Source organism: Paenibacillus sp. ACRSA (assembly GCF_022346845.1).
GTDB lineage: Bacteria > Bacillota > Bacilli > Paenibacillales > Paenibacillaceae > Paenibacillus.
The window spans coordinates 922,742-980,412 of record NZ_JAKRNP010000001.1 but is presented as its reverse complement, the minus strand read 5'-3'; the positions used below and the strand labels follow the sequence as shown (position 1 = coordinate 980,412).

Sequence of the window (57,671 nt, the reverse complement as noted above, 5' to 3'; positions counted from 1 at the left end):
CCTATCAGACTGCCCAATTGAACGATGGCGTATTTATGTTTAACAAGGACTTTCAGAACATGGAGGCCTTCTTCCTATACTACGATAAAATGTACGATGCGGCATTTGGCACAGGAGAGTTTAAATACGGCTATGCGCAAGGATATGACTACGATATCGTCAACGAAGAAGTCACCTTTGACCCACAGCAATTCAACACACCATTGGAAGCGGTGCAAGGGGTAGGGAAGATGGCCTTTACGAAAAATACACCAAGCGTCGACGGTCCTGGTCAGTCTTACTACGATCTGGCTAATGGGGTAGAACCGGATACAGGTGTTCTACTTCAGAGTGATTCAAGGGATCAAACGACCAAAGACGGATATCGAATCTCTTATGAGAACCGGGAATCCTTGGTACCCAATGATTTTAACGGCCCACCTACACCAACGATGCAAAACATATGGGAACAGTTGACGACCATGGAACAAGAGATATTCACCAAGATCATTTATGGCAATGAACCGCTCGAAGCGTTCGATACCTTTGTTAAGCAATGGCATGAGAAGGGCGGCGATGAAGTAACTGAGGAAGTCAACGATTGGTACAATCAAGCGAGCAAGACAGATGTCATGGCATTGATGAATCTGAAATAATAAGGAGATGACTCAGCGTGATGATAAAAAAATCAAGAATAGCAATCATTGTTGCATTTCTATTGCTGGCATACCATTTCTCTGCTGCTGTACCAACCACTCAAGCTGCGGGTGAAGAGACGAATATTGCTGCAACGCTGTTTGTACTAAAGAACGATTCTGAGGTGAACAATGCCAAGATCCACTGGGCGCCTGTTGACGGAGCAACCGGGTACGAATTGCTTCGCTCCGAGAACAATGGGGCTTATGAGTTATTACAGACCTTAACTGGGACAACAACAGATGATTATGATCTTCAACTAGGTAGCACGTATACCTATCAAGTGAAAGCGTATGGGGGAAGCTCCGTGCTAACCTCCGCGGTTTCACCCGAATATACGCCATATGTGCTTCCAGAGAACCTGACTACGTTTGATAATACAACCAAGTCAACCCTGAACTTACCTAATGAACTCAAAGTCGGGGATACCTACTACAGATTCAATTTTGTTCAGAAGCCAACAGGTGGATTCGGTCAGATGATCCAACAGACGTCAACCGATGATATTACCTACGGTAACGATCAAGTGGTGCTCTCTTACACCGATCATCCGGATTTAGCTGATAGCAAATTTGAGGGGATCAATATTCTATATCATGAGTCCACGAATAAGTTTGTATTTTGGGCTCACTATGAGAACAGTAGAGATTACACACTTGCCAGAGTGTCGGTGGCATCAGCCACACCTGGAGAAGATTTTACATTTCATAAGAGCTTCCGACCAGGTGGAAATGAATCTAGAGATATCTCCATTTTCAAAGACGATGATGGTACAGCGTACTTGATCTCTACGGCGAATAATAATTCGGATACGATATTGTATCAGTTAACCTCCGATTGGCTGGATGTCGATCATCAAGTGTCTACCATTTATCAGAACCAGCATCGGGAACTGCCTAAAGTAATCAAAAAAGACGGCATCTATTATTTATTTTCCTCCCAAGCTGCGGGCTGGTATCCAAGCATACCGATGTACTCATCTGCCACAAGCCTCGATGGAGAGTGGTCTGAACTACGCGTGATTGGTAATACCTCTACCTTCTCGGCACAGTCTGGCTCGGTTATGCGGGTGACGCCAGATACAGGCGACAATATCGTGATGGTTGCATATCGCTGGATGTTCGGATGGGCAGGCACGCAAAATGGAACCACAGAGGAACGATTGTTACCAGTTTGGTTCTCTAACGGATACGCATTCTATGATTATTTTGATCAGGTGTTATACGATACAGTCAATGATGTCGTCGTGCCTGTACAGGACGGAAAACTACTGTCACAAGGAAAAGAGGCAACTGCACAAACGGCAACAGGAACAAAACCAGCAAGTTACGCTAATGATGGAAGCTATCAAACCGAATGGGTAGGTACCAGCGTGGCGTGGCCACATTGGTGGAAGGTAGATCTCGGATCGGTGCAGCAGATTAACAATGTACAGATTTCATGGTGGATGCAAAAAGGCTCCGAAGGATTCTATAAATATAAAATCGAGACGAGCAACGATAATGTGAATTGGACTGTCGCATTGGATCGAACGGATAATAAATCCTACGGATTTACTTCTGACACTCTCTCTAGCACGGCCAGATATGTGCGCATCAATATGCAGGGTGCAACGCTTCATAATAATCCTAACAACTGGTACACACCAAGATTATGGGAAGTCAAAGTGTTTGGAGAAGACATCGAGTAATCTAGCGACTCAGCGACTTAGTTAACGATGTAGTGACAATGATGTTTTCCAATCGTGAATGACAACAGAAGAGAGGTAACGTCATGAAGACACAATTAGTCAACGGTAGTCTCTGGAATGATATCAACGGTGAACCCATTCATGCTCACGGTGGGCATATGTTATATCATGACGGTTACTATTATTGGTACGGTGAAGATCGTAGAGACGATAAATACGTGAGTTGTTACCGATCCAAGGATCTTTTCCATTGGGAGTTTCGAGATCATATCCTGACAACTTCCACACTTGTTGAACCAATTCGGGTTCGTACGAAGTTAGAATTGGTGAATGACGAAGGGGGTAAAGTGAACCTTGAGCGCCCCAAAGTGCTTTTTAATCCACTGACTAAGAAATTTGTACTATGGGTGCACTATGAAAATGGAAAGAACTACAATGATGCGGCATGTGCTGTAGCCACTTCTGATTATCCCGATCGTCAATTTGTCTATCATGGTAGTTTCAATCCATATGGGTATATGTCGAGAGACTGCACACTCTTTCAAGATGATGATGGAACGGCCTATTTTATCTCAGCTGCCAGAGACAATGCGGATCTTCATATCTATCGTCTTCAGGAGGATTACCTGAATGTAGATTGCCTCGTTTCCAAGCTGTGGCAAGGAGAATACCGGGAAGCACCAGCTGTGTTTAAGCGGAATGGGAAGTATTATATGCTGACCTCTTTTTGCACAGGTTGGGCTCCGAACCAAGGGAAGTATGCGATGGCCGATTCAATGGAAGGTTCGTGGAGCATGCTCCATGATTTCGGTGATGAGACGACGTATCGTACACAGCCGGCTTTTGTACTGAAGCGATCAGCGCAGGAATATCTATATTTTTCGGATCGCTGGAATGGGTCGGATTATTTTCAATCAAGTTATGTCGTGTTGCCTATTGAGTTCAATGGCGCTGTGCCCGTTCTTAACGAATACGCTACGTTGAATTTAGATGGCGATATGGATTTAATTCGTTTCGAGAAGTAGGTTATACCTTATGATCTGAGTCAGGCGCCCCATAATAATAAATACTAGAAAGCTCTACGAGTCGTTCAATGACTTGCAGAGCTTTTTGGAGTTTTGCCAAGGTTGAGCAATGTGTTGTTTCTAATGCCTAAGTCTAATTCTAATTCCTAAAGGTATCTACCATCCAATTGAAGAACTTCTGCTTTTCTTCATAGTGGGGATAGTGAGCTGACTGCTTGTAAGAGATAAACTCTTTGTGCTCTGCTTCAATGTTGTCGAAGAACAACTTAGCTGCATGGGAGGAGGTCATATAGTCGTAATCCCCCATTATGAAATAAAAGGGTAGATCCAGCTTCGTAATCATGGAAGGCAAAGGATGATTCATGGCTTCACCGATCAGCACCTCTTGTGAAAATATAATCCCTTTATTATAGCGTATAGCATCAAGCATATTGTATTCACTACTGAACGTCATTCCGAAGAAGCTAGCTTCGGGGCTGTCCATCAACCTTGAAGCACCCCCATAATGCGTCACCATATCTCGTGGTACAAAGGCTTGCCCTTGTGCAATGGCATCATATATCTGCTCCAACTGGTGTATGTCCTCATCATTACTAGCCAGCCGAGCTTGTTCCATGACTGTGTTCCATCCGTCCGTCTCGCTCTGCTGAATATCTGCCATTTGTCCAACTCCAATGTAGGCTTCGTATTTGTCTGGTGCTTGCTGTGCAGCAAGGGTGCCGATGTACGTGCCGTAAGAATGCCCCATCAAGATCACTTTCTCTTTCCCTAGACGTGTAGTGATGTAATCCGTGATGGCTAGTGCATCTTGCACTAACAAGTTAGCGGAGAGATTAGAATAGTCTTCGAAAAAGTGATAGGATTTGCCACTTGCTCTCTGATCATAGTTGACCATCGTAAATCTCGTTTCCAATAGATCCTGAACCTTCTTGGCATAAGGAATCTCAGATGCACCAGGTCCACCGTGGATATACAGAATAACCGGATTACTCAGATCCTGACCCCGGATCATGATCTCATGATCTGTGCCATTGATGTTCACTTGTTCTAGTACATGGACACTGTTAGAACCTTCTATTGAGGCTGTCCATGTTGGAAAATATAGAACGGCAATACTTAGTGCCATCACTGTAATACTCAAGCATAACAACATGGTTTGTTTCACCTTTTTCATAGGGTATGTACCTTCCTACTTCGAATTTATTGATGTGCTAGTTGCTCATGAACGTATACCTAATGTTACTTGATCGGTAATCATTTCAAATCGTACGCTGGTGTGAGATTATAGTCCGTCTTGAGTCTTAGGTGGAATCTTGTCGGATTCTACTGTTGTTAGGTGTTGCGAGGGAGCGATCTGGAGCAATATATGAGGAAATAAAAAAGTTGATCAAGCGGTTTATGTCGACCGATAATCGAGAGTTTCGTTAAAAGAATTTACGAGTTTACGTTCATATAACAGGGCTTAATATAATATGTCAGCGATATGAGCAAAAGCGACAATTTTACTTATCATCTGGAGTCATATTTAGTGTTCGTAGCGAGTCACCGATCACGTTCTACGCGCTCTTTAGGGTGATATGAAATTATTTACAATTCATGCACAATCCACAGATTTCCTTTTTACAAATCGCTCCTATAATAGCAATCGTACAAGGTAATTTTGAGTAGAAACGTGGAAGTATGGGGGGATGAGCCAGCAGGGGTTAAACGAACATTTTGCATCTATTCAATACTTGATTCTTGTAGCAAATGATGCAAAATGCTGATCCGAGCAATACGCAGAACATGAACAGCAGGACACAACAAACAAGGCAAATTATATGGGAAAAGAAGGGTGAACATAGCCAATGGTAATGAAAAAGGCGTTAGTAGTGTCCATGGTAGCCACAGCGTTAGGCACTTCTGTAGTAAGTGCGGTCTCGGCTGCTCCTGCCGTAAAACCTGTCTCCAATGCAGCTCAGATCCAACATTCCACGTTTACGATAAACGGTAGCACCATCACGATTCGTTCGATCGTTAAGAACGGTGAGACGTTAGTATCGCTTCGTGATGTGACGAAAGCCATCGGTGCACAGACCGAGGTACATAACGGAACCACAACAATCAAGTTAAATGAACATACTGTGCAGCTTGAGCAGAATTCCAAGCAATTCGTAGTTGACGGTACAACAACGAATCTGACCCAACCGGTTACCCTGATTGGGGGAACGAGCTACGTTGCACTTCGTCCGCTTATTGCTGGAGTTGGCGGTACACTTGTGAAGAGAGCCGGCGTGCTTGAGATCAGCACGATTCCATTGTTGGCTGAAGCCGAGAGTCCACGTTTTGCTGGAACGGATAAGCTAGTGGTGTCCAAAAATGACGACAAGGGCAGATCGGACTATCTCGTGAATGCAACGAATGGTAAATATGAACTGTTGTTCACGACAGACGGTGGATCAGATCTCGTTATCTCCCCGAACGGTGACAGAGCGGTCTATACCAATGCCGAAGGAGCCGTCTACACCATTGACCTTAACACACAAAATTCAAAATTAATTACGAGTGATAACAGCATCAAGTCAGATCTGGTGTGGGCAGCAGATGGTAGTGCAATTTACTTTTTGCAAGGGGAGAAAGGATCGGTCATTGCCAAGCTGAACCTGGCTGATGGAGCCATTACCAAACTGGTGGAAGACAAGGTGGATTATAAAGAGAATTTGAATGTTTCCGCGGATGGCAAGAAATTTGTCTATACAGTAACGTCACTTAGCAAAGTCACTTCGGATGCAACGAATGTTGACGAAGATAATGTATCGATCGATTTCTCATCTGATCAACAGCAGATTTATTCGTATAACATCGATGATTCAAAATCGGAAGCAGTGAAACTCACAACTACAACCGATGACAAGCTGTTTGTATGGTCTGCAGATGGACAGAAAGCTTATTACGTTAGCGTACCGTCTACAGAGGGTAAGGCAACACTGATGTCTGTTGATTCATCCCAAAAGGTGAGCTTTGTATATGCTGATTATGACGTAGAACAAGCAATTCTATCGAACGGAAAATTGGTTGTGCTTGCCGCTCAAGATGACAACAACAGCGTGATTTATTCCATTGATACGATCACAGGCAACCAAACGAAGCTATTCACGGTATCCTCGAACGTATCCTCCATTGCGGTTGTTGGATCCCAGATTGCAGTAGTTGAGAATGGTCAGGTGTTGGTGAGTTCAGGACAGGGCTGGAGAGCTGTAACGAAGTAAGGTTTGAAAAAATCAAATATTAACCATGCTTGTTAAATTGAGAGGAGCTTATTTTCCCATGAAAAAATGGATCAAACCCTTCACAGCAATGCTTATGGCTGTAACGCTAATTGGTGGACTTGGTGGCGCTACGACTGCATCAGCTGCCAAAAGCACGGAGAAAGGCAAAATCGTAATTAATGGTTCCTCGGCTTTGCTGCCACTTACCCTTCAAGCGGCTAATGAATTCAAGAAGGATAATCCCAAGGTCAAAATCTCTGCTTCCGCAGCGGGGTCAATCACAGGCCCTCAATCGGTTCGTAAAGGCATTGCTGACATTGGCGCGGTAGACTGGGATGCTTCGAAGGACGTACCTGGCTTCAAGAAATTTGATGGCTTGGTAGCGAATCCGGTAGCTGTAACAGTGTTCACGGCAGTTGTGAATACGAATGTCGGTGTAAGCAACCTGACAACCAAACAATTACAAGATATCTTCTCTGGCAAAATTACGAACTGGAAAGAGGTAGGCGGTTCGGACGCAAACATTGTTGTAGTTAACCGTAAATTCGGATCAGGCACACGAGTTAACTTCCAGCAAAAAGCACTGGATGGTAAGGATTTCATGAGCAAAGGGGACAACTACAAAGAAGTTGGCTCCAGCGGTGACATGAAAACAACGATTGAAACGACACCTAATGCGATCGGATATATCGATCTTCCGTATGTAACGAGCAAAATGAAGGCTGTCTCCATCAACGGCGTAGCACCAACAGAGAAAAACGTGCTGAACAAAACGTACAAAGTATGGGGCATTGGATATTACATGACGAAAGGTCAGCCAACAGGGGCTACCAAAGCGTTCATCGAGTATATTCAGAGCAGCAAGTTCCAGAATGGTTCCCTGAAAAAGCTGAAGTTCATTCCACTCGCAGCTGTAAAATAAATTATAGTGCGTGTTCAAAAAGGTCGGTTTTCAGTACCGAGAAGATGGGATGAAGCTAGAAATGGAGTAGCGGAGCGTAGGCAAAACTACGTGAGCAACGGACATTTCGGCTGAATTCCATATTCGACGCTGAGATGCCTTAGGGCATCCTTCGTAATCAAAAGCGGACTTTTTGAACAACCTCTTGTAGCCGTTCGTTAATTCCACATTTCATAAGGCAAGGGATAGCCAGCTTCCGCGCGTGGTCGCCAAGCTGGCTTCTCTATGTGAAAGGAAGAGTTCGTCATGATGGATATGAATGCACCTGCCAACAGCTCCGCGCCAAATGAGCTTGGCTCAGGTGTTGGCAAGGCTCCCGGCTCGGGAACTCGCTTTGACCGGAAGGCTCGCTTAAGGTGGTCTAACAAACTATTTCGCGTGATCTGTATTAGCAGTGCACTATTGGTATGTCTGATTTTGTTATCTATTCTGGTCCTCATGCTTCGGACGGGTATACTCACATTTGCAGATGTTTCATTGAAGGAATTCTTCTTCTCCACGAACTGGGACCCCGAAAATGAGCATTACGGCGCGCTGTCCTTTATTCTGGGTACGCTGGCTCTGACAGGACTCACCATGCTGTTTGCCATCCCGATCTCAGTCATCGTTGCAGTATTTCTGGCGGAAATGACACCGAAATGGCTTCGTCAAGTGTTACGTCCTGTGCTAGATCTGCTGGTGGGTATTCCTTCGGTCGTATATGGTTTCCTGGGACTGACGATCCTCATCCCATGGCTTAGGGATATAAGTGGCAACGATCTCGCCGACGGTCTGCTCGCAGCTTCCATCGTGTTGACCATTATGATTCTGCCTACGATTAGTCGGATTAGCGATGATGCCATATCAGCCGTGCCGAATAAATATAGAGATGCCGCGTATGCCCTAGGTACCAACCGTTTTCAGACGATAACCCGTGTTGTCTTACCTGCGGCAAGAGGTGGAATTACCTATGCGGTCATTCTCGGAATGACGCGTGCTATCGGGGAAACGATGGCTGTGGTAATGGTTATCGGCAATACAGCGCAGCTTCCATACAGTCTGTTTACACCAACGTCTGTGTTGACGAGTAATATCGTTATGCAAATTTCAAGTGTAGAGTTCGATTCTACTTGGAATCGTGGTCTGTACATGATGGGCTTTATTTTGCTCGCGATCTCCATATTGATGATTGTTGCCGTAAGAATGTTCCAGAGAAAAGGGGTACAAGGCTCATGAGTATGAGAAAAGAGGTAAGCGCAGCTTCCCCTTATTCATTCAGTAAACGCAGAAAAGCTTCCGTGCTGATGGATCGTCTGTTTACGGGCATGGTCTGGGGCATAGGTATCGTTGTCATCTTATTTATCATTGGACTGCTATTTCTTCTGCTGCAAAAAGGTCTTCCAGAGCTGAGCTGGGACTTCTTATATGGGTTACCAAGTGAGATTGAAGAAGGCGGTGGAATTGGACCGGCACTATTTAATTCCTTCTATGTGCTGATCATCTCCCTGCTCGTCTCTATTCCAATCGGCATGGCAGCCGGAATCTATCTGGCGGAATTCGCTCCGAGCAATAAACTCATTGAGTTTGTACGGATCTGTGTGGAGGGATTGTCCTCTGTTCCGTCGATTATTTTTGGATTGTTTGGCATTGCCTTATTTGTGGAGTTCTTCGAAATTGGTCTAACCATCTTGGGTGCAGCGATCAGCCTTGCTTTCTTGAATCTGCCGGTGCTGACGCGGGTGACCGAAGAATCGATTAGAGCGGTGCCGGTTGAACTTCGCAATGCATCGTTTGCACTGGGCTCAACGCATTTACAGACGATTCGCAGTGTATTACTGCCTGTTGCCCTGAACGGCATTATGACAGGGATCTGCCTTACCGCAGGTCGAGCATTCGGTGAGAGTGCCGTTATTATTTTGACCGCAGGTGTGTCCACTTCAGGGGAGATGTGGGATTTCAATCTGTTCTCGCCAGGGGGAACCCTCGCCGTGCATTTGTGGTATATCCAATCCGAAGCGATTGTACCGGATGCTGAGCTGATTGCACAGAAAACGACGGCTGTACTGATCTTTGTAGCCTTGCTCATTAATATTCTGTTCCGTGTGCCACTGTGGTTGAATGCACGCAAGACTCAAGTCTAAAGCGGTATGCTTAGTCTAATTTGAAGAGGCGACTTGCGAGGAAGAGCTTACCCTTACGTAAATATTGAATCTAAATGTATAGGTTAATTTACGAAATTATAGTTTATCTGGCTTATTCCTTCGTCGTAACAAATAAGTAATGTATTTCATTTCCCTTGGGAGGGCACCTTGTGCAACCGATTATCGAAATTAATAAGCTGAATCTATATTATGGCACGTTTCAAGCACTTAAAGAGGTCTCGATGGATATCTCGGAACGAGCCATTACTGCCTTTATCGGGCCGTCTGGATGTGGTAAGTCCACGCTGCTACGCACGCTCAATCGGATGAATGATCGCATTCCCGGCACGCGCATTGAGGGTAAAGTGGCTGTAGGAGGAACCGACATCTATCATGGTGAAGTGCATGTGGAATCTCTCCGCAAAAAAATCGGAATGGTCTTCCAGCAGCCGAATCCTTTCCCGAAATCCATCTATGAGAATGTTGCTTTTGGGCCCAAACAGCACGGCATTCATGGCAAGAAAAAGCTAGATGAGATCGTTGAACAGAGTCTTCGTTCGGCGGTGTTATGGGATGAAGTGAAGGATAACTTGAAGCGTTCCGCATTAAGTCTATCTGGAGGACAGCAGCAGCGTCTCTGCATTGCGCGTGCATTGGCAGTAGAACCGGATATTTTGCTGATGGATGAGGCTACAGCGTCCCTTGATCCCGTCTCTACCTTCAAGATTGAGGAGCTCACACATGAGTTGAAGGAACGCTACACCATCGTCATGGTCACCCACAATATGCAGCAAGCGGCGCGGGTATCCCAACAGACGGTATTTTTCCTCAATGGTGAGGTCGTGGAGTACGGCGCAACTCAAGATTTATTCGCAAGTCCAGTCGATTCGCGTACACAGGATTATATTAGTGGTCGATTCGGCTGATCAAGCAAGCGCATTAGAAGTTATATTATACGACAGCTATATTAAATATCAGATGCAAGTCTTTCAGAGCTGTTCTGAAAGACTTTTTGTTTTTCACATTTTCCAAGGAGCCTTCGGGATGTTATAACGGAAAAAGGTTGTATGTTCATGCTTAACATAGATCCAGGGCGGTGATGGGGGAGTGTGTAACGCTTTGTATAACGGGATTCCTTCATCGCTGTCGGCATACTCCTCAATCGCATCTATATCCTCAAAATCAACCTTTCCCTGATAGGATAAAGTCTGTCCGTTAAGCGTGACATGAGGTGCGCCTGACAAAACTCTCTTCGCTGTGTTGAACATGCCAACCTTTCCCGAAGACCATAGGAACAGATCACTTGCAACGAATAAACTAACCAAAACGACGATGCTCACGATCCATCGCTTTTTGTTCATTGTCATGTGCTTGACCTCCGTTAAGTAGGATGGAAACTAACTTTTAATTGTTGGAACAGATGATTGTTGATATTATCATTACATCGTTTAACAGCGAAATACGAAGTCTTTAGTAGATGAGGGGTACATAAAGTGAAATTTTTATTTGAATTGATGTTAACCATGCTAATGATAGCAAATGGCTCAAGTGGCGAACCAATTACCAAGCAAGAGATTCTGAATTACTTAAAAACACAACATTTGCAATACGCAGAAGTGAAAATTGTTAGTGATCAATCTGCACTCCTAGTTGATGTAAATGGGGAGAATGCTACTGCTTCTATACTTACCAAATCTCCGGACAATAAGCTTGTAATGCAGCCATATCAGTACGCATGGGAAGAGGATGAAGAGGGCATCTCGGTACAAAAATTGGGTGACTATCTGGCTATTGTTATTCATGACAAGGCTCTCAGTCATGATATGGATTTTGTTAATATTGTTTATATGGATGAGAGTGGAGTTGAAAGAAAGGATCGTTATTATTTTAAAGGCAAGCAAGCGATCGTTATTCCAATACCACTCCAACAAAGATACCTCGTTGTAGCCATTTACGGAAATGATGGATTTATCCATGATATGGTTAAACGCGTATTTTAAAATTTTAACATGTTCCATCTCAGTATCTATGATCATCACTAACTTCATCTGGGGAGGATAAGTTATGCAGAAACTTTTTCAGGAAATTATTAAAAATGATATTAAACCCTATTTTACCAAACAGGGGTATTCTAAGCAGGATCTAAACTTTCAAAAAGCGGATGGAACTTTGATTTATAAGTTCAACATTCAAAAAGTAAAGTTCAATACCGTTCATCGTGTCGGTTTCTATATCAATATTAGTATTCATTCCACTGAGTTGGCTGAATTGCAGTCTGGTCAGCCGGGTGCAAACGTCGTGGAGAATAAAGCTCATTTTACCTGCCGGATTAGAGAAATGGTTCCATCCGCTCCAGATGAATATGTCCTAACAGCCGAGATTGACCCAGAGTCCATAAAGCGAGAACTACTCGCACATTTAGAAAAAGCTATAGCATTCCTACACAGCATAACAAGCGCCAGAGATATAGTAGAGTATTATATGGCTAAGACAGCACTACATTTAAGTGACGAAACCTTCCGCTTTCTACTGCAAACCGGCGATACGGAAGAGGCCAGACGTTATTTACAACAGCTTCATACCAAGTACGGAGAACAAAAGCGCTGGGCGATATTTGATAAGAAATTTACAGCTATTTTTGCCGAGTACGGAATTGAGCTCTAACACCGATCTGGAGAGGGAACTATTTTACCCAAACAGAGTCTAGAACAGCGTCAACTTGTGGAATTTTAGTGACGGATGGTTTATCAATGAGATTGCCTTTGACCATAACCATCGAGATGTCAGACAAGGCTTCAATCTGTTCTAACGGATTCTGTTCCAGCACAATCAGATCAGCCTGTTTACCAATGTCCAGTGTACCTGTAACCTCATCAATGCCTAGAATTTTCGCATTTGTACGGGTCACCATGTCAATAACGTGTTTGTTGCTCAGGTTGGTCTGTCTCATATAATGATCCATCTCTCTCCACATATCATAATGAGTCACGAAAGGCATTGCGGCATCCGTACCGATCCCAACCGTGATATTGTTCTCAATTGCTTGTCTCATACTTCGGAGCATGGAATCATAGACCAATCTGGAATTCTCCTTCACCGTTTGACTAACCTTGGTCACACTTGTATCCAATGAAGCGGAGGGATAACCGGCTTGCAAAGTTGGAATCAGAGCAGTGTAACCATGCAGGGAATTAGGGTTATTTTGATACAAACGAATAATCTCATCGTCCATCTCTGCACCATGCTCAATTGTATCCACGCCACCTTGCAGCGCAACTCGAACACCTTCTGTACTTTCCACATGGGCTGCAACTCGCATACCAATCTTATGTGCTTCATCGCAGATCGCCGCAACTTCTTCGACCGTCATCTGTAGACGACCAGCCTCCCCAACCATCTTCGCATCTGTCACACCACCTGTGACGCAGATTTTGATCAGGTCGACGCCGTGCTTCACATTGATTCGTACATTTCTTCTTGCCTCCCAAGGCGAGTCGCCCACCAGTGCCAGGTAAGGAGCACCATGCCCACCCGTCACACTTAAGAAGAACCCCGAGACAAGTAGGTTAGGACCGATGAATTCAGCGTTATTAATCTCATCCCGAAGCTGAACATCGGTGTAAAAGAATTCTCCCACACTGCGCATTGTCGTCACACCCGCATGAAGTGCAGTGAGCGCGTTGCTTTTCATTCTTTTTTTCAAAATCCGTCTACCGAATGACGTATTCAATATCCGATTATAGGCGAATTGCAGCATACCCTCACTGACCGAAAGACTGAACGGCTTCCCATCGGCAAACAGGTGCACATGTGCGTTAATGAGCCCTGGCATCACATATTTTCCTGAGAGATCCATTGTAGTGTAGTGGCTTGGGATATGTAGCTCATGATCTTGACCGATATCCTGAATTAGTCCGTGCTCATTGACGAGAAGGGTCATATTTTTTTTCAGATTACGGTTCGCATCTCCGTGGATTAGGTTAACGTTTTTCAATGCATAAGCGGTGTTCATATTGTGTTCCTCCTTAGGTAGTAGGGTGCTTGGTTTAAAAATGAATTAATAATTCATTTTTGAGTTAAAAAAATAGGATGACTTCTGATATGGATTTTATACGTGCAAACCAGATGAAGTTAAATCGATCTAATCTGCACGCTTTGTATTGTTTTCTACCCATGGATAGGGGATGACAGGTCAGTGGCTGTTATTCGTTCAAGCTCTTCATCCCGTAGAGTCTGTATACATACAACGCTTCAAATATCTGCTTGCGGCTGTCCTCACTCATCTCGCGTTTTAACAAGTCCAGGTTCATGTCGATCACGTTGTGAGCGAGAATATCGAGCAAGATTAAGTTTTCTTCGGTGCAAATCTCATACCGTGTATATTGATTCTTGAGATAAGCCTTCTTGGTCTCGATCATCAGCTCAACAAGTTCATTCTTGGCGTTGGTGTAGATGGTTCCTTTGTTCTTTTCAAAAATAATCACGATCTGATTCCGGTACTTCCGTAATACATCCACTTGTTCCTGCAACAGTGCAGACTTACGCTCACTATCTATTTCTTCGAACAAGGTTTGGTTATCAAAATGAATCGTCTCCACCAGTACCTTCTTCAGATAATCTACCAGATCTGGCGGCACGACCGCATAGAATAGATCCTTCTTATTCTTAAAATAGGTATAGATATTGCCCACGGAAATGTTAATCTCATTCGCAATATCACTCATCTTGGCATCCACATAGCCCTTCTCGAAGAAGACTTTGAGCGCTGCGTATTCAATCTCTTTCCTGACTTCGTCTTTCTTGGCTTGCACCATCGGGAACGACTCCTTAATAGTGAATAGATGATTCGTTATTAGACTAGACCTTTTTGGAGAGGTTGTCAAATGGGTAACTACATAAGGTGCTTGAGAACATATGTCTAATTATGAGATGAAAAATAATCTAATAATGTTGGTACTTATTTCATAAGCAAAAAGCTAACATGTTTCTAAAGAGTTGATTGGTGAAAATTGTAATAAATTGAGTTCTGTTACATGACTCCTACAGAAGCAGAAGAGGTGTGATTCATGAGCATTATTGATGTAAGCGGTATCACGAAAGTGTATCGGCAATACAAGCGATTCCCGGGACTGATTGGTTCCTTGAGAAGCTTGGTAACGAGGCAGTATACGGAAGAGGTAGCTGTACGCAATATCTCATTTTCAATCGAGGAAGGAGAAGCGGTTGGTTATTTGGGGCCAAACGGAGCAGGTAAATCGACCATGATCAAGATGATGACAGGTATATTGGTTCCGACCTCAGGACAATTGAGCGTGCTGGGCTCAACCCCGCATGAGAACAGACAGCATAATTCGCAGCATATCGGTGTTGTGTTTGGACAACGAAGTCAGTTGTGGTGGGATCTTCCCGTTCAGGATTCCTTCGATCTTCATAAATACATATACAAGTTATCAGATGATACATATCAAAAAAATCTCACCATGTATTCCGAGTTGCTATCGTTATCCTCATTTATCGAGAAGCCAGTCCGGCAATTAAGCTTGGGGCAGAGAATGCGAGTGGAGATTGCCATGGCCTTATTACATGATCCTAGAATATTATTTTTGGACGAACCAACCATCGGTCTGGATGTAATGGCCAAAGAACAGATTCGAGAATTTCTAAGAATGATTAATCAGGAGAAAAAAGTCACCATCGTACTGACGACACATGACATGAAGGATATTGAAGAGATCTGTCAACGTATGGTTGTGGTGAACAAAGGCAATATGGTGTACGACGGATCAGTGGAGCAGCTGCGCAGAACGCTTGGTGACCAGCGACAGGTGATTATTGATTTTCGCGACGAGCCTGGGGTAATCGCAATTCCTGAAATGCAACTAATCAAAGACGAGGGATTGAGGAAAACGTATTTGTTTGAAAAAAGCGACAGAACCGTATTTGATTGCGTGAATCAGATCGCGCGTAAGCATGCCATTGCAGATGCCTCGATCGAAAGCGTAGACATCGATTCAGTCATTCGAAAGCTGTATAAGAAGCTGGAGGAAGAAGATCGAGTGAATGCGCATGAGAGGAGAGCCTAAGTTGAAAACGTACATTATGTTCGGGGTAAAAACATTCTCCAATCAACTTTCGTATCGTTCTGAAGTCTGGCTAAGATTGTTAGGGAATTTCGTCGCTATTCTGATTCTGACTGAAATATGGAAGGCCGTATTAGGGAATGGAACCATTGAAGGCATCGGTGTAGAGCAGATGATTACATATAGCATTATCAACACACTTCTGGCTGCCTTACTGCTGACTGGCATTAGCTCTAACGTAGACAATAGTCTCAAGACAGGCTCCATAGCCTCTGAACTGATCAAACCGATGTCTTATCCGCTTCATTTATTATCAGAAGGACTGGGAAATTCGTTGTACCAGTTGGTGTTCACGTCCATTCCTTCACTAATCATTGCATGGGTGTTTTTTGGCTTTCTTCCGCCAGCTTCTGCGACCCATCTGTTATTATTCTTAATTGCGTTGCTCTTGGCCTTGGCGATCTCTTTCTTGTTAGGGTATCTCATATCCCTGCTGGCTTTTTGGCTAATGAATCATTTTGCGTTGAATTGGATGTTGGGTGGTCTTATCACGATTTTCTCCGGTTCCTTTCTACCCTTATGGTTCTTTCCGGATTCGTGGGTGACCGTGACCAAAATTTTGCCGTTCTTGTATCTAGGGTATCTTCCTGCCGCTGTTTATTTGGGAGCGATCCCTCTTCAGGAAATAGTCACGTTGATCTTCACAGGTCTGGCATGGATTGCCGGACTTACGCTCCTCGTGTGCTGGTTATGGAATAGAGCAATCAAACGTCTGGTTGTACAAGGTGGATAAAGTAGAGAGGCTGATCTAAATGACTTTCAAATTGTTCGGGAAATTAGTCTTTTTGTTAACCAAAGAACGAATGGAATATCGCGGGGACTTCCTGCTTGCCGTGATTGCGCAAATCATCAACTATACCGGCGACTATATAATTATTTGGCTGTTCCTACGTAAATTTGATACATTGGCTGGCTGGACCTGGCCTGAGATTGCGCTCTTATATAGTCTGGGGCTATTTACATATGCACTTGGAGCATCGTTTTCATTTGTGCAAATGCGTGAACTGGAGAGTCAGGTGAAGAATGGAACGTTTGATTCGATCTTGATTAAACCCGTCAATCCGTATCTGTACATCGTATGCCGAGGGTTTAACTTGGGCTACCTTGCACATGTGGCGATCTCGGGGTCAGTGTTGCTGTGGGCGCTGTATAAGTTGAATCTAAGTTTCACCTGGGTAGAAGTGGTGTACCTGATCCTCTGTATTATTGGCGGAGCCATGATTCAGGCGGGATTCATGTCCGTGATCGGGGCTGTATCCTTCGTGTGGGTCAAAACAAACTTCCTGTTCACCTTATTTTTCAAATTTAAGGAGTTCGTATCGTACCCACTTCCGGTATTCGGTACCTTCATCCAAGTGCTGTTAACGTTTGTCATTCCATTTGCGTTTATCAATTTCTATCCGGCTGCATTTCTGCTAACAAAGGAAACCGCACTTCTATCGTCATGGACGATGTGGATTGTACCTATAATGGGTCCGCTCTGTTATTTCCTTGGTTATCGGATATGGATGTCGAGTGTGAATAGGTACCAAGGTGCGGGTGGGTAGTGGAATGGGAAGAAGTGAGTTGGAAAATTTATAGCTGGTTCTTATAGAAGAAATGAACAAGGAGCACTTGTGTAGTGCTCCTTGTTTTTGTTTATTTTGTATTAACGAGTTCAATGATGTCAGAGTTGGCTTTCTTTAGAGCAAGCGTCTTTTTATCGTTATTAGACAGTAGTTGTTCAAAAGTCACGTTATATAACTCTAAAGCTTTTCTCCAGTCACCAGTCGTAGTAACCTCAGAAGCTTTGGAGAGGAACTTCTCGTAGATCTTTTGTTGTTGTTCCTCCGAAGGAAGTTCGTCATTTTCGAATTGTAGACCTAAATAAAATGTCTTACTGTCTGAGTCGTAAGCATAATGCGTTGAGGTGACATCATCTTCATTTGCTTCAATATTTATACTTGATTCTTGCATCTTCTTAATTAGATTATCCAGAGAAATTTCTTCTTTCTCGTTACAGGCAACTAGTAATATTGAGGCAAGGGTTATTAGGCTTATGATTATAGTCAAGCGCAACTTGGTCATCATGATCCTCCTTCAAGTTAAAGTTAAGAAACACTATTATTTTCTCGTTATTAAAATAACATTTATGTGAATTTATTTCATATCTAATTATACTTATAAAGTCTATACATCTAAATTCATAGTGAACGCTGAAAGATGGAATGGTACGTTTTTACGTACCACATTACTCTTCTCAAAATGTTAATCTCTCCTTAAACAAAGGAGTGGTAACATGACAAGTACCAACAGTGAGGATCTTGCTTCACAGTACGCTCAGCTCGTCCAATTAGAAGACGATTACGTCGATCAACTGGTCACCTGCAACAAGCTGATCCTAGACGCGATGGACATCATCGCGAAGCGTGCAAAGGTGCTGCACATGGACACGGTGAAGCAAGCGGCATATCACCTCCACAATATGGAACAGGATCTGAACCGTAAGTTATTTGAAGTCAGACTGAAGAAAAGCATCTTGGCAAACCACATGAGCCAGTCTACATAGCAACAATTATAATGAGGGACAGTATAGATCATCTTAGGATGATACGGTGCCGTCCTTTTCCTTTTCCAACAAAACCGTTTTCGTTTCCAAATAAAGCATTGACTTTCTTCACTAATCCACCTACACTGTCAATTATTAAAATACTTTTAAAAACAAAGTTTGAACATTTTAGAATCATGTGAAATGAAGGAAGGGAGGCGCACATCTAACGATGTTACCAACATCACACAACACCCAACAGGTGAAGCGGATTAACGTTGAACTTGTGAAGAATACACTCAGAACGATCGGTGTGGGCACGAAGGCTTCCATCGCTAATCTTACCAAGCTCAGTGTGGCAACATGCGGCACGATCCTGAATGAGTTGCTTCAGACAGGTGAGATCGTGGATCTGGGTCCGGATGAATCCAGCGGGGGAAGACCAGCAAGTCGGTATCAATTTAATGCTGATTATGCGAGTGTGTTGTGCCTTATTATCCGAACAGAGGGCGGCATCCATTCGATTACCCATACGCATGCGAATCTAAACGGCGAGATGTCGGATGAGCAGACACTCATGCTGGATGAGATTAATGTGTCGGTGGTTGAGGATCTAATCGCTAAACTAATTGAACAGCACCACAACGTACAGGCGATTGGTATTGGTATACCCGGTGTGGCACACAACGGCGTGATTGGTCTCTGTGATGTACCGGAGCTAATGTTTCAACCGCTGGGGCAGAGACTCAAGGAACAATATGAAGATGTAGAAGTGGTCATTGGCAACGACATGAACCTGACGGTGTACGGGCTATATAACCAGCAACAATTTGAGGAAGAGAAGAATTTTGCGGTTGTGACGTTTCCAGAGAATCATTTTCCGGGTGCAGGATTTATCATTGACGGTCGTCCGCTGACGGGGAACACAGACTTTGGGGGAGAGGTGTCCTTCCTGCCTTTTGGTGTGTCCCGTGAAGAACAGTTAAGAATGTTGAAAACAACAGAAGGCGTGAAGGAACTGGTGATCCGCACGTTAGTTTCCATTATTGCGATCATCAACCCTGCCACAATTGTGGTCACAGGAGACACAATGAACCCAGCGATGCTAGATGACCTCACACAGGGCTGCCTGGATCACTTGATTCCGCAGGAGCACATGCCAGAGTTAATCATCCAGCGAGATACGCGCCATGCATATGTTACTGGGCTGGTGGCTGTGACACTGGAGAGCTTGACTTATCGCATTCAGGTTATCGAGAAGCAGTGGTAGGTACTACTTTTATATGAGTTAAGCAAAGCTTTTACACGACAACGGAGAGTGCAGAACCAATCTGAAGAGCACGTTTATCACCGGATTTTTCCCTTTAAGAAAGGGATCAGGAAAATCTGGGGATAACAGTGATCGGAAGATGGTACGGCAATCGTAGTGGTGAAGTGTAATCATTTTTTTCTGAACTTACAGGAGGAACTTATTTTGAGTCAGCAAGTAGATACCCAAGGGAACAAGAGAAAGTTCAACAAGCTATATGCCATGCAACTGGCAACGATTTTTCTAGGCTTTATCGTATTTGGTATATCGGAAAATATTAAGGGGCCAGCCATTCCGCGCATTCAATTCGACTTCAATCTGGATGAGAAACAGCTCGGAACGCTGTTGTCCCTGAACGCACTAGGGTATCTGATCGCATGTTCGTTCACGGCTATACTGGTTCGCAAATGGGGCATCAAGGCGGTAAGCATCATTTCATTTGCCTCCATGATCCTGTCTGGCGTGTTCATTTATATGTCGCATAACTACCCCCTCTTTGCTTCATCGTACTTCTTCATGTACATCGGAAACGGTATGCTCGAAATCGCACTAGCGATTCTGGGTGCACGAATTTTTGTGAAAAATACAGGCATGATGATGAACTTATCTCATTTCTTCTATGGACTAAGTTCAACAGTTGCTCCTTTGCTCGCAACAGGAGTGATGTCTCTGACGGTGTTTGGGCACGAACTGGATTGGCGCGGCATGTACCTGGTAATGCTGTCACTCTGTCTATTGCCAATTATTGCGGCACTGCGTAGTAAATTCCCCGGAGACGATCTTGCTCACGAAGATCGGACTTCGCTCAAGACATTAACACGTGATCCTGCAATCTGGCTAATGGTGATGATTCTTTCTTTTGGCGTAGTATCGGAACTTGCGGTCGGGGGCTGGCTTGTTAACTTTCTAGAGAAAGCCTACACGTGGGATACAGTAAAAGCATCCGGTTTGTTATCTGCCTTCTTCCTGGCGTTCTCGCTCGGACGATTGATACTTGGTCCACTAACGGATCGGATTGGATTTGTATTGTCCCTGATTGTGTTTTCGGCATTCTCGGCAATATGTACGTTTGCGGCTATCTTGGGCGGAGAGAGCCTGGCTGTACTGTTCGCTGTATCTGGCGCAGGTATTGCGATGATCTATCCTACCGTGATGGCGTTCATCGCCAAGCGTTATCCGAATGGCAGTGATACCGCGATAACCTTCACCGTTACCCTCATGGGGGTTGGTAGCGTTATCGGTAACTATCTGATCGGCTGGGTTATTGAAGTTGTGAAGCAAATGTACGGTGCATCAACGCAGCTTGGTCTACTGCGTGGACTTCAGGCGGGATATGGATTTATTGGACTGTGTGCAGTCATTTGTGCGGTGTCTGGCGTCGTGTTGTACGTGTATTTGAAAAGAAGACAGGAACTTATCTGACCACAGGAATATGGCATCTTAATAGGTGCATGAACATGATTCAAGCACTGACGAACTTGTCCCTCTAGGGGCATAATCGTCAGTGTTTTTTTGCGTCATGTGAGTGATGTGATTACACATCGAAGAATTTTTTGTAGTAAGGGCACAGGGTACATCCGAAGTTACAGCGAGTTTCTTAAATTTATCGAAGTTTAAGATTGTTCTGTGATCAAAGTAGTAAGTAGTCATATGCTTTAACTGAATTTATATAAATAATATTAAAGATGTTACAATCATTGATTTTAATAAAGTTAAAGTTTATAATAATATTATTAAAGTGAAAACATGTTAAGGAGGTTTCCTTATGACGATCAAAAGTGTCCCTGAATGGATGATTAATCTCGATGAAGAGGATGTTACATTTATCAAAAAATTCATTCTTCAATCCGGATCGCTGAAGCAAATCGCCTCTATTTATCAAGTTACATACCCGACAGTTCGTCTCAGACTCGACCGATTGATTCAGAAGATCCAGATCACAGAAAGGGAAGATCAAGATCCGTTTATCTCTCTCGTTAAGAGACTGGCCATCAACGATAAGATTGATTTTGAAACAGCCAAGCTGCTTGTCAACGAATACCACAATTCGAAGGATAAAGGAGAGAGAGAATTATGACGGTTACATTGACGTTATTTCTTATTGTCCCCTTGCTCATGTTGGTGGGAGCTTTAGCATTATTTTTCGTCATTAGATATTTTATTAAATATAACGCCCGAGTGAATAAGAGAAAGAGCTCGCAACAAGAAGAGTTGGATCGAATGAAAATTGAGGATTTGAAGTAAAGCTAGAACATCTTTCATTGATTACTAAGATATGTAGTATTCCATAACAAAAGATATCCTTTTTTCCACTTATGACATTATATGATTCTACATTGGTAGGTGGGGTATAATTGAATCATCAATCCAAAGAAAGGCGTGTTATTGCCATGATTACAGCCACAATCGGCAAGTGGGGAAATAGCAGTGCAATTCGTATTCCAAACCAATTGCTTAAGCGCCTCAATCTTCAGGAAGGTGCGGAGATCGAAATTTTGGTAACAGCAGATAATGAATTACTACTGCGGCCTAAGACCAATCCTGTGGAGTCTAATGAAGAGCTCCGTACACATCTACAAACACTTCTGTCCAAAGTAAAGCAGGATGCACGACATGATAGAACTGGGCGTGGAAGGGAAAAGAAATATTTTGAAAATTCCTGAACATGTTGACCTGGTATAGCTTGATTTTGATCGGCAAGCGGGACATGGGCAGCAATCGATTTTACAAGCGACTTCATATTGAAATCCATGTCTGACTACAGAAATGGGTTTCTTTTTGATGTTTAGTACAAGGAAGTGTAACTTTTCATAGGAAAGTACCATCTAGTATATATACGGTTTGAAGGTGGGGGAGAATGAGATGAAAAACAAACCATTTGTATTCGGCGTGTTGATCATCGTTCTAATTGCAGGCATCAGTTACATTATTGCGGATCAGACGATAGAGAACACAGAAACCATAAGTATCAGCGATCATCATATCTTTGCAGACTATGAAGAACTCGCCGAACATGCCGATCTAATCGTTGAGGTGACCGCAACGGGTGAATCTACTCAGATGATAGAGGGTGAGAGTGGTATGGGGAGAAGTTATACAGTGACGCAGGTGGCGGTAAATCAAGTTTTTGCGAATTCAACTCAGCAGGAGCTTAAGGATGAACTTGATGTACTGGAGCCTACTTATGTCATGCGTAATAAGGGACTTTATACGGGTGTAACTCGTTATAACTATGGTCACTATACCCCCATGTACGCGGATCAGCGGTATGTCTTGTTCCTGTCTTGGGATGATAAACGGCAAGGCTATTGGGTGAGCTCGTTAGAACAGGGTAAGTTCAATGTGGATCATAGAGATACAGAAGAACAGGAGACTAGAGCCAACAATCCACAGATGCAAGACCTGAAGACAGATGTATTACAACATTTAGCTTACTTAGACTAAGCGTTACATTTTGAGAAATAACTTTTTCATGGCAAAGAAGAGGGGGAAGATATGAGATTACTCAAGAGTGGTCTAATTGTTGTTGCGATTTTGATTATGGCGACTATAGCATGATGCTGCCGGAGTCAATTGATTCAACTGAATGCACGGAGGAGCTGAGACCACGCGCGTAAACTTCAATGGTTTAATATTATCCATGCCTCTCTCCCAAAAAAAACAACAAAAAGAAGCCTGACTATAATGTCAGGCTCTTTCCTATTTCTTTAATGACTCATCTTAACTGATCCTTAAGCTGATTAATAAGGACTGCGAACAAGATAAACAATACCACACGTTTAATCTATAATTTCAGACTCCGCTGGTCATATTGCCGGGCATCCTGCTCTTGCTTCAAATATCGTTTAATAGGTTGGTGCAGCAGCAGTACAAGTAACATGAAGAAGTGCAATACAACCAGGAAATTCTGTAGGAAGACCAATCCGAAGAAGAGTGTCATGCTCATGAAGGTGATCGTCAGCTTATACCGTCTCTTTGAAATATACAAGATGGTCAGGATGGGCGGGCCTACGATGAGTATGATACGAAGTAGGATACTTGCGAAATAAGCGATTTGATCAAATAACGGGAATCCGGCGAAAGAAGCTCTATACTGAAACAGTTCCATAAGCACAGCCACCATTGAAATGACGATGTAGATGGATTGCACCCCTAGTAGAGCACGAATTACATTAAGTAGTGTTGGCATTTTTGCATTCAATACAGTTCTCTCCCTAATCAATATGTAGTTCTCTAATTATACGGTGAGGATGTCATATTTTGTATTAACCCAAAGTCTATATTTTCCCATCATTTAATAGAGGCATATGTCCTAGAATGGGTCAGTGGAAGATTCATAATGCACTACATAAGCATGCAACTACCAAAATACTATCCTACTTGCGAAATGTAAAATTTATCAGGAGAAGAGGATCATCCTCAATAATAAAGATATTCAGATCCAGGCATAGCTTTCTATTCAATTTTAGATCCCTATTTTTGGATAAAAAGGTAGGTAAAAAATATTTTAAATTTAAAACGCTTTCCATACTGTAGGTTTATATTATATCTGCCGATATAGAATTAACCCATATGAAGTGGGCTTTAATAATGATCTAAATGGATGGTGAATGTATTGAATTTGATCGCTAAGGCGAGGGAACGAATGGCCAACATGTCTTTCAAAGTAAAATTGCCGCTGATGATCAGCGTGCTGGTATGTATCGTACTGGCAGCGACAGCCGTGCTATGTTACAAAGTGGCCGAAGGCATCACACTGGACAAAAGTAAGGATGAGATTCGAGCAACCTCTGACCGGGTTGGGGAGGGGTTATTTGCTACATTAAGCATGGAGGAACAATCGACGTTTCTTATTACGACACATGGAATATTTCGGAATTTATTAGACATTCGCAATCAAGAAGGACAAGATACAGAAGGCTTTTTTGCGGACAATAGTGAAATGATAGATCAAGCGAATGGAATACTGGCGGATAACCTGGCAGGGATGGAGGGTAACAGTACCATTATTCTACTGGATCGTAACGGGCTCGTGGTAGCATCGAACAATCCCGAAGCGCTCCAGGGTGACCGGTCAGATCGATTGTATTTCCAACAAGCCATGGAAGGTAAGAACATCATTAGTGAGGGTGTAATCTCGAAGTCGTTAGGGACACTGGGCAATGTCTTTGCAATGCCCATCTATGATGAGAATAATCAAGTGCTGGGCATCCTCACTTCAGTTGTATCCACTGCGTTCTTCGTAGATCAGCTGCATAGTATTAAAATCAATGATGCTGGAAAAGTCATTGTTCTGGATCGTGTCGGAACGGTCATCTACCATTCAGCAGATGAGAAGTTGATTAGCCAGAAGATGCCTGATGGAGAATATCAGTCTCTAGTTGATCTGCCTGCAAGTGAACAACTGCAACAGGGTGAGGCAAGCACTGACGATAAAGTTGTATTTTACTCCAAGATTCCAAGATCCGATTGGACCATTATTGTAGAGGATAGCTATGATGATGTGAAGAAACCGTTAAATGCGATGGCAACCAAAATGGTTATCGTTCTGTTCGCTGCAATTGCGGTTTCAGTTCTATCAGGCATCTTGATCTCGCGAATGGTAACCCAGCCGATTAGCCGTCTGACGGTTCTGTTTAGACAACTTGCGAGCGGTGACTTGACCGTTCAAGCACAAGGTAAATATAGCGGTGAATTCAAGGCATTGGTCGATAGCTTCAATGCGATGGCGCAAGGGAATAAACAATTGATCTCCAGGATGAATCATTCCATTGGAGTCCTGAATACCAGCACGACAGAGTTAGACCGATCCACACAGCAGACATCTGCATCAATTGCCGACACCACCACAACAGCGGTGGAAATCTCGCGGGCTATGGAGTCTCAGGCAAATGATACCGAAGCGATTGTTAATAAGTTCATGAACGTGGGCGACAAGATTGCCAGCGTGAACGAAATGTCGCAAGAAGTGAAGCAGAAGGCGGATGGCATTACAGATGCCTTCAAGAATAACCATGCCGTGATTGATGCACTCATTATGGTCAATGATCAGAACGAGACTGAAGTTCACAATATTTCGCAGACAACCCTTCAGCTTGCGGAGAGCTCTTCCGATATTCATCAGATCACGGGTACCATCTCGGAGATTGCGACGCAGACGAAGCTATTGGCACTTAATGCATCCATCGAGGCAGCAAGAGCAGTAGAGCATGGACGCGGCTTCGCTGTTGTGGCTTCCGAGATTCGCAAACTTGCGGAGCAGACAACATCTCAATCCGAGAACATTAACCGCATTGTGACGCAGACGATTGAGCATGTGGAACATACAAATCACAGCGTACAAGCTATTGAGGCAATTACGGAACAACAGAAGCAGAGCGTGAATCAGACGAAGCAGACATTCAATTTCGTAACGGCGCAGATGAATGACCTCATGGATCAGGTTCAAGCTATTGTTTCCCAGATTGAATCCATTGAACGAGATAAGGATGATGTTTTGGGTGCGGCACAGAACTTGTCTGCTTCAGGTGAACAAGTATCTGCTTCTGTCGAGGAAGTGACAGCGACGATGCAGGAACAGTCTGGAATGACAGGACATCTTGCCGAGATGGTGGACACGATTAATGGTCTGACGGAGCAGCTTGCTGCCGAATCAGCGAAGTTCAAAACGGAATAGTATGCTGTATACAAAATGAGTGTCAAACCATCACTTTTTCCGCTCAGCAGCAGATAGCATAGCGTGGTTGAGAGCCAGCGGCTTACTTCTGTGATGAAAATTAAAGATGATTTGAAATCTTTGATCTTAATTCTAAAAATAGATTTACCCAAAAAACTCCATCCCCATGTATGATAGGGGTGGAGTTTTTTGGGTTTTTGTGCATTTTTATGCTATATTTTTTATCGTACAACCCATCCAATTGGCTGTGGTGTCATTTCTGCGGTGTCCCGAAGATCGTACACCTTCACATTGCTGCCATAGATCATAGAATCGCTGCATAGGCGAAAGCAGGGGAAGCTGTTTTCCGACTGCAGGCGTAGGTTGGGTTCAAAATAAATTTGCTGCTGCTTGTTGATAAGAAAAGGGAGCGTACTGGATTCAATCGGGATGTCATCACTGTCTGGTTCATTAACGATCAGGAGCACAGCAATACCGTCACATCCACATCCATCCGTGTCATAAAATAGCTTGAAATAGCCCGGCTGATCCTTGAGTTTTGCGCTAAGTCGTGATTCTGCCAATGGGCTAACCTGAATGATCATACAACGTTCACACTCCTCTAATCGCCAAATGAATTCGCTTACATTAATAATGTATGGAGAATTACTGGTAAATAGAAGATGAAATTGAGAACGAATTGGAGAAAAACAAATATGTATTGTCTTCATCACGCGAATCATGAACAATACAAGAAGTAACCGGGAAAGAATCGGGGACTAAGTTAAAAAATAACGTAAGATTTAACTAAGAGACAACTCATGAGCTAGCCCAACATATAGTTGAAGAAGTAGACTAAGGAGTAGTTCAGAAATAAACACAGAAAATAGTTAAGTCATTGTTAGGAGCAAGGAGGTACCATCAATTGAGAATTACTACGCTGCAAGAGCACCCGATTGAAACCTTTGGTTATCTGAATGCCATCCCAGGCGGAGAAGTGCAAGCGGCACAACTTCCCATCTATGTTGGAACCATCTCTGGTCTTCCAAAAGGACTGGATGCGCTGATTGTAAGCTCGGATTTACAGGGGATTGTACCTCTGCCTTGCGTCAGAGACAACACTGAGATTGCTTCGAATTCAGACGTTCAGTTTTCTACACATAGACCATCTCAAGATGAACCAACATTGAGCAGGGAAGAGGATTGTTTGCTGGGAGAGATGTTACCCGACTATGTGCGCTTGCTACTTGAGGTGGAGATGCCCGAGATTGATCCGAATCGAGTGGGTGTACTGCTATGTGGAGACCTCTATGCCCGGCGCGGGAAAAGGGGAGCCAGCGGCAACCCGGTTCCCGTCTGGCTTGCTTTCAGGGACGCCTTCGGCTGGGTTGCCGGCGTGGACGGCAACCATGATCTCACCGATGAGGCAGGCGCCCATCGGTTACACAGCGACGCGGCTATCCACTACATGGATGCGCCCGTCGTCATTAACGCGAGCCTGCCCATGGATGGGCTCGCTTCCTCTGCCGCCAGTCAGCCGCTACGCGTGGCTGGACTTGGCGGCATCATCGGCAGGCCGGATAAGCCTAACCGGCTGCCGGAGAAGCAGTACCTGCAATCCGTAAGTAAGCTGCTGAAGCAGCAGCCGGATTGCCTCGTACTGCACCAGAGCCCGGGCATTGCCGAGCTCGGTCTAATGGGTGAACCGTTGATCCGTCAGGCGTTGGAAGCCGGATCGGAAACGGTCGTGTTCTGCGGGCATACCCACTGGCAGACCTCGCTCGTGCAACTAAACAATGGCACACAGATTGTGAATGCCGACAGTAAGCTGTTTATTTTTACAAAAGAGCAGGATGGAAAGACTGAGAAGGGTTAAGCATTCTCATGACACGACAGGTGAGCCGCTCTGGCTCCCGAGTCGCCCAATGAAACCCGTTTCATCAATAATCCTTATCTGGTATGATAAGCAGGAAAATCAGTGAAAAAGGAAGGTTCTACATATGACACCAATTACGATATATGATATTGCCAAAGAGGCGAACGTATCTGTATCCACGGTTTCCCGGGTGCTGAATGATACGGCACCCGTACGTGCAAGCACGAGGGAAAAGATCATGTCGATTATCGCCAAGCACCAATTCCAACCTAATGCCCAAGCGCGCAGCCTGATCAAAAAGGAAACAGGTACCATTGCAATTATTCTGCCAGATATTACGAATCCATTCTTCCCGGAAGTGTTCTGGGGAGCAGAGAATGAGGCACGTGGTCTGGGATATACATTCTTTCTCTGTAACACCGCAGGCGATTACAATCGGGAATCTGAATACCTGTCCATGCTGCGCGAGAAGCGGGTAGACGGGATTATTTTCCTAGGCGGGCGCATTAATATGCAGTCCTGTCCGGATGACATGGCTCAGGAATTGATTGATGTTGGCAAGCGTACGCCAATTGTACTGGTCAATGGCAATATTGCCAAAGGCGGGTTTCACCGCGTGTATACGGATGAAGGAGCAGGAGCTGCTTTAGCTGCTGAACATTTGCTCGAACTGGGACATAAGGACATTGCATTTGTAGGTGGATTGAAGGAGTTATCGACCACAATGGTGAAGGTCAGGGCTGTTCAGAAAAAGCTCCGTGAGCATGGGCTCGAAATCCCGAAGGACAGACTCTTATTGGGTAGCTTCTCCATTGATGATGGCAAGCGGGAGATGGCTAAGCTTCTGGAGTGTGATAATCCACCAACAGCAGTAATCTGTGTGAATGACAATACAGCGATTGGTGCGATGAAGACGACCATTGAGCACGGATTATCTATTCCGCGGGATATTTCAATCGTTGGTTTCGATGATACACCGCTCGCAAGTGCTGTGATTCCTGAACTTACAACCGTCTCACAGAATACGTATCAACTGGGCAAACTCGCAGTGGATAAGCTGCATGAGCTGATTAATCAGCGACAAGTGAAGAAGCAGACTGTCCTTCAACCAGAACTTATCATACGTCAAAGTACAGGGCCAGCACCACGATGAAAAGGGTTACGTTCTCAAAAAGAAAGCGTTGACATTTTCTCTTAGGGTGAAATATAATGAGTGCGTAAATGAAACCCCTTTCATAAAGTGAAGCGGGTTTTATGTTTCAGCTTAATGAAACCCATTTCATGAAATGGGTTTCAATGAAATAATCCATTCATTATCCAAGGGGGCGTACAGTATGAGAAGAAGTTTAAAGGTCATTTCGTTATTGATGCTGGTCATGGTATTTGGTCTGACAGCCTGTAGTAAAGGCGAGAATGGTGGAGCAAGTGGTTCCGAAGGTGGCAAAGTCGATCTAAGTATGACGATCTGGGGCTCAGAGGATGAGAAGAAGATTTATCAAGAACGGCTCGACATTGTGAAACAGACCTATCCAGACATTAACGTGAAGCTCAACGTTGTTGCAGGGGATTATGACCAGAAGGTACAGACGATGATTGCCGGGGGTACTGCACCTGACATCATGATGATTGCCGAGAACTATCAGGCGTACGCCTCCAAGAATCAGATTATTCCGCTCGATGACATGATCAAGGAGCACAACGTGAACATGTCCGAGCGTTATTCAGACGATATTGCGAACTTGATGAAATATGATGGCAAACAATTCGGTATGCCTGACCGCGCTGGCGCGATGGTGCTTTTCTATAACAAAGATCTGTTCGACAAGGCTGGTGTAGAATACCCAACCAAGGAATGGACACAAGAAGATCTGCTGGCAGCAGCTCAGAAGCTGACCGTGCAAGAGAACGGCAAGACGGTTCAATGGGGTTACTATCCAGGTAGCTGGTGGCCACAATGGATGCAATTGATCTACCAGAACGGTGGCGGAATCTTCGACGAGAGTGGTAAACCTTCGTTCAATACAGAGCCTGTCCGCAAAGCGTTGCAGTTCATGAATGACTTAACGTTCGTACACGGTGCAAGTCCAACACCAACTGAGATTGCGGATATGGGGAACATCGGTGCTGACCCACTATTTGCTCAAGGTAAAATTGCGATGGAAACGACAGGCTTCTGGAATATTGGTTCGCTTGCTAAGGTAGAAGGCATTAACTGGGATATCTCTCCAATCTGGGGTGAGACCAATGCGTTCTTCAACGGCTTAACGATTACGAATGCATCCAAACATAAGGAAGAGGCATTCAAGGTGATCGAAGCACTCACTACACCTGAAGCTCAGATGCCAATGATCAAAGCAGGCCAAGATGCACCAGCAACGAAAGCAGGTCTATCCAGCGATGAGTTCCTTAATGCGGAATATGGTGGCAAAAAAATCAATATGGCTGCTTTCAGTGAGTCTACCATTTACGCTGAACCGTTCAATCCACAATGGAATGAAATGATGAAGCTGATCAATGACAAGCTGGGTGTGTATTTCAACAACAAAGCTTCACTTGATGATACCGTTAACGAGATTCAGAGTGGACTGGAAAGAATCTATAAATAGAGGCTGTTCAAGAGGAAATCTTTTGAACACGAACAAATAGATCGACAGGGGGACAGACGGAATTCGGCATGAACCCGGGTTCCGTCTGCTCGCTTTGTTATGGGAGGGCTTAACGTGAAGAAAAAGGACGGGAAATGGTTTTATATCTTTATCTCGCCTTGGCTACTTGGTTTCCTAGGACTTACCCTGGGCCCGATTTTGTTTTCCATCTACATGAGCTTCACCAACTGGGATCTGTTCCAGTCCCCGGAATTCATCGGTATTGATAACTACAAAACGTTGTTAACGGATGACCCGATCTTCTGGAAGTCAGTGGGTAACACCTTTTTCTATGCCTTGATATCGATACCACTAGGGATGTCTATCTCGCTCTGGATTGCCTATTATCTCAACAAAAAAATTAAAGGGATTACGTTCTTCCGAATTTTGTTCTATCTACCTTCTGTCGTTCCAGTCGTAGCAAGCTCCCTGCTCTTTATCCACTTGCTTGCACCAACAGAGGGTCTAATTAACCAAGCGCTTGCGGTATTTGGTATCCAGGGCCCTGCTTGGCTCCTTGATCCGAATTGGGTAAAACCTGCATTGATTCTCATGTCCTTATGGGGCGTTGGGGGTGGCGTGGTACTGCTGTTGGCGGGTATGAAAGGTATCCCTCAGGAATTGTACGAGGCCGCTGCCATCGATGGAGCCAAAAGCTCGCAATCTTTCTTCCATATTACATTTCCGATGCTTACGCCCGTCATTTTCTTCAACCTGGTAACAGGCATGATTGGCGCACTTCAGACGTTCGCACAGGTATTTATCGTTACTGCAGGTGGACCGGATAACTCAAGTCAGATGGTTGTGCCGTACCTGTTCCAGAATGCATTCCAGTTCTACAAAATGGGATATGCATCCGCTATAGCTTGGGTATTATTCATCATCATCATGGCACTGACCCTGGTTGTGTTCCGTTCATCAGCGCTATGGGTGCACTACGAGGAGGGAAAAGCGAATGAGTAATCCATCCACTGTCGAGAAAACGATATCCTACATTTTTCTGATTCTGGTCGGGGTGCTGCTGGCTTCCCCTTTCCTGTATATGATCTCTATTGCACTGGCGAGTGACGCAACGACGGTAAAATCAGCCTTTACGTTTATTCCAATGGAATTTCAATGGTCGAACTTCTACACCATCTTTACGAACAATAACTTAGGCACTTATCTGAAAAACTCTATTATTATCACGGTATTCACGATTATCGGATCTGTATTGTCTGCATCGATTGTATCGTATGGATTCGCGCGAATTAAAGCGAAAGGCAGTCGTTTCTTATTTATCGTGCTGCTCAGCACAATGATGATTCCAGGTGAGGTGACGATGGTACCGCAATTTATCATCTTCCGCCATCTGGACTGGATTAATACCTTCTATCCACTGATCGTACCAAGCTTCTTCGCGGGTGCGTTCAACGTATTCCTGATCCGGCAATTCGTCATGAGCATTCCAAAATCGCTGGATGAAGCAGCGATGATTGACGGTATGGGTCATCCGGGGATCTACTGGAAAATTATTATGCCGCTGACCTATCCAATACTGGCTGCTATCGCTATTTTCTCATTCTCCTACAATTGGGGGAACTTCATGGGGCCGCTCATTTATATCAATGACCCGGAGAAAATGCCACTAGCCCTAGGTGTTCAGCTTCTGACAACCGTTGGTGGTGGGCAGATGCCTCCATGGAACTTAGTCATGATCGCTTCGCTATTCCTAACGATTCCGATGGTGCTCGTTTATCTATTCGGACAACGTTATGTATATGAAGCAAACATTAGCGGAGGCAGCAGCGGTATCAAGTGACGTTACCAGTTGTATAGCAATGTTTTCTAGAGTGTGCAATCCCAACGTAAAACAAGTTAACGTCAGGCAACCCCAATGTATAGGCAAACAAGTGTCAGACACACAAAGGGTGACTACACATGCACAATAGGGTGCACTGGAGAGAGGGTTGTGTGAACCATGAGTCGTGATCAACATCGTAGCAGACGCAGACGAAGCTACATCCTGATGGGTGCAGCCCTGGTTGTACTGCTAGCTGGAGGAGGAATTGTATTGAATCAATTTGCCAATGGACAATCGAAGCCACTTGCCTTTGAGGGAGAACCTGTGAATTTGAAGTTGGAGCAGTCTTATGATCACTTTGAAGGTTGGGGAACATCCCTTGCGTGGTGGGCGAACAATATGGGTGAATGGAAGGATCAGGCGAAGGTAGATGAAGTGATGGATCTGGTGTTTGACCCAGCCAAAGGGCTTGGACTGAATATTGTTCGTTACAACATTGGAGGCGAGGAGAACCCTGAGATGAAAGCATTACGTCCTGGGGGTGATGTTCCTGGCTTCCAGCCTGAACCGGGCGAATGGGATTGGGAGGCGGATGCAGGGCAACGTGCAGTCCTACAAGGTTCAATGGAGCGAGGCGTTAATATTGCAGAAGCTTTCTCAAATTCGCCGCCGTACTGGATGACGATCAGTGGATCTGTGACGGGAGCAGTCGATGGAAGTAACAATTTGCAGGAAGATCAATACGATGCATTTGCCGATTATTTAACAGAAGTGGTTAGACATTATCGCGATGAGTGGGGCATTACGTTCCGCACACTTGATCCGTTGAACGAGCCGTCCTCGGACTGGTGGAAGAAGGGCAATATGCAGGAAGGTAGTCATTTTAGCAACGACAAGCAGGCAGAGATCATCAAGAAAGTAGCGGCTTCCCTTCAAAGCAAAGGCTTGGATGGCACGGTCGTTAGCGCAGCGGACGATAATAGTATTGACGAGACGGTATTCAATTTCAGTCTCTATGATCAGGATACATTGGATGCGATCTCACAGATCAATACTCACTCTTATAATGGAAGCAAAATGGAGGAACTCCGTGAACTTGCTAAGAAACATGGCAAGAAGCTGTGGATGTCTGAGTATGGAACAGGTGGTAGTGAGCCGCATAGTCATGACGATATGACATCCGTACAGGAACTGGCTGAGCGCATTATGTTTGACCTCAAAGTGATGCAGCCTTCGGCTTGGGTATACTGGCAGGCGGTAGAAGATGAAGGTGCAAATAACAACTGGGGCTTCATCCATGCGGATTTTGCTGCACAAGATTCGTATGAACTCACTAAACAGTATTATGGTATGGCTCAATTCACGAAGTTCATTCGTCCGGGTGCAACGATTATTCCAACGGATGATGGACGGACGCTGGCGGCATATGACAAGACCAGTCAACGGCTGGTGTTAGTGATTCGTAACGAGTTATCTGCTGGCAAAACCTCGTTTGCACTGGAGCCATTTACCTATGGGAATTCGACTACTGCACAGGTCTACCAAACCTCACCGGATTTGGATATGAAACAGCTTGAGGACATTAAGGTATATTCCAATGGAATAGAAGTCAATACGGCAGAAAATTCGATTACAACCGTTGTATTGGAAGGGGTTACACTTCAATCTCAATAATGGTATGTTATACAGGTTAACTAGAATTAGATAGAAGGAGGGGAACAGATCGATGAAAGAGAAACCATCCCTGTTGGTTCAAGATCAAGCAGGCAAAAACCATATCGATTCCCATATTACTAACCCCACATCAGACCAGCTTCCATTGGAGCTGACGTATGACCAGCGTAGCTTCATGCTTAATGGAGAGCGCGTATTCTTAAATAGTGCAACAATTCACTACTTCCGTATGCCAAAAGAAGAGTGGAGACAGTTGCTAGTGAAAGCCAAGCTGGCTGGTATGAACTGCATTGATACGTATTTTGCTTGGAATGTACATGAGCCTGAGGAAGGCCAATGGAACTTCGAAGGAGACAACGATTGCGGAGCATTCCTGGATCTGTGTGCAGAGCTCGGCATGTGGGTTATCGCTCGTCCGGGACCATTTATCTGTGCCGAATGGGATTTCGGCGGTTTCCCTTATTGGCTAGAAACAAAGTCTGACATTAAATTCCGTGAAAATAATGAAACGTATCTCCATTATGTAGATCTGTATTTTGACCAACTCGTACCGATCATCCGTGAGCGTCAGATTTCCTCTGGTGGCAATGTTATTCTGGTGCAAGTTGAGAACGAGTACGGGTATATCAAGGATGACGAAGCGGCAAGCGAGCATATGATCTATCTGCGCGATGGTTTAATACAGCGTGGAATTGATGTGCCATTGATTACTTGTGTCGGAGGAGCAGAAGGCACTATAGAGGGCGCTAACTTCTGGTCGGGTGCAGATGGGCACTATGAGAAGCTTAGAGCGAAGCAGCCAGATACACCGAAAATGGTAACTGAGTTCTGGACTGGGTGGTTTGAGAACTGGGGTGGACCTTCCGCAATCCAGAAGACGCCGGCTCTACTTGAGAGACGAATCATGGAAATTCTCCAAACCGGATATACGGGCATTAGCCATTACATGTTCTTTGGGGGTACGAATTTCGGTGGATATGGGGGTAGAACGATAGGTAGCAGCGATATCTTTATGATCACTTCCTATGACTACGATGCTCCGCTGAATGAATATGGACGTGTAACCGAGAAATATGCAGTTACGAAAACGGTATCTTATTTTGTAGATGCATTCGGGCCATTGCTGCTTCAATCGGAAGAGATTCCTGCAGAGCAGATTAATATCCGCCATCCGGAAGGGTTGTCCGTACGTGGCCGCACTGCGGATAACCAGCATATCTGGTTTGTAGAAAGCCACAAAGGTGAACGTGAGGGAACGACCATAACATTTGAAGATGGTCGAACACTTCCGATCACTGTAGATCCTGGACAGATCATTCCGGTACTGGATCGCGTTCGTATTGCAGATAACGTCTATGTAACGAGCGGAGCCATGATTACGGGTAATGAGATGATTAACGGCGAGCTGACCTTGTTCATCTCAGCAGATACTGGTCAACGATCCATATTGGATCTGGAAGCAACGGCATTAGAAGTAGTCAGCAGCAGTATGCAAGTTCTCGTGAAGAAGGATTCGGCACGAGACCTATATCGCTTCGACTTGTTCCACTTCCGTGAACCGGGTATCATTCGTCTTCAGACGGGTGATGTGTCCATTCGATTGATTGTGCTGGATCGGGAGTCGATGAACCGTACATGGCGATTAGATGGCGTTAATGCCAATGAACACCGTTATGCGATTGGCTTTGATGAGGTTCAAGTCCTATCGCATGGTCAAGTGAAAGGATCGCTCTCTGATCTGGATCGCACTGTCGTTTTACTTGGCGACTGGCAGGATGGTGAGCAGACGTGGACAGGGCGTGAATTCATCGCTCAAACAGAAGCAAGTCAGCAAGCGGTGTCCACTTCATCGGTTGCAGCACTGACACCTCCAGTAGCGCCAATATTGTCACGTTCTCCAGAGGTAGCACGTGTGAAACTGTCAGCAGATCAGCGTCCATCTAGTGGTCAACCGGAGCACTTCTCCCAGTACGGGCAGGATTTCGGTTATCTGCTCTACGAGTGTGACTTCGAGAGTCGGAATGGCGGAATGACGCATATTGTACTTCCTGATTTTCAAGATACCGCAAGAATCTATGTGAATCAGGTGGAACAGGCGTTAGTACGTCAGGTTGGTGCCGCGGGTGTGAATATTGAAGCAGTCCAAGGTCATAATACACTGCAGATTCTTGTGCAGCATATGGGTAGGCTGAATTTCTCACCGAATCTCGGAGAGAGCAAAGGACTTGCTGGCCCTGCATATCTTGGCGGTTCGGTACAGGATATTCGCCAAGATTGGCAGACTACAGATGGATCGATTCAACTGAATGAAGTGAACCATCTAACGGAAGCTCCGCTTCTAAGTAGAAGCTTTGAGCTGGATGGCAATGATCGTGCGATTCTGGTCGGTGCTGTAAGCAAAGGGGTACGCGTGAATGGCACTGAAGTACCGATGGAAGGTTACCATGATTGGTTCTCCTTCGCTACCGTTGACCTTTCCAGCTATCTGCGTGAAGGTGAAGTCAACACATTGGAAATGCCTTATTCCAAATCACCGCTTGAACGGCTTGAACTGATCTTGTATCGTAGTGCCGATGAATTGAGCGGTTGGCGTATGGCGGGTAATGATGCATTGCTTCCGCAGCAGTGGGAGACACAAGAGGCAGGATCGCCATCAAGTCTTCTGGGCGAACATGCGGCTACTACTGGCAATCGTACTGCCAATCAGGGAGAAGGTCAGCCTGCATGGTACCGTTGGAACTTTAAAATGCCAGCTGTATCCGAGCAGTATGATGTGAATGTGAAGCTAAGACTTACTGGAATGAGCAAAGGCACGCTTCATCTCAATGGACATGATCTTGGACGATACTGGCAGATCGGTCCGCAGGAAGATTACAAAATCCCTGTAGCCTGGTTACAGGAAGAGAATGAGCTATTGTTATTCGATGAAGAAGGACGCTCGCCAGATCGAATCCGTCTAATGTTTGACGAGCCATCCAGATATCCGTGGGTAAGCATCAAGTAAACGAAATATTAATAAGCAATTCATAGCTAGATAGGTGGAATTCAAAGACGTGTGTTGGAGCCAGGTCGTTAGGTAGCGACGGGCGCCGAACACGTCTTTTTTGTGTATTTACAGTGGATTCATTTACAGACAACATGATTGAATAAACAATCGTAGATGGAGACGTATAGAACCCTGTTTCAATTCGAATAGCGAGATGGTGGCTTCAAGGAGGCTCTGCCTAAGATAGGCTTTCTTATCTAGAGTAAAGCGTTGTACAATAACGTATAACAAAGGAGATGACATATGAGCAATCGATTTGATTTTGATGAATTCCCTCAATTGAAGACAGAACGATTCAACCTCCGATCCGCAGAGGTCGATGACAGTAACGATATTTTGGAATTGTATTCGAATGAAGCTGTCGTTGAGTTTATGCCGTTTACCCCCTTCGAGTCGGTGGATGATGCGAACGGTGAGATGAGCTGGTATGCGAAGATTTTCAGAGAAAAGTCAGGGTTACGTTGGATGATTGAGGATCATGAATCTGGGAAAGTCATCGGAACCTGTGGGTTTCTCAACCTGGAAGAGGTACATAACCGCGCTGAAATTGGATACGATCTACACCCTAATTATTGGGGACGAGGTGTCATGACAGAGGTAGCAGGAGTTATTATGCAGTTTGGATTCACGAGCATGCAGCTCAACAAGATCGAAGCAAGAGTAGAACCGAAGAATGAGGCATCGATCTATCTGCTACGCAAGCTTGGTTTTCAGCAGGAAGGTGTTTTGCGGGAGCATGAGTTTGAGAAGGGAAGATACGTTGACCTTGCTGTGTTCTCTAAACTGAGGAGTGAAAAAGGTCATGCAAAAGAATCCGCACGTATCCCAGAAGAAATAGAGTGAGCTGTAGGTGTGCCTCAAATTCGTGTTTGTCAATGGGTCAAGCTATTAAACGGATCAAACCTGGGACGTAATCACGGTTAACGACTTGATCGATTACAATATACTTAGTTTTAAAGATTAGGGACTGTTCCTATTTGTGAGATAGGGATCAAAACACCTTTCTCGAAGATTGCCATCGTTGTACTGGTTAACGATACGAGATAGAGCGTTTCAGACTTTAGCGTGGGATTAAACGATTTAATAGGGGCATTATCTGTGGGCGTACTCTTGCGGGACATGCTCATGATAATGCCTTTTTGTTTCCGCTTGCGTCTTGTTCCGTATATTTAATTGCCCCGTGACTTTATATTTTAGAGACTTTATACAAATTGGAACGATTACGTTCCATCCTCCCTATGTACTTCGATTCTATCTCAGAAATGATATATCCTCATTAACGAAGAGGCACTATGTTGTCAAAATCATAGGAAATGAAACCGTTCATATTGCACAAGTACACATCTCGATTTGATACTTTCTTCGCATTCAATGTTGTCCATAAAATTCCGATTAATATAAATACATGTTATTTAGGATGATTATGAAAATAATGTTGGATACAAGGAGGAATGTTGTGAGTATTTCCGCTATTACGTACGGTCAGGTGAAGATAACACCGTACGAAATCACTCGTTTGCAAACACTTGAAGTTCACCGTTCGTTAAATGGACATGCCAGATTAAAATTGGAAGCAGTCATACCGGAGGTGCGAAAAGACAGTTATGTACAAGCCACGACATCTCAGACGGATATCACAGTGAAGATGGTGGACGATGAAGGGAATGAAACTACGTTTTTTTCCGGTATTGTGCTTCATGTCAAAGTGAAAGTTGTTAACGGTGTACATACGCTTTTAGTAGATGCGATATCCCATACCCATCTGCTGGATCTGAAGCTACACAAACGTTCATTCCAAAATCCGAACCTCACTTATGCCAATCTGGTCAGGAAAATCATATCCCCCTATGACGGTTCGGATGTGATTGATTATGTGACGGAAGGAAAGAAGATTGGCGATTTCGTGATGCAGTATGAAGAGACAGACTGGCAATTCATCCAACGGATGGCTTCTCATTTCTATACGGGGCTGATTGCCGATTCGAGGTCAGGAAAGCCGAAGTTCTACTTTGGCGTGCCCGAAGGTCAGTATAAGGGAGAATTCTTGGCTACACATTATATCGCTACCAAACGAATTGCCGATTACCGTTCAGCAATGGAAAATAAGATGCCTGGTGCAAAAGACCTTGATTATATCGTATACGAGGCGGATAGCAGGCAATGGTTTGCTTTGGGATCGGAAGTTCAATTCAAAGGGCGAAGATGGAATGTCGGCGAGGTCACCTCGCGTTTTAAAGATAGCCTGTTGGAGCATACCTATTCATTATTTCCCTTTGAAGGACTGCGGCAAAAGAAGCGCTACAATACGTCTATCATTGGCGCATCGATTCAGGCTAAAGTGCTTCAGGTCAAAGGGGATAAAGTCCGAGCGAAGCTGGATATGGATGAGCAGCAGGATGAGAGTACGGCTTACTATTTTCCGTATTCTACTATTTACGCCTCTGAGAATAATACCGGCTGGTACTGCATGCCTGAGGTGAACGATCATATCCGAATCTATTTTCCGAGTAAAAAAGAAGAAGAAGGCATCGCCATCAGCTCTGTCAAGCGGCAGGATCCTGAACAGGCCGTTAAACCATCAGGCTCGTCTGGAACGACGACAGAAGCATCTCCAAACGGAGGATACTCGGGTGGAAGTTCTGGTGCTTCCAGTCCTACACGTAGCAGCGTTAGTTCCGCTAGCGCGGGAAGTTCTTCAGAGAACGTACGGGTCGTTCCCCCCGCTCCTGTCCCCGAAGATCGGATGGGCAATCCCGACATCAAGACTTTCCGGACGAAGTATGGCAAAGAAATCATGCTTGCTCCGGATAAAATCGTCATTTCTGCAGGAGGCATGTACATTACCGTCAGTGATGAAAGCGGCATTGAGATTGTTAGCGATCAGAATGTGAGTATCACAGCCGGACAGGACGTTGTCATGTCTGGGCAAACGATTCGCATTGCTGGTAGTAAAATCGAACTGACCGGTAAGGGCAACACGATTACGTTAGAAGAAGAGCTGAAAATGCATGGATCTGAAATCAAACTGAACTAGTTTCTGGCCATGACAACAAGAACAGTGGCTACCACGTTGGAAAGGAACAACAATGAATAAAGAAGAGGCCTTAACCCACTTCAATCAGGTCGTGCTGGAACCTGCCATTCACTATGCTCTTTCAACCCTTAGAACTTATGTTGTGGAACACAGAGAGGAATTAATCCAAGCTTTCGTGGAGTCGATCAGGCAGCTATGTATTCAAGCCAAAATAGATCAGGAACAGCAAGGCAAGAGTTCTGTCGCATTCATTCATTGTTCCATGCTAAGAATGTCGCTAGTTAATGGAAGCTATGCCTACCTCTTGGAGGCTTACTCCGAGGACTGGTATTGGGATGACATCGGATGTTTCCACGAATACGACGCAACATGGGCCTTTGCGCCATTGAACGGACTACAGGATTCGCTGATTGTAGAAATGAAACGCTATGGAGGAAAGCTGAACGCATCGGATGCAGAACGGATGATCTTGCAAGCGGCAGCACAATTCAATGCCTTCGTTATGGCCATCGCCCGAATGGCTGTACCCCATATCTTGAACTTACCAGAGATGCAAGCATTAGATCGATCAGATCGCTTCCAGATCAGGGTTGGGGAATATAAGGACTATAGTGAGCCGGTGCACATCAGGGAAGGCGATCACCGAAATATACAACACCTACAAAAAAAATTATCAGCAGCAGTCGGTTTGGAGAATGCATACGGGGACTATACTTTGCTTTCTTTGCCTGAGGGTTCATTTGATCATGTCGATGTTCGGTATTCCGATTTCAGTGACGCTGACTTTAGGAAGTGTAGCTTCAGAAATTCCATTCTCATCGGCACAAAGTGGCATCGAAGCAACCTGAGCGAAACGGATCTTCGCGGAAGCGTGCTCACCGATGCTAGTTTTCGGGGATGTAACCTGAAGGGAGCCAACCTTTCGGAAACCTCGGATGGAGGAAACGGGGATGGATTTGCAACAACTTCGCTGGGACTTCAAGGTATCTCCTTCGAAAGGGCCAATCTAGAAAACGCGGATTTGAGAGGTGCGAACTTGGCTCAAGCCGATTTCAAAGAGGCAAATCTTACAGGTGCACAAGTATGGATTCATGATCGTGACAAGTATGAAGACCAATGGAGCGACGAGCAACTGGCATCGGTACTTTGGGTGGCACTACCCACGCGAGAAGACAAGGAGGGACTATGGTCCAGCAATATTACGAACTGATCGAAGACCAACGAATATTGAATGTATTCAGGCCACCAGTTATAGATACGCCTTATGATGAATTGCCATTCTCTTCAGTTCGGAGGATCGAGCGAAAACCACATGACGAAATGACCGATTGGATAACAAGGCCTGCCTACTATATGAGCGATCGCATGAAGCGGCTTATGGAGAACGTCGACGAAACGATTCCGTTTAAATCGGTAACCTTTATCAATGAAGAGAACGGCGAACCATTCAGCTACTGGGTTTTTAAACTCTCCAACGCATCCATGTTCTCCGAGAAAAGTGTTTTTCATCCGGATGGTTCATTGAAACAACTCGTATTGGATGCGCAAGCGGTGCAGGATCAGCGGATATGGATGTTGGGCGATGTAAGAGAAACGCGTGTACTGGTTCGTCTGGATTTGGCCGAAAGCATGCTCCGACGGGGGTTCACAGGTTTTGTGTTTCGGAAGGTGGAGATGGAATGAAACCCTATGGTGACGAAGTGCTACTGAAATTAGATCGTAGTATCCGTCTCGCGAAGCGTGCTCAAGAAGACGCGACATTGGAGCTGAATGCATTGACGGAAGAAGAGATCTTCGACGGTGTTCGACATGGCAATCTCACCCTTCATGGAACATTAATCAGCCTTACTCCACAACCGATTTGGGGGGATGGATTTTTGCTTCCGTTACCAGATGTTTTGGTTCAAGTGCCCCGGGGAAAGTTACAGCAGGATCATAACCGTCAGGGACATGAAGAAGCTATGTGGATAGACGAAATACATGGGATTACCTTCGGTCTAACGAGATTGAACCATCCGCTCGAAGCCAGCCAGGTTGAAGCCATTGGTCATGCCATGACTGAGCAGATGCGAATCCGTAAAAAAGATGCACAGTGGCTTCATGAAGAAACGGTGCATGGAGATCCTCTTGTTATGTTTTACAGTGAATCGATCCAACCATCGGTGCGAGGCATCGCTTACGACATATTCTTCGTAACTTCGGTGGGCGACAGACTGGTTACGGGCAATGTTCGCTTTCCTATGGAACAGCTTCAAATATGGCGACCGATAACAAGGGCTATATTCATGTGTGCTCAGGTCACCACATAGACGGAGACGGATGGCCAACACATATTTTGCAGAGGAGGAGAAAACATGTTGCTTCCCATGCTTGTCAAAGCCCTCCTGTCTGGAGGGTTCAGTGGAGAGTTCACGTATGTGGTGCGTGGCGCAGAGATAACCTGCAGTGAGGGCTCGGAACCCGGCGTACTAAATCTACCGCTTTCTCACGGAATTTATATTAAAGAACAGCCTGTAATGAACGTTGCCGACGTTATACCGCTGGCCAACGTGGGACGTTGCGGGTTTTGCAAAGTGGATGGGGCGTTATGTGTGCCAGATACGTTTTTCAACAAATGGACCCAAGGCAAAGAGGACGTGTTAGTGGAGGGGGAGTCAGCTCTTCTTAACAGGTCGGAACTGATCTGTCGCAAGGGTGGAACGATAACAATAAATAAGGATGGACAACTGTAATTAAAAGTAAATAGGAGAAGAAAGGGGAACGTCGTGCAGAACGAAGAACAATCGACACTGACATACGAGGATATCCTGATCCATTGGCCGTATGGGCCTGTACGATTGGATCGGCTGCAGTGGACCCAGCAGGCCGGTTCACATGCCCGTTTATCCTTTAGTGGCTGGATCGATGAAGACTGGGAAGAGACCATTCTTCAACAGGCGGGGAGCCACGATCGTGTCGGATTCATTCGAAAAGATAATACGGGACGGGAAATACCGTTGTTCAAAGGGCAGTTACATGACATTTCCATTGAAGCGTTCAGAGGAATGACTTATGTAAGAGCGGTGGTCATCTCCCATACCTACGAATTGGACACGTTTCAGCGAACGAGATCCTTCCAAAATGAGAACCTGAGATATCTGGATATTGTCCATCGCATTATGGACGCGTATCCTGAAGGAGACTATATCGACTATGCCTTGGAGGACAACAAGACCGGAGTCTTTCTCATGCAGTATCAGGAGACAGATTGGGCATTTTTGAAGCGGATTGCTTCCCACATGGGAGCGGATCTTATCCCTGACGTGACCGCGCACAAGCCTCGTTTTTGGATTGGTTATCCGGAAGGTATAAGGAGCTTCGAACTGAAGGAACGGCCGTATGAGAAGGCACGTAATCTGGAGAACTATTTACATACCGTAGCTCATGAGCAGCATCAAGTGAACGAAGAGCAATATACGACGTTTACCTTTAACTTGGGTCAGGAACTACAGCCAGGCGACGAAGTGTCTTGTGATGGAGCGACGTATCTTATCCACCGCCGCGAGGCAGTCATGGATCGTGGATTGTTACAGTGGACGTATACCTGCGCGTTGCCTACCTTCCATCCTCTGACGAAAAAGTTGCAGACGGATATCATTGGTGCTTCCATAGATGGTAAAATCATTGATGTAAAGCGAAATCAGGTCAAAGTTCACCTTGATATGGATGAAGATCAGCAAGCGGGCGAAGCAAGATGGTTTCCATATGCCGCAGAAGGCAGTCAAGTATGGTACATGATGCCTGAGCCTGGTGCAAAGGTGAAACTGTACTTTCCTAGTGCTGAAGAAGATGAAGCGATGGTCATGCAATCGGTTCGGGAGGAGCCCAAGGAAGCAACGCATGCCGCAAAAAGCAGCAAGGTGATGCAAGATCCCGGCGTCAAGTCGTTTGGAAATCCACAAGGAAAGTCATTTACGCTCGGAGACAGTGAGTTGGTCATGACTGCTCAAGAGGGCTCATTATACATTTCCATGGCGGCGGGTAACGGGGTGAACTTAAACAGTACGACGCATATCCAGATTCAATCGATGGGAGACGTTAACATTAGCGGTGGGAATGTCTCGCTCACCGGGGCTGAGGGTCTCTTCATTCAAACAGCAACCGATCATGTGGAATTAGTCGAAGAGGTAAACGGTAAAAGTGAGAAGGTGCTGCTTGAAGCAGAGATTCATCGTTCATTTGAGATGATTGAGTCGGCATTCGACCAAGCTTTAGCAAGCATGGGAGAAGCAGTATTGAAGCAAGAACGCTTAGCGCGAAATTGGGAGCTTAGGCACCAAAGCGAACTGAATCGCAACATTGATGAAGGTAAGGGCTTGCTCCGCATGGTAGGAGATGTCGCGGACATCTTATATACCGGACTCGAAGGCCCCGATCAAGTCCGAGCCACGTATAGTAGCTTCAAAGATGGTGGATATGTCGGTCCGTTAGAGGAGAGGAATGCAACGTGGCAAGGTCTAGTCAAGACATGGGACTATGCAAGCGATGTGGTGACACTTCAAAAGTCTTGGGGTGAGCTCGGGAATGATGCCTTAGGGGTCGCGAGTGAATTCATCACTCCTCTCATGAACCAGGCCAAAAAGGATCCAATCACCATGCTGACGTTCACCGAAGAAGAGAGTAAACAGGCGGGTGTCTCGGATGCGGAAGCGAGTTTAGCTCAGCTCGACATTGCGGGAATGGCGCTAGGAGGCAGCTCGCTAGTCAAGAAAAGCGCCATGAAAATCAATAAATTGGGACGTAAGTCGGACCATGGAGATGGTTCGGGGCTAAAAGGTTTCCTTCATGGGGATGGAGATGGCCCAGACAGCACCAGTGCAGTATTAAAAGATGGGAAATTCAAGACCAATGCGGCATTACTTCCTCCATCTCTGAATGAGTTGGGCGAACTCATCGCTAAAGCGGTGGGGAAAATGACGGAAGGTGCTGCGGCCAGTATCCCGTGGCGTATTAGGTACGTACAACTACCCGACGGTGGGAACGTACCAGTCATTATGAAGATGGACAAACAGGGTTCATCAGGTAACCGTAAGGAAGACCTCAAGGGTGGAACTGAGGGGACGGGTAAAAAGACAGGGAAGTTAGACCTATCAGATTTCACTAAAGAAATAATGGAAACGAAGCCAATGAACTCACCTGTGCCTAAAAAATGGTATAATAAAGGTGGCACTATCTCAATTGATGAGAATGGAACATGGACGTATACAAATAAGAAAGGGCAGTCTGTGAGTTATCCAGATGGCTACCCTGACTTTTCTGAGTATTACCACCCGACTGTTGAGCCAGTCGAAATTAAATTCGCTTCACCAACAAATAGACCAGCAGATTATAAAGCAGCAAATTTGGAGGCAGGTTTGAGCAAGGACTCTGTTCCTCCTGTAACTGAGTCTAATAAATCACCGGCAGGGTATACTTGGCATCACCATCAAGATGGTAAGACAATGATCTTAGTCGACGAAAAGGTACATGCTGAATTCAGGCATATTGGCGGAGTATCAAAAGTGAATGGAAAAGGTAATGAATAAAATAATTAAGGGGTGTAACTATGGTGCAAATGGATGGATCACATCAGCCTATTACATTAGAAGAAATTAATGAATTCCAGCAGAAGCTTAATTTGAGATTTCCTGAACAATATAAAAACTTTCTATTAGAATCAAATGGAGGCGATCCTTCACCAAGCATGTTCAAAATTTCTGATGAGCAAGGGGAAGGAGTACTTAATATTTTTTATGGTATTGGGGACATGTATAGTAACTTAGAAGAATATATCGATATTTATGAAGGCAGACTTCCATCAGGGTTTATTCCTATTGGAAACGATCCATCAGGTAACGTGATTTGTTTGGGATTAAGCGAAAAATACTACAGTAATATATTTTTTTGGGATCACGAACAAGAATCTGATAATCCAGATGATATGAGTAACATGTTCTTTCTTGCAAATGATCTTAATGAATTTTTGAACTCACTGTACGATGATAAAGAAGAATAATTCGTATAGTCCATAAGATTAACTAGGTTTACATCTTAGCAACTAGACCTTACAATACAACCAACAATGCCACAATGCGAGCTAGCTGCCCGTGTTGTGGTCTTTTTTATCCTCTATATGTATGACGGGTGACGTGCAAAAGAGTCTACCCACATATGGTCATGCTTACTCTAAACATGGCTCACATATTTCTGATGCTAAATTAAAAGCTAGGGCAATTAATGATAAAGTTCAGATTGGTAGGTGGGATAATCAAAAAGATGCTGCAAAACTAATATCAGAAGTTGGGAAAAAAGGACAGGGAGTTTATGACATAGAATTGCCGAGTGATGTTGGAGGGACATCATTCCTGAAAACAGGAGAAGTGATTCCAGCAGATAGAGCAATTATTGTTGTTAGAGAGGACAACAGTATAACAAGTACATATACATACAATAGTGGCCATCCTACAAAGCCAAAAGGTGTTACACCACAGGCAATCAAGTCCGAGCCACGTATAGTAGTTTCAAAGATGGTGGATATGTCGGTCCGTTAGAGGAGAGGAATGCAACGTGGCAAGGTCTAGTCAAGACATGGGACTATGCAAGCGATGTGGTGACACTTCAAAAGTCTTGGGGTGAGCTCGGGAATGATGCCATAGGGGTCGCTAGTGAATTCATCACTCCTCTCATGAATCAGGCCAAAAAAGATCCGATCACCATGCTGACGTTCACCGAAGAAGAGAGTAAACAGGCGGGTGTCTCGGATGCGGAAGCGAGTTTAGCTCAGCTCGACATTGCGGGAATGGCGCTAGGAGGCAGTTCGCTAGTCAAGAAAAGCGCCATGAAAATCAATAAAATGGGACGTAAGTCGGACCATGGAGATGGTTCGGGGCCAAAAGGTTTCCTTCATGGGGATGGAGATGGTTCAGATGGTGCCGCTGCTGTAATAAAAGATGGGAAATTCAAGACCAATGCGGCATTACTTCCTCCATCTCTGAATGAGTTGGGCGAACTCATCGCTAAAGCGGTGGGGAAAATGACGGAAGGTGCTGCGGGCAGTATCCCGTGGCGTATTAGGTACGTACAACTACCCGACGGTGGGAACGTACCAGTCATTATGAAGATGGACAAGCAGGGTTCATCAGGTAAACGTAAGGAAGACTTCAAGGGTAAAACTGAGCAAGATTATAGAAAGCTTATTGACGAGGCCGAGGCTCGTGGAGATTCGAAAGCTGCTAATGATTTAAGATACGAGCGGTACTGTGCAAGAAAAGAAGCTAGTGGTGATGTACCGAGAAGTCGCGAAGATTGGGACATTGCAAATGAGAGATTAAAAAATAATTCAAGCCGTGGAAGTGAAGAAGAGAAGCAAGGTAGAGAGTCTTTGACAAACCATTTGGGACGTGAACTTGAAGATAACAATAAAGATACGATTGTAACATTTACTTCTAGCGAGGGACATGTAACCCGACCTGATAGTATTGGACGAAACGAGAATAAGGAAATAGATATTGTACATGATCATAAGCACCACACAGGTGAGGGAAATCAAGTTATTTACAACGATTCACAGATGCGAGCAGAAAAAGAAATGGCAGAGATGGTTGAAAATGGACGTCATATAGTGACAATGTCGAGTGATAACCCCGATTTATATGGTGTTCCTCCTAAACCAAGACCAAGTGCACCTTTGGCTAGTGGAAGTGAGATATATTATACTGATCCTTCTAGTGGTAAAGTAACTCATAAATGGATAATAGATAAGGAAACCGGAGAAGGTTTCTGGGAAGATGTTTAAATCTGTTGGAGGTGTTTTTAAACAATGACTGTCCATCCTAAATTTTTTGGTATTTCCATGTTTCCAAGTGTTGATTTAGTGAATGTAGATGTAATAAACAGTATATTGAATGTTTTTGGAGCAAATGAATATTTCGAGCCAACTTTATGGGGAAACAGTGAAACAGTAAAGGTCGACTATGATCGTGATGAGATTATAGCAAGGATACTTTTACAACAACCAAGGTTTTCAGAATTATATTTACAAAGAAATCATTCAATAGAGTATACGGGGAAATTGGATTTGATTTCAAACTTTAGAACTTACTTTGGTTTTGATTTTAAAAAACCTCCTAAAAAACTGTGGCCTGAAATTTTTAAACTATCAGATGAAATTGCGAGCGTTATTAAACCGCGGTATGGTATCACTCATGGCTTTTGGCCAGTTCTTACACCGTGGCAGTCTGAAGTTGATCGTTTACAAAAATGGATGAACTTTTGCTCGCAACCGGCTCCGGTTACCTTTGGGCCGTGTGGTCCACTGGGAATGGGAACTCGAACTTACTTTAGTGGAGATATATTGAATTTATTTGATAAAGAGATTTTTGAAAAAATCCCTGCCGAGGTGACAGAAATGGACTGGGGGGGGATTCGAATTGATCTTGTGGCAAAGCCTTGGGAGGCAGATGCTAATGAATTACTTGATCGTTGGACTACTGTAATGGACTACATGGAACAATACGATGTTTTTGCTATACCTAGTTTTAGCAAAAGTAAAAGATCAGTTTCGTTTAATCCAAATAAAGCATGGGAAAAATATTTAAAACAATTACAATTATTGAGACAAAGGGGTGGGGATGTCAATGGGTAATCAAAGAGGAGAAATAGATGAAATAATTTCTAAAATTTCATTTTCCATAGAGGAAAAAAATATAGTCGAAGCAATAGATATTTCTGGTTTAGATCTTAGCTTTTCAGATTTTTCTGAATTAATGGCTAATCGAATGACAGCTGTTGGCACTAAATTAAGAGCATCCTCCATTATTAATGCCTCATTTCGTGATTCTGACTTTATTTCGGCTGACATCAGGAAGTGTAATTTGGAAAATATCGATTTTGCAGACTGTTTTTTTAAAGATTCAAACTTCAATGAATCAACTATGAAATTTGCTAAAATTAAAATTAGTTTTTGCGAGAAAGCGTGTTTTGATCAGGTTGATTTAAGTAACGGAGATTTATATGATACCATTTTTAATGGAAGTACATTTAGAAATGCAAATTTAACAGATGTAAAGGCAAAGTACGCTTCTTTTAAGGATGTCGATCTAAGTGGTGCGAATCTTACTAATGGAGATTTTGAGGGTGCGAACTTCATCAGTTCTAAATTGGATGGGGTGATTTGGATAGGTGCAAATATAATTGGTGCAAAGTTTGATGAAGGAGTGCTAGAAAAAATTACTAGTGAATTGTAATAAATGATTTAAGTGAATATATATTTCAGTTCGAAATTTGGCACTTAAATGAATACGTTCTAAAACTCATTCCCGTATTTAAAAGTGTATAGGAATGAGTTTTTTGTATTAGAAGGAGCTGGAGCAGGCGACTGTGGAGAAGGCCACTCCCGGTCTGGATCCGTCGAAACTAAAGGCTGAGGGGACAGGCAATGGGGGAAGATAATTTCTAGTGTTGATGATTTATCAGATGAGGCAAGATCAAAAATAACGACTAGCCAACAAGCTACATTAAATCTACACGACAGGGTCTATACTCATGCAACACCAAATGATTTATTAGGAGCTGAAAAGAATTGAATGGAATTTCTTCTTTTGAGAGAGGATGGTTCACTGGTATTGAGGGAAGATGGATTTCCATTTAATCATATGCAATAAGTTTTATACTTATATAGAGGATTGGCAAAGCTTATAAAAGCTATGAGGAATTCTTAAAAATCCTAAGTTAGACCATGGTTTTAGTGGAAGAAGATATTCATGACGAATTCAAACATATTGGTGGGCAATCTAAGGTCAATGGTAAAAACAAAACAAAAAATAGTGAGGAGTAGTTTCTATGGCTGAAGTTGTACGAGTACATGATAAGGTATCTTTAGAGCAAGTGGAGAATTTTGAGAATACTACAAATATCAAATTACCTATGTTATATAGAGATTTTTTATTAGAATATAATGGGGGGCGTGTTCAACCGAATGTCTTTAAAATCTCCTCGGATGAGGGTGAAAGTGCATTAAATATACTTTATGGAATTGGCAGCATGAGAAGTAATCTAGAAAGAAAATTTGATTTTTTTGATGATATATTGGAAATTGGCTTTATTCCTATTGCTAGTGATTCAGGTGGTAACCAGGTTTGTTTAGGTGTTACTGAAGAGTTCTATGAGCAGATTTATTTCTGGATACATGATGAAGAGTATGATGAGGCTATGGAAAACATGTTTTTTTTGGCGAAAAATATTAATGAGTTTATTGGTAGTTTGTACGACACCGAATAGAGTTTCTGTTCAAACAGGAGAAGCAAAGTTGCTCAATTCTTAAATCAGTATGATTGGCGGCTCAATTCGAGAAATTCAGTTATGATTGAAGTTTCATCTCCTGTGCTAGTAGCATAAACTAACTAGATATTCGCTCATAGTCATTAGATCTTAGTAATATTCACAAGTACTTGCCTCAACTATAATTGGGAAATACACAAAAAATGGATGGGTTAAAAGAAGATTAGCGCTGTCTAATGGTGACGTGGCAGTTAAGACCTGTATAAAAAAGAAACCCCGCACAACGGCGGGGGACAGGTTAGCTAAACAACGGTTAATATTACAGTAGTAATCGATATGATCGTCGAAAGAGATTTCTTCATTTCTGTTGTACGTACATCAAATGCTTTAATTTTATTACTTGAATAACGCTATTCCAATACATCTAGCAGGTTGATTATGGTCAGATACCACCATGATCGACCTGTTTTTTGTAATGTTCGCTTTCTCACCGATTTATAAAATTCTTCGTAACTGTAGTATACTTCGCCTCGATTGGGAAGATGAAAAGACAAAGCATCATTCGGGGTAGTTAACCCGACCATTAATAATGTCAAGATTTATCTTCAACTTGTCTGCAACGACTGGATTGCTTGCCGCGATGGTTATCGTGAACGAACAATTTGGCGACGACCAGTTGATATAGCACAGGCCAGGGTAACGCTTAAAGGCTAGCTATCTGCCATCTAATTAAGCCCGAAATTCATCAAAAATTCGGAAGAGAGCAGAACTTACTGGGACCTCTTTTCTTTTACACAAAGATCTTCAATATTATTTCTACATGAGGATTGTGTATGAGGTTTAGTTATACAAGATCCATCAAAAAAATAATTTTCATTCTGAAATTAACGGTAGAATGGAACTAGTACCTTTTGGTATACATAATTCCATAAATCATAAAGGTGGAAGAGCTCCTGGTGGTTGGGCGCACGCTAAAAGATAAAATATAGGGAGTGAAAAAGATGAGAATGGATATTAATACAGTTGTTCTGCCATTACCGAGCGATGAATTATTAGATGTAGTTGAACGAAGCTTAAGAGTTTCATTTCCCGAAGCTTATAGAATCTTCATTAAGGAGAATAATGGAGCTGTACCAATCACTAATGTTTTTAGTTTTAATCACCATAAATATCTTATTGAAAATTTTTTGTGTGTACTAGATGACAGTGAGTCTGATCCCATAAATGGTTGGTATGATATTGAGGTTACTATTACACAAATAGGGGATAGATTAACTGACAATGAAGATTTAGTCGGAATGAATGTAGTTCCGATCGCAGCACTTTTTTCAGGAGATTTTATTTGTTTAGATTTCAGAGAAACAAAAGAGCCTACAGTAGTTATTTGGTTTCATGAAGAGTCAGAGGAATTTTCTCCTGTGATACAAATGGTTGCCTGTAATATATCTGAATTTTTTGAAATGCTAAAAGAGTAGAGCTTTTTTAGTTGATGATAAGGTACTATAAATTGCCTACTTTGTGCGAAAGAGTCTGGGGCTGATTTCAAAAGATTGATTTCATCGATCCTCTCATCCGATCACCATGCTGACGTTCACCGAAGAGAGATGCAAATGTCAGTATTGGATAAAAATAAAATAGATGGAATTGGAAAGAGTAAAAATGAAAATAAGTTAGCGTTAATGATTGCAGATCATTTAGATTGGGAAAATGAACTCCAGCACTTAACATTATTGCAAGACAAAATTAATGCATATATCATTTATTGAAAGTGGGCAAGTCTATAGCATCTATCCAGATGCTAAGTCAGTAGATGGGTTTATTTTTGATTTAAGATTTAAATATAAACCAACTGAGAATTGCAATAGAATGTTGGATGTATTTAGAAATAATATTCAAGATTTGAGAATCGAGTTTAAAATATATGAATCCTAGATTACTTGTATTTGGGGTGAAAGTATGAAATCAAACGAAGTATTTGATAATGTATGTAGTTTAATATCAGAAAAGTATATAAATAGTGGTTGGAAATATTCTAAGTCAGGTCATTGGATGACAAAAAAAGACGGGAATTTCATGTATAAGATATTTTTTTATACAAGTTGGAATAATATATCAGATAAAAATGTAGCATTTTATGGTGAATGTGCAATTATCCCATTAAAATCAAAAGATAAAATATTTCATAATAATACTCGTCAAAGTAATGTACCAAAAGGTCATTTATATTGGAACATAGCAAATGAAGAAGATTGGGATCGGACAATTGAAGAATTTACTAGTTGGTTAGATAGCTCGTTCATGCCAATTGTAGAAAGCTGTATGAATGACTTAGAAAACTTTGTGAAGCAAGTTGCTATGAGAGGATTTTATCCTTCAAATGGTTATGTGGTTGATATTAATTTTATATTAACTCATGGTTCTCGTAAATTAGCAGAAGAAGCCACTAAAAGGTACTATGCAAGTTTAGATGAGCCTATAAAAAAAGAATTTAAAGAAAATTATGAGAGTATGATAAATGGTAATGAGGCCGTGAGTGCGTACGGTAATAATATGATGAGGAATTATTCTAATTTTAGGACTATATTAGAAAATAATATAGCTGTGACGTTATAACAAATTAAATTATTAATATCGTTTGCGATAATAGGTAATCCATTTATCGCTTTTTGTTATGCCAAATAGCTTTACAACCTAGGGGACGGGATATTCTGATAAGGTACCGAGTCTAGGTACGGTTGACGCAGGTGTAAATGGAGCACCAAAAGTAGATGCAGGAAAGCAAGGTGCGTGTTCCAGATAATGGTAATAATGTTTCAACCAAGTCGCAGTGGCTTGAAGAATCAAATGCATCAGCAGTTAAGTTATCACTATCCGTCTTACAAGAAGTTCTTTTGTGACATTGACGGTGGGGGTAGATGAACTGGCGGAGTATTTACGTGAAGCGAATCATAACACCTGTTCCACCCGTAAGCCAGAAGGAATACTGGAATTGGTGAAGCAGGATGGCGAGACGAAGCGGAAATTCCAAGAATACAGAGACTTCCTCATCGTCAACATGGCGGGGGACATGCGAAGAAGTCGGGAACTCATTAAGTATATTGAGGAACAGCTTAGGGTCGTATTGGCACAGACTGATTACAGGCTAGAGTCGATGGATGGAATTAGCACCGTTAGAGCGGCGGAACTGATTGCTGAAATCGGAGATATTCGTCGCTTCTCCAATGCCGACAAGTTAGCCCGTTTTGCCGGAATCGTTCCTGTCCGCTTTAGTTCGGGCGGTAAGGGAAAAGACCTGCCAGTGGACAAGGAAATCGTGTACTGAATGCCATCTTTCATAACCTAGCCGTTCAGCAAATCCAAGTCGATGGTATTGATCCCCGAAAAAGTCCAGATTTCATAATTGAAGGACAAGTATTTGATTGTTATGCTCCTGAATCAACTAATCTAAGTACCGTTCTTAAAATGCTCAGAGATAAAACCACAAATCAAGCAAGGAGAATAGTTTTGAATTTAAATGATTATCCTTTTGAAAAAAGAACTGAACTTATAGAGTTTATACTAAGTCAGACTCACAAGGATTTAAAACATTTAAATGAACTATTGGTCATTGAAGGCCGTCAAGTAACTAGAGCGTATTGGAGGTATGAGTAAAATGGATTTTTCGTTATGTATTAGTTCTGATTTTCCTAGAGAAGAATTGAGTAAATTGCTATACACTATGTTATGCGAAGCATTATTTGTAGAATTAATTGATTATGAGGCAGAAGTATGGGACAGGTCCTTTACTCACAGCGTAAGTGTGGGCTGCACATATTTTTCAATGAGCATTAATCTAGATGATGATGAGGACTATACAGAACGTTATCGGAAGGCAAATTTTGAAGCGTATGGTGTAGATACGAATGTTTTTATTAGTATTCAATTTATAACGAATACATTTGATATAGGATGGATAAAGATACTTGAAATGATAGGTAAAATATTGAATATGAATGATCGAGATTTGATTTTAGAAGATGACTCCTCATATCCATTGCTGAAAAGAATTAAAGGATCTTTACTTATCAACAGTAAATTGGATGAATATCGAACATGGTATATGACGAAAGAAAATCTAGCACTATTAAATTATCCTTATGAAGAAGAGGATTTTCTAGAAAATAGTGAAGAATAAACACCTCTAAAGTTATCTCCAGATTTTACGATATGGTCGCATTCTCTTGAAGGTGTTTCAATTTGTCTAACTCTATGGGTCACTTTCCACTTGAACCCGCATGATAACATGAAGTTTTTTTTAAGTGTCTACTTAAAAAGAAAATACCATTTTAAGGTACAATGTTTTTGTTCCCACAAATGAATAGATATTTAAAATATTTCTTATTCGCTCCTGTAATACGTAAATCGCAATCAAACAGAAATCGAATATGCCTGATCACCTTGTCCTTGCGAATTCGCCCATGCTATATTGGAGAGATGTGAGGAGATGAGGATATGAAATTAGTGTCCTGGAATGTAAATGGATTACGGGCATGTGTGACCAAGGGATTTATGGATTATTATCAGGAGAGCCAGGCTGATATTTTCTGTGTACAAGAGACGAAGCTACAGGCAGGCCAGATCGAGATGGATCTTGGTGATGATGTATATCAATACTGGAATTATGCGATCAAAAAAGGCTATTCCGGCACAGCCGTATTTACCCGGATCAAGCCACTGTCCGTCTGGTATGGGATGGAGGAAGACAGTGAGCCGGAAGGTCGAATGATTACACTGGAGTTTGATGAACTTTATCTGGTGAATGTGTATACACCTAATGCAAAGCGTGACCTGACCCGATTACCTTACCGTCTCGAATGGGAGGATCGTTTCCTGAAATACCTTCAGCAGTTGGAAGCGACCAAACCGGTTATCGTATGTGGTGACCTGAATGTAGCCCATCAAGAGATTGATCTGAAGAATCCCAAGCCCAATATGGGCAATTCAGGGTTCACATTAGAAGAGCGAGGTAAAATGACGGATTTGCTCGCGGCAGGATATGTGGATAGCTTCCGTCACCTGTATCCGGATCGCACGGATGTGTATAGCTGGTGGTCGTATATGCCAAAGGTTAGAGAACGGAATGTTGGCTGGCGTATCGATTATTTTCTGGTATCCAATCAACTGGTCTCAAAAGTTGAGGATGCACACATTGACTGCCATGTAATGGGTAGCGATCATTGTCCTGTCGGGCTAACATTAAATTGTATAGGTTGAACTAGACATTTACACAAGAACGGAGAGGACAGAAATAACGTGAAGAAGCGAAGCGTTCGCCTGAAAGCTTTCTGCAAGAAAGCTGCATCGGAAGCATAAACCATCCCCGGATTTTCCCTTAGAAAAAGGGAATCAGAAAAATCTGGGGATAACAGCGATTGGAATGTTGTTCTGTCATTGGAGTGGTCAGTGTAAATATTTTAGTTCAATCGCAATAATTCGAATGCAATATGCCGCAAGTTTCCGAGGAGTGACAGGAGACTTGCGGTTTTTTAGTTCTTTTCAACGATCCCGGGCAGGATTACATACTAGACTAAAGTTGGGGATTAGACTAGGCTCTGGATCGTTTCTTGCCATGAGAACATGGGTTAGGATTAATACATACATAAGGAGTCTTGGCTTAGCATGGATTCAGAACGGATATCAAGTTGCATGGGGAGGACGAGAATGGATAGATTGCTGGGTAGAGGTATTCGAATTGTTGGCGGTGTGATGGTTGTAACAGGTGTTCTGTTATTTGTCGGGGCGGGCTACATGGTAGTGCAGGACGTTCAAACGAGGCAGGCTTATCTGCCAACGGAAAGAATAGATGAGTTTAACCGGGGTCATGTACAAGTGAATACATCTAGCACGTTACATTCAGGTGGAATAAGGCTTGCTTCTGATCCCGAAGATTCAACCTTGGTTGAAGAGTTTACACAAGTTTATGAGCATTTGAAATCTTCACTGAACTTGGAGTTATATGAATAAGCGAATTGTGGCTTGATTGAATCATAGCCGAGAAGGAGGAAGAGGGATGAAGGTAAAGGTGATGGGCGGATTCCTAGCTTGGTTTCTGGTCAGCTTCTTACTATCCATCGCAGCACTATCTGTCATGATGCTGTATGCCTCAACGTACGTTGAAGCAGCTTCATATATACATTCATCACATCTTCTTACGATGAGTTCATCGTAATGATTGTAGGATAGGATTTCTTAGGTTTCTTAGATCTTTAATTAGGGTAAGGGGGTGGAGAGATAACCAAATAATGAATGTAGATGTGGATTAAGTCAACGCAAGATAAGTCCACATTACATCGACTGAGCAGAATATGTATACGATATTGCTTAGTCCAACATACACAACATAAGGAGTGAACATAATGAAAATACCTCAGAAGCATCTCATGATGTGTGCTGCTGTAGCCATGGTTATTGCCCTAAGTGCTTGTAGCGGCAGGACAGAACAGCCAGCACAGGATACAGGACAGGTTAATTCTGAATCATCGGAGTCAGCGGGTGAAGTGAATACTGAGGCGAATAACGAAGCAACCACAGCGGAAGTGAGTTCCCCGGATGGTACAGCAGAAATTGTAGATACCGATGAGGAGACCGATTCCGAGGCTGGTGGAGATAACGCAGCAGCAGAAGGGACTCAAGAATTACCAGACGTCTTGCCAACAGACTTCCCTATGCCAGATGACGCTCATATTCAACTAGCTAACTCCGGTGACAATGATGGTAAGAAGACAGCTATGGTGATCTACACCACGGAGCAGGATATGAAGATAGTCTCCAAGATGTATAAGGACTATTTCGAAGCCAAAAAGTTAACCGATGCAGGTCAGACGTTGGATGACAAAAATATCATTATTCAAGGGACTGATCCTGAAACGAAGCAGCAATGGTCACTGATTGGCGGAGCCCTGGCTAGCAAGGAAGGTACGATTGAGCT

The 57,671-nt window shown here is 43.5% G+C and carries 57 protein-coding genes and 1 pseudogene (2 of these 58 running past the window's edge); 51 read left to right on the top strand and 7 right to left on the bottom strand.

Annotated features, from left to right (window positions below; translation table 11 throughout):
• From MH215_RS04520 to MH215_RS04510, 3 genes are all read left to right on the top strand, one after another.
• Positions 1 to 635: the final stretch of an extracellular solute-binding protein gene (locus MH215_RS04520; RefSeq protein WP_239288507.1), read on the top strand. It extends 1,051 nt beyond the left edge of the window; the window shows 635 of its 1,686 coding nt (coding positions 1,052–1,686); its start codon lies beyond the left edge, outside the window; the stop codon is at positions 633 to 635.
• Between the two features lie 20 nt (positions 636 to 655).
• Complete coding sequence (locus tag MH215_RS04515) at positions 656 to 2,365, top strand: galactose-binding domain-containing protein (protein ID WP_239288690.1); 1,710 nt, start codon at positions 656 to 658, stop codon at positions 2,363 to 2,365.
• Between the two features lie 83 nt (positions 2,366 to 2,448).
• A complete protein-coding gene (locus MH215_RS04510; RefSeq protein ID WP_239288505.1) occupies positions 2,449 to 3,390 on the top strand; it encodes a family 43 glycosylhydrolase in 942 nt (313 codons plus the stop codon).
• Between the two features lie 139 nt (positions 3,391 to 3,529).
• Here MH215_RS04510 and MH215_RS04505 read toward each other — a convergent pair whose 3' ends face one another.
• Positions 3,530 to 4,564 carry an alpha/beta hydrolase gene (locus tag MH215_RS04505; RefSeq protein ID WP_239288503.1) on the bottom strand — a complete coding sequence of 345 codons (1,035 nt, stop codon included), beginning with the start codon at positions 4,562 to 4,564 and terminating at the stop codon, positions 3,530 to 3,532.
• A 673-nt stretch (positions 4,565 to 5,237) separates the two neighbouring features.
• Between MH215_RS04505 and MH215_RS04500 the strand changes: the two genes are divergently transcribed.
• The 5 genes from MH215_RS04500 (at position 5,238) to pstB (ending at position 10,645) form a co-directional block, all read left to right on the top strand.
• Positions 5,238 to 6,638 carry a stalk domain-containing protein gene (locus MH215_RS04500; protein ID WP_239288501.1) on the top strand — a complete coding sequence of 467 codons (1,401 nt, stop codon included), beginning with the start codon at positions 5,238 to 5,240 and terminating at the stop codon, positions 6,636 to 6,638.
• 58 nt (positions 6,639 to 6,696) lie between these two features.
• Complete coding sequence (locus tag MH215_RS04495) at positions 6,697 to 7,560, top strand: phosphate ABC transporter substrate-binding protein (RefSeq protein WP_239288498.1); 864 nt, start codon at positions 6,697 to 6,699, stop codon at positions 7,558 to 7,560.
• A gap of 294 nt (positions 7,561 to 7,854) precedes the next feature.
• Positions 7,855 to 8,814, top strand: coding sequence for a phosphate ABC transporter permease subunit PstC (pstC, locus tag MH215_RS04490; RefSeq protein WP_481857424.1), 960 nt, complete (start codon positions 7,855 to 7,857; stop codon positions 8,812 to 8,814).
• Positions 8,811 to 9,719 (top strand): phosphate ABC transporter permease PstA, encoded by a 909-nt coding sequence (pstA, locus tag MH215_RS04485; protein WP_239288496.1) that lies wholly within the window; start codon positions 8,811 to 8,813, stop codon positions 9,717 to 9,719. Before pstC ends, pstA begins: the two co-directional genes overlap by 4 nt.
• A gap of 170 nt (positions 9,720 to 9,889) precedes the next feature.
• Positions 9,890 to 10,645 (top strand): phosphate ABC transporter ATP-binding protein PstB, encoded by a 756-nt coding sequence (gene pstB, locus MH215_RS04480; RefSeq protein ID WP_239288495.1) that lies wholly within the window; start codon positions 9,890 to 9,892, stop codon positions 10,643 to 10,645.
• 93 nt (positions 10,646 to 10,738) lie between these two features.
• Here pstB and MH215_RS04475 read toward each other — a convergent pair whose 3' ends face one another.
• The gene (locus MH215_RS04475; protein ID WP_239288486.1) at positions 10,739 to 11,086 is read right to left on the bottom strand and encodes a hypothetical protein; all 348 of its coding nucleotides are present in this window, start codon (positions 11,084 to 11,086) and stop codon (positions 10,739 to 10,741) included.
• Between the two features lie 126 nt (positions 11,087 to 11,212).
• On the opposite strand from MH215_RS04475, the gene MH215_RS04470 reads away from it, so the two are divergent.
• Both MH215_RS04470 and MH215_RS04465 read left to right on the top strand, forming a co-directional pair.
• Positions 11,213 to 11,719, top strand: coding sequence for an ATP-binding protein (locus MH215_RS04470; RefSeq protein ID WP_239288484.1), 507 nt, complete (start codon positions 11,213 to 11,215; stop codon positions 11,717 to 11,719).
• A 64-nt stretch (positions 11,720 to 11,783) separates the two neighbouring features.
• Positions 11,784 to 12,383: a DUF4304 domain-containing protein gene (locus MH215_RS04465; protein WP_239288482.1), complete on the top strand. Its 600-nt coding sequence runs from the start codon at positions 11,784 to 11,786 to the stop codon at positions 12,381 to 12,383.
• Positions 12,384 to 12,402: 19 nt separating this feature from the next.
• Here MH215_RS04465 and MH215_RS04460 read toward each other — a convergent pair whose 3' ends face one another.
• Complete coding sequence (locus MH215_RS04460; RefSeq protein WP_239288480.1) at positions 12,403 to 13,731, bottom strand: amidohydrolase family protein; 1,329 nt, start codon at positions 13,729 to 13,731, stop codon at positions 12,403 to 12,405.
• Between the two features lie 190 nt (positions 13,732 to 13,921).
• Positions 13,922 to 14,533, bottom strand: coding sequence for a TetR/AcrR family transcriptional regulator (locus MH215_RS04455; protein WP_239288478.1), 612 nt, complete (start codon positions 14,531 to 14,533; stop codon positions 13,922 to 13,924).
• A gap of 252 nt (positions 14,534 to 14,785) precedes the next feature.
• On the opposite strand from MH215_RS04455, the gene MH215_RS04450 reads away from it, so the two are divergent.
• Genes MH215_RS04450 through MH215_RS04440 form a run of 3 tightly spaced genes read left to right on the top strand, consistent with a single transcriptional unit; the run spans position 14,786 to position 17,406 of the window.
• A complete protein-coding gene (locus MH215_RS04450; protein WP_239288476.1) occupies positions 14,786 to 15,802 on the top strand; it encodes an ABC transporter ATP-binding protein in 1,017 nt (338 codons plus the stop codon).
• Between the two features lies 1 nt (position 15,803).
• Positions 15,804 to 16,592: an ABC transporter permease gene (locus MH215_RS04445; protein WP_239288472.1), complete on the top strand. Its 789-nt coding sequence runs from the start codon at positions 15,804 to 15,806 to the stop codon at positions 16,590 to 16,592.
• A 19-nt stretch (positions 16,593 to 16,611) separates the two neighbouring features.
• Positions 16,612 to 17,406, top strand: coding sequence for an ABC transporter permease (locus tag MH215_RS04440; RefSeq protein WP_239288470.1), 795 nt, complete (start codon positions 16,612 to 16,614; stop codon positions 17,404 to 17,406).
• 91 nt (positions 17,407 to 17,497) lie between these two features.
• On the opposite strand, the gene MH215_RS04435 is transcribed toward MH215_RS04440, so the two are convergent.
• Positions 17,498 to 17,929: a hypothetical protein gene (locus MH215_RS04435; protein WP_239288469.1), complete on the bottom strand. Its 432-nt coding sequence runs from the start codon at positions 17,927 to 17,929 to the stop codon at positions 17,498 to 17,500.
• Between the two features lie 208 nt (positions 17,930 to 18,137).
• Between MH215_RS04435 and MH215_RS04430 the strand changes: the two genes are divergently transcribed.
• The 6 genes from MH215_RS04430 (at position 18,138) to MH215_RS04405 (ending at position 23,139) form a co-directional block, all read left to right on the top strand.
• Entirely contained in the window at positions 18,138 to 18,407 is a 270-nt protein-coding gene (locus tag MH215_RS04430) for a hypothetical protein (protein WP_239288468.1), read from the top strand.
• A gap of 211 nt (positions 18,408 to 18,618) precedes the next feature.
• The gene (locus tag MH215_RS04425; protein ID WP_239288466.1) at positions 18,619 to 19,656 is read left to right on the top strand and encodes an ROK family protein; all 1,038 of its coding nucleotides are present in this window, start codon (positions 18,619 to 18,621) and stop codon (positions 19,654 to 19,656) included.
• 261 nt (positions 19,657 to 19,917) lie between these two features.
• Complete coding sequence (locus tag MH215_RS04420) at positions 19,918 to 21,117, top strand: MFS transporter (RefSeq protein ID WP_239288681.1); 1,200 nt, start codon at positions 19,918 to 19,920, stop codon at positions 21,115 to 21,117.
• A 343-nt stretch (positions 21,118 to 21,460) separates the two neighbouring features.
• Positions 21,461 to 21,772, top strand: coding sequence for a DUF2089 family protein (locus tag MH215_RS04415; protein WP_056701518.1), 312 nt, complete (start codon positions 21,461 to 21,463; stop codon positions 21,770 to 21,772).
• Positions 21,773 to 22,049: 277 nt separating this feature from the next.
• A complete protein-coding gene (locus tag MH215_RS04410) occupies positions 22,050 to 22,358 on the top strand; it encodes an AbrB/MazE/SpoVT family DNA-binding domain-containing protein (RefSeq protein ID WP_239288464.1) in 309 nt (102 codons plus the stop codon).
• A 199-nt stretch (positions 22,359 to 22,557) separates the two neighbouring features.
• Positions 22,558 to 23,139 (top strand): hypothetical protein, encoded by a 582-nt coding sequence (locus tag MH215_RS04405; RefSeq protein ID WP_239288455.1) that lies wholly within the window; start codon positions 22,558 to 22,560, stop codon positions 23,137 to 23,139.
• A 340-nt stretch (positions 23,140 to 23,479) separates the two neighbouring features.
• On the opposite strand, the gene MH215_RS04400 is transcribed toward MH215_RS04405, so the two are convergent.
• Positions 23,480 to 23,896 (bottom strand): hypothetical protein, encoded by a 417-nt coding sequence (locus tag MH215_RS04400; RefSeq protein ID WP_239288454.1) that lies wholly within the window; start codon positions 23,894 to 23,896, stop codon positions 23,480 to 23,482.
• A gap of 444 nt (positions 23,897 to 24,340) precedes the next feature.
• Here MH215_RS04400 and MH215_RS04395 point away from each other — a divergent pair, with 444 nt between their 5' ends.
• Positions 24,341 to 26,371 carry a methyl-accepting chemotaxis protein gene (locus MH215_RS04395; RefSeq protein WP_239288452.1) on the top strand — a complete coding sequence of 677 codons (2,031 nt, stop codon included), beginning with the start codon at positions 24,341 to 24,343 and terminating at the stop codon, positions 26,369 to 26,371.
• Between the two features lie 221 nt (positions 26,372 to 26,592).
• Here MH215_RS04395 and MH215_RS04390 read toward each other — a convergent pair whose 3' ends face one another.
• Positions 26,593 to 26,955 carry an iron-sulfur cluster biosynthesis family protein gene (locus MH215_RS04390; protein WP_239288450.1) on the bottom strand — a complete coding sequence of 121 codons (363 nt, stop codon included), beginning with the start codon at positions 26,953 to 26,955 and terminating at the stop codon, positions 26,593 to 26,595.
• Positions 26,956 to 27,275: 320 nt separating this feature from the next.
• On the opposite strand from MH215_RS04390, the gene MH215_RS04385 reads away from it, so the two are divergent.
• The 31 genes and pseudogenes from MH215_RS04385 to MH215_RS04240 form a co-directional block, all read left to right on the top strand.
• Positions 27,276 to 28,226 carry a metallophosphoesterase family protein gene (locus MH215_RS04385; RefSeq protein ID WP_239288448.1) on the top strand — a complete coding sequence of 317 codons (951 nt, stop codon included), beginning with the start codon at positions 27,276 to 27,278 and terminating at the stop codon, positions 28,224 to 28,226.
• Positions 28,227 to 28,350: 124 nt separating this feature from the next.
• Positions 28,351 to 29,379, top strand: a complete 1,029-nt coding sequence (locus MH215_RS04380; protein ID WP_239288446.1) for a LacI family DNA-binding transcriptional regulator — start codon at positions 28,351 to 28,353, stop codon at positions 29,377 to 29,379.
• Positions 29,380 to 29,560: 181 nt separating this feature from the next.
• Positions 29,561 to 30,832 carry an ABC transporter substrate-binding protein gene (locus tag MH215_RS04375; RefSeq protein WP_239288444.1) on the top strand — a complete coding sequence of 424 codons (1,272 nt, stop codon included), beginning with the start codon at positions 29,561 to 29,563 and terminating at the stop codon, positions 30,830 to 30,832.
• 114 nt (positions 30,833 to 30,946) lie between these two features.
• On the top strand, positions 30,947 to 31,834 hold the full coding sequence (locus tag MH215_RS04370) for a carbohydrate ABC transporter permease (RefSeq protein WP_239288442.1): 888 nt from the start codon (positions 30,947 to 30,949) through the stop codon (positions 31,832 to 31,834).
• Positions 31,827 to 32,672, top strand: coding sequence for a carbohydrate ABC transporter permease (locus tag MH215_RS04365; RefSeq protein WP_239288440.1), 846 nt, complete (start codon positions 31,827 to 31,829; stop codon positions 32,670 to 32,672). Before MH215_RS04370 ends, MH215_RS04365 begins: the two co-directional genes overlap by 8 nt.
• Before the next feature lie 159 nt (positions 32,673 to 32,831).
• On the top strand, positions 32,832 to 34,328 hold the full coding sequence (locus tag MH215_RS04360) for a glycoside hydrolase family 30 protein (RefSeq protein WP_239288438.1): 1,497 nt from the start codon (positions 32,832 to 32,834) through the stop codon (positions 34,326 to 34,328).
• 52 nt (positions 34,329 to 34,380) lie between these two features.
• Complete coding sequence (locus MH215_RS04355; RefSeq protein ID WP_239288436.1) at positions 34,381 to 37,332, top strand: beta-galactosidase; 2,952 nt, start codon at positions 34,381 to 34,383, stop codon at positions 37,330 to 37,332.
• A gap of 285 nt (positions 37,333 to 37,617) precedes the next feature.
• Complete coding sequence (locus tag MH215_RS04350) at positions 37,618 to 38,217, top strand: GNAT family N-acetyltransferase (protein WP_239288434.1); 600 nt, start codon at positions 37,618 to 37,620, stop codon at positions 38,215 to 38,217.
• 613 nt (positions 38,218 to 38,830) lie between these two features.
• Entirely contained in the window at positions 38,831 to 40,408 is a 1,578-nt protein-coding gene (locus MH215_RS04345; protein ID WP_239288432.1) for a contractile injection system protein, VgrG/Pvc8 family, read from the top strand.
• A gap of 52 nt (positions 40,409 to 40,460) precedes the next feature.
• Positions 40,461 to 41,618, top strand: coding sequence for a pentapeptide repeat-containing protein (locus tag MH215_RS04340; protein WP_239288431.1), 1,158 nt, complete (start codon positions 40,461 to 40,463; stop codon positions 41,616 to 41,618).
• Positions 41,594 to 42,091: an imm11 family protein gene (locus tag MH215_RS04335; protein WP_239288430.1), complete on the top strand. Its 498-nt coding sequence runs from the start codon at positions 41,594 to 41,596 to the stop codon at positions 42,089 to 42,091. Before MH215_RS04340 ends, MH215_RS04335 begins: the two co-directional genes overlap by 25 nt.
• Positions 42,088 to 42,717 (top strand): hypothetical protein, encoded by a 630-nt coding sequence (locus MH215_RS04330; protein ID WP_239288426.1) that lies wholly within the window; start codon positions 42,088 to 42,090, stop codon positions 42,715 to 42,717. Before MH215_RS04335 ends, MH215_RS04330 begins: the two co-directional genes overlap by 4 nt.
• A 45-nt stretch (positions 42,718 to 42,762) precedes the next feature.
• On the top strand, positions 42,763 to 43,140 hold the full coding sequence (locus MH215_RS04325; RefSeq protein ID WP_186380876.1) for a DUF4280 domain-containing protein: 378 nt from the start codon (positions 42,763 to 42,765) through the stop codon (positions 43,138 to 43,140).
• A gap of 33 nt (positions 43,141 to 43,173) precedes the next feature.
• Positions 43,174 to 45,972 (top strand): HNH endonuclease, encoded by a 2,799-nt coding sequence (locus MH215_RS04320; RefSeq protein ID WP_239288424.1) that lies wholly within the window; start codon positions 43,174 to 43,176, stop codon positions 45,970 to 45,972.
• 20 nt (positions 45,973 to 45,992) lie between these two features.
• Positions 45,993 to 46,442, top strand: a complete 450-nt coding sequence (locus MH215_RS04315; protein ID WP_239288422.1) for an SMI1/KNR4 family protein — start codon at positions 45,993 to 45,995, stop codon at positions 46,440 to 46,442.
• A gap of 133 nt (positions 46,443 to 46,575) precedes the next feature.
• Positions 46,576 to 46,977, top strand: coding sequence for a hypothetical protein (locus MH215_RS04310; RefSeq protein WP_239288421.1), 402 nt, complete (start codon positions 46,576 to 46,578; stop codon positions 46,975 to 46,977).
• A 56-nt stretch (positions 46,978 to 47,033) separates the two neighbouring features.
• Entirely contained in the window at positions 47,034 to 48,221 is a 1,188-nt protein-coding gene (locus MH215_RS04305) for a hypothetical protein (RefSeq protein ID WP_239288420.1), read from the top strand.
• 24 nt (positions 48,222 to 48,245) lie between these two features.
• Positions 48,246 to 49,070 carry a hypothetical protein gene (locus MH215_RS04300; RefSeq protein ID WP_239288418.1) on the top strand — a complete coding sequence of 275 codons (825 nt, stop codon included), beginning with the start codon at positions 48,246 to 48,248 and terminating at the stop codon, positions 49,068 to 49,070.
• On the top strand, positions 49,063 to 49,671 hold the full coding sequence (locus MH215_RS04295) for a pentapeptide repeat-containing protein (protein WP_239288416.1): 609 nt from the start codon (positions 49,063 to 49,065) through the stop codon (positions 49,669 to 49,671). Before MH215_RS04300 ends, MH215_RS04295 begins: the two co-directional genes overlap by 8 nt.
• A gap of 595 nt (positions 49,672 to 50,266) precedes the next feature.
• Positions 50,267 to 50,704, top strand: coding sequence for an SMI1/KNR4 family protein (locus MH215_RS04290; RefSeq protein WP_239288414.1), 438 nt, complete (start codon positions 50,267 to 50,269; stop codon positions 50,702 to 50,704).
• Positions 50,705 to 51,557: 853 nt separating this feature from the next.
• Positions 51,558 to 51,686 carry an HNH endonuclease gene (locus MH215_RS04285; protein ID WP_343224519.1) on the top strand — a complete coding sequence of 43 codons (129 nt, stop codon included), beginning with the start codon at positions 51,558 to 51,560 and terminating at the stop codon, positions 51,684 to 51,686.
• 19 nt (positions 51,687 to 51,705) lie between these two features.
• Complete coding sequence (locus MH215_RS04280; RefSeq protein ID WP_239288412.1) at positions 51,706 to 52,179, top strand: SMI1/KNR4 family protein; 474 nt, start codon at positions 51,706 to 51,708, stop codon at positions 52,177 to 52,179.
• A gap of 129 nt (positions 52,180 to 52,308) precedes the next feature.
• Positions 52,309 to 52,636 (top strand): annotated as a pseudogene (locus tag MH215_RS29315) (DUF6572 domain-containing protein).
• Positions 52,637 to 52,660: 24 nt separating this feature from the next.
• Positions 52,661 to 53,317 (top strand): hypothetical protein, encoded by a 657-nt coding sequence (locus MH215_RS04270; RefSeq protein WP_239288408.1) that lies wholly within the window; start codon positions 52,661 to 52,663, stop codon positions 53,315 to 53,317.
• 280 nt (positions 53,318 to 53,597) lie between these two features.
• Positions 53,598 to 54,026, top strand: a complete 429-nt coding sequence (locus tag MH215_RS04265; protein WP_239288406.1) for an IS110 family transposase — start codon at positions 53,598 to 53,600, stop codon at positions 54,024 to 54,026.
• Positions 54,023 to 54,355: a CdiA C-terminal domain-containing protein gene (locus MH215_RS29310; RefSeq protein ID WP_481857423.1), complete on the top strand. Its 333-nt coding sequence runs from the start codon at positions 54,023 to 54,025 to the stop codon at positions 54,353 to 54,355. The genes MH215_RS04265 and MH215_RS29310 overlap by 4 nt, the downstream gene beginning before the upstream one ends.
• A 1-nt stretch (position 54,356) precedes the next feature.
• On the top strand, positions 54,357 to 54,878 hold the full coding sequence (locus MH215_RS04260) for a hypothetical protein (protein WP_239288405.1): 522 nt from the start codon (positions 54,357 to 54,359) through the stop codon (positions 54,876 to 54,878).
• Positions 54,879 to 55,195: 317 nt separating this feature from the next.
• Positions 55,196 to 55,957: an exodeoxyribonuclease III gene (locus MH215_RS04255; RefSeq protein ID WP_239288404.1), complete on the top strand. Its 762-nt coding sequence runs from the start codon at positions 55,196 to 55,198 to the stop codon at positions 55,955 to 55,957.
• A 447-nt stretch (positions 55,958 to 56,404) separates the two neighbouring features.
• Positions 56,405 to 56,707 carry a hypothetical protein gene (locus MH215_RS04250; RefSeq protein WP_145408267.1) on the top strand — a complete coding sequence of 101 codons (303 nt, stop codon included), beginning with the start codon at positions 56,405 to 56,407 and terminating at the stop codon, positions 56,705 to 56,707.
• Positions 56,708 to 56,753: 46 nt separating this feature from the next.
• Positions 56,754 to 56,912 (top strand): hypothetical protein, encoded by a 159-nt coding sequence (locus MH215_RS04245; protein ID WP_164848766.1) that lies wholly within the window; start codon positions 56,754 to 56,756, stop codon positions 56,910 to 56,912.
• Positions 56,913 to 57,099: 187 nt separating this feature from the next.
• Positions 57,100 to 57,671: the 5' portion of a hypothetical protein gene (locus tag MH215_RS04240; RefSeq protein WP_239288400.1), read on the top strand. The gene runs 25 nt beyond the window's last position; 572 of the gene's 597 nt are visible here — the first part of the coding sequence; the start codon lies at positions 57,100 to 57,102; its stop codon lies beyond the right edge, outside the window.

Coding starts and splice junctions, on each gene's coding strand:
- MH215_RS04350 (WP_239288434.1), top strand. CDS start 37,618: ATGAGCAATCGATTTGATTTTGATGAATTCCCTCAATTGAAGACAGAA.
- MH215_RS04425 (WP_239288466.1), top strand. CDS start 18,619: ATGTTACCAACATCACACAACACCCAACAGGTGAAGCGGATTAACGTT.
- MH215_RS04270 (WP_239288408.1), top strand. CDS start 52,661: ATGAAATCAAACGAAGTATTTGATAATGTATGTAGTTTAATATCAGAA.
- MH215_RS04250 (WP_145408267.1), top strand. CDS start 56,405: ATGGATAGATTGCTGGGTAGAGGTATTCGAATTGTTGGCGGTGTGATG.
- MH215_RS04430 (WP_239288468.1), top strand. CDS start 18,138: ATGACAAGTACCAACAGTGAGGATCTTGCTTCACAGTACGCTCAGCTC.
- MH215_RS04245 (WP_164848766.1), top strand. CDS start 56,754: ATGAAGGTAAAGGTGATGGGCGGATTCCTAGCTTGGTTTCTGGTCAGC.
- MH215_RS04405 (WP_239288455.1), top strand. CDS start 22,558: ATGAAAAACAAACCATTTGTATTCGGCGTGTTGATCATCGTTCTAATT.
- MH215_RS04510 (WP_239288505.1), top strand. CDS start 2,449: ATGAAGACACAATTAGTCAACGGTAGTCTCTGGAATGATATCAACGGT.
- pstC (WP_481857424.1), top strand. CDS start 7,855: ATGAATGCACCTGCCAACAGCTCCGCGCCAAATGAGCTTGGCTCAGGT.
- pstA (WP_239288496.1), top strand. CDS start 8,811: ATGAGTATGAGAAAAGAGGTAAGCGCAGCTTCCCCTTATTCATTCAGT.
- MH215_RS04335 (WP_239288430.1), top strand. CDS start 41,594: ATGGTCCAGCAATATTACGAACTGATCGAAGACCAACGAATATTGAAT.
- MH215_RS04440 (WP_239288470.1), top strand. CDS start 16,612: ATGACTTTCAAATTGTTCGGGAAATTAGTCTTTTTGTTAACCAAAGAA.
- MH215_RS04325 (WP_186380876.1), top strand. CDS start 42,763: ATGTTGCTTCCCATGCTTGTCAAAGCCCTCCTGTCTGGAGGGTTCAGT.
- MH215_RS04380 (WP_239288446.1), top strand. CDS start 28,351: ATGACACCAATTACGATATATGATATTGCCAAAGAGGCGAACGTATCT.
- MH215_RS04360 (WP_239288438.1), top strand. CDS start 32,832: ATGAGTCGTGATCAACATCGTAGCAGACGCAGACGAAGCTACATCCTG.
- MH215_RS04505 (WP_239288503.1), bottom strand. CDS start 4,564: ATGAAAAAGGTGAAACAAACCATGTTGTTATGCTTGAGTATTACAGTG.
- MH215_RS04315 (WP_239288422.1), top strand. CDS start 45,993: ATGGTGCAAATGGATGGATCACATCAGCCTATTACATTAGAAGAAATT.
- MH215_RS04465 (WP_239288482.1), top strand. CDS start 11,784: ATGCAGAAACTTTTTCAGGAAATTATTAAAAATGATATTAAACCCTAT.
- MH215_RS04395 (WP_239288452.1), top strand. CDS start 24,341: ATGGCCAACATGTCTTTCAAAGTAAAATTGCCGCTGATGATCAGCGTG.
- MH215_RS04280 (WP_239288412.1), top strand. CDS start 51,706: ATGAGAATGGATATTAATACAGTTGTTCTGCCATTACCGAGCGATGAA.
- MH215_RS04255 (WP_239288404.1), top strand. CDS start 55,196: ATGAAATTAGTGTCCTGGAATGTAAATGGATTACGGGCATGTGTGACC.
- MH215_RS04435 (WP_239288469.1), bottom strand. CDS start 17,929: ATGATGACCAAGTTGCGCTTGACTATAATCATAAGCCTAATAACCCTT.
- MH215_RS04295 (WP_239288416.1), top strand. CDS start 49,063: ATGGGTAATCAAAGAGGAGAAATAGATGAAATAATTTCTAAAATTTCA.
- MH215_RS04455 (WP_239288478.1), bottom strand. CDS start 14,533: ATGGTGCAAGCCAAGAAAGACGAAGTCAGGAAAGAGATTGAATACGCA.
- MH215_RS04515 (WP_239288690.1), top strand. CDS start 656: ATGATAAAAAAATCAAGAATAGCAATCATTGTTGCATTTCTATTGCTG.
- MH215_RS04450 (WP_239288476.1), top strand. CDS start 14,786: ATGAGCATTATTGATGTAAGCGGTATCACGAAAGTGTATCGGCAATAC.
- MH215_RS04365 (WP_239288440.1), top strand. CDS start 31,827: ATGAGTAATCCATCCACTGTCGAGAAAACGATATCCTACATTTTTCTG.
- MH215_RS04460 (WP_239288480.1), bottom strand. CDS start 13,731: ATGAACACCGCTTATGCATTGAAAAACGTTAACCTAATCCACGGAGAT.
- MH215_RS04355 (WP_239288436.1), top strand. CDS start 34,381: ATGAAAGAGAAACCATCCCTGTTGGTTCAAGATCAAGCAGGCAAAAAC.
- MH215_RS04260 (WP_239288405.1), top strand. CDS start 54,357: ATGGATTTTTCGTTATGTATTAGTTCTGATTTTCCTAGAGAAGAATTG.
- MH215_RS04330 (WP_239288426.1), top strand. CDS start 42,088: ATGAAACCCTATGGTGACGAAGTGCTACTGAAATTAGATCGTAGTATC.
- MH215_RS04420 (WP_239288681.1), top strand. CDS start 19,918: ATGCAACTGGCAACGATTTTTCTAGGCTTTATCGTATTTGGTATATCG.
- MH215_RS04340 (WP_239288431.1), top strand. CDS start 40,461: ATGAATAAAGAAGAGGCCTTAACCCACTTCAATCAGGTCGTGCTGGAA.
- MH215_RS04300 (WP_239288418.1), top strand. CDS start 48,246: ATGACTGTCCATCCTAAATTTTTTGGTATTTCCATGTTTCCAAGTGTT.
- MH215_RS04475 (WP_239288486.1), bottom strand. CDS start 11,086: ATGACAATGAACAAAAAGCGATGGATCGTGAGCATCGTCGTTTTGGTT.
- MH215_RS04415 (WP_056701518.1), top strand. CDS start 21,461: ATGACGATCAAAAGTGTCCCTGAATGGATGATTAATCTCGATGAAGAG.
- MH215_RS04390 (WP_239288450.1), bottom strand. CDS start 26,955: ATGATCATTCAGGTTAGCCCATTGGCAGAATCACGACTTAGCGCAAAA.
- MH215_RS04495 (WP_239288498.1), top strand. CDS start 6,697: ATGAAAAAATGGATCAAACCCTTCACAGCAATGCTTATGGCTGTAACG.
- MH215_RS04500 (WP_239288501.1), top strand. CDS start 5,238: ATGGTAATGAAAAAGGCGTTAGTAGTGTCCATGGTAGCCACAGCGTTA.
- MH215_RS04290 (WP_239288414.1), top strand. CDS start 50,267: ATGGCTGAAGTTGTACGAGTACATGATAAGGTATCTTTAGAGCAAGTG.
- MH215_RS04375 (WP_239288444.1), top strand. CDS start 29,561: ATGAGAAGAAGTTTAAAGGTCATTTCGTTATTGATGCTGGTCATGGTA.